This window comes from Halobacteriovorax sp. RT-2-6, assembly GCF_047085025.1.
Classification (GTDB): domain Bacteria; phylum Bdellovibrionota; class Bacteriovoracia; order Bacteriovoracales; family Bacteriovoracaceae; genus Halobacteriovorax_A.
On sequence record NZ_JBKIYH010000001.1, the window covers coordinates 576,716 to 634,386 of the forward strand.

Annotated in this window: 40 protein-coding genes (2 of these 40 running past the window's edge); 18 read left to right on the top strand and 22 right to left on the bottom strand. The window is 37.1% G+C overall.

Annotated elements, in window-relative coordinates; translation table 11 throughout:
- Window positions 1-288, bottom strand: the 5' portion of a protein-coding gene (locus tag ACMAYS_RS02655; RefSeq protein ID WP_392991696.1) for an ABC transporter ATP-binding protein. 1,389 nt of this gene lie to the left of the window's left edge; 288 of the gene's 1,677 nt are visible here — the first part of the coding sequence; the start codon lies at window positions 286-288; its stop codon lies off the left edge, out of view.
- A 48-nt stretch (window positions 289-336) separates the two neighbouring features.
- Between ACMAYS_RS02655 and ACMAYS_RS02660 the strand changes: the two genes are divergently transcribed.
- A complete protein-coding gene (locus tag ACMAYS_RS02660; RefSeq protein ID WP_103217436.1) occupies window positions 337-765 on the top strand; it encodes a hypothetical protein in 429 nt (142 codons plus the stop codon).
- Window positions 766-770: 5 nt separating this feature from the next.
- On the opposite strand, the gene ACMAYS_RS02665 is transcribed toward ACMAYS_RS02660, so the two are convergent.
- From ACMAYS_RS02665 to ACMAYS_RS02690, 6 genes are read right to left on the bottom strand one after another with little or no spacing between them, the layout of a single operon-like run.
- Window positions 771-1,925 (bottom strand): hypothetical protein, encoded by a 1,155-nt coding sequence (locus tag ACMAYS_RS02665; RefSeq protein ID WP_412462686.1) that lies wholly within the window; start codon window positions 1,923-1,925, stop codon window positions 771-773.
- 42 nt (window positions 1,926-1,967) lie between these two features.
- On the bottom strand, window positions 1,968-2,750 hold the full coding sequence (locus ACMAYS_RS02670) for an enoyl-ACP reductase (protein WP_103217438.1): 783 nt from the start codon (window positions 2,748-2,750) through the stop codon (window positions 1,968-1,970).
- Window positions 2,751-2,759: 9 nt separating this feature from the next.
- Window positions 2,760-3,170 carry a 3-hydroxyacyl-ACP dehydratase FabZ gene (gene fabZ / locus ACMAYS_RS02675; protein ID WP_412462687.1) on the bottom strand — a complete coding sequence of 137 codons (411 nt, stop codon included), beginning with the start codon at window positions 3,168-3,170 and terminating at the stop codon, window positions 2,760-2,762.
- Window positions 3,170-3,910, bottom strand: coding sequence for a 3-oxoacyl-ACP reductase FabG (gene fabG / locus ACMAYS_RS02680; protein ID WP_392991691.1), 741 nt, complete (start codon window positions 3,908-3,910; stop codon window positions 3,170-3,172). Before fabG ends, fabZ begins: the two co-directional genes overlap by 1 nt.
- Before the next feature lie 12 nt (window positions 3,911-3,922).
- Complete coding sequence (locus ACMAYS_RS02685) at window positions 3,923-5,359, bottom strand: phytoene desaturase family protein (RefSeq protein ID WP_412462688.1); 1,437 nt, start codon at window positions 5,357-5,359, stop codon at window positions 3,923-3,925.
- Window positions 5,360-5,379: 20 nt separating this feature from the next.
- Window positions 5,380-6,528: a hypothetical protein gene (locus ACMAYS_RS02690; protein ID WP_412462689.1), complete on the bottom strand. Its 1,149-nt coding sequence runs from the start codon at window positions 6,526-6,528 to the stop codon at window positions 5,380-5,382.
- A 131-nt stretch (window positions 6,529-6,659) separates the two neighbouring features.
- On the opposite strand from ACMAYS_RS02690, the gene ACMAYS_RS02695 reads away from it, so the two are divergent.
- Complete coding sequence (locus ACMAYS_RS02695) at window positions 6,660-8,579, top strand: ABC-F family ATP-binding cassette domain-containing protein (RefSeq protein ID WP_392991687.1); 1,920 nt, start codon at window positions 6,660-6,662, stop codon at window positions 8,577-8,579.
- Window positions 8,580-8,764: 185 nt separating this feature from the next.
- On the top strand, window positions 8,765-15,583 hold the full coding sequence (locus tag ACMAYS_RS02700; protein WP_412462690.1) for a tandem-95 repeat protein: 6,819 nt from the start codon (window positions 8,765-8,767) through the stop codon (window positions 15,581-15,583).
- Here ACMAYS_RS02700 and ACMAYS_RS02705 read toward each other — a convergent pair.
- Window positions 15,580-17,130 carry an NAD(P)/FAD-dependent oxidoreductase gene (locus ACMAYS_RS02705; protein ID WP_392991682.1) on the bottom strand — a complete coding sequence of 517 codons (1,551 nt, stop codon included), beginning with the start codon at window positions 17,128-17,130 and terminating at the stop codon, window positions 15,580-15,582. The genes ACMAYS_RS02700 and ACMAYS_RS02705 overlap by 4 nt on opposite strands.
- A 90-nt stretch (window positions 17,131-17,220) precedes the next feature.
- Between ACMAYS_RS02705 and ACMAYS_RS02710 the strand changes: the two genes are divergently transcribed.
- Complete coding sequence (locus tag ACMAYS_RS02710; RefSeq protein ID WP_103217446.1) at window positions 17,221-18,462, top strand: CinA family nicotinamide mononucleotide deamidase-related protein; 1,242 nt, start codon at window positions 17,221-17,223, stop codon at window positions 18,460-18,462.
- 16 nt (window positions 18,463-18,478) lie between these two features.
- Here ACMAYS_RS02710 and ACMAYS_RS02715 read toward each other — a convergent pair whose 3' ends face one another.
- The 4 genes from ACMAYS_RS02715 to ACMAYS_RS02730 form a co-directional block, all read right to left on the bottom strand.
- Window positions 18,479-19,093: a transposase gene (locus ACMAYS_RS02715; protein ID WP_412462691.1), complete on the bottom strand. Its 615-nt coding sequence runs from the start codon at window positions 19,091-19,093 to the stop codon at window positions 18,479-18,481.
- 340 nt (window positions 19,094-19,433) lie between these two features.
- Window positions 19,434-19,898, bottom strand: a complete 465-nt coding sequence (locus ACMAYS_RS02720; RefSeq protein WP_103217448.1) for a cyclic nucleotide-binding domain-containing protein — start codon at window positions 19,896-19,898, stop codon at window positions 19,434-19,436.
- 44 nt (window positions 19,899-19,942) lie between these two features.
- Entirely contained in the window at window positions 19,943-20,914 is a 972-nt protein-coding gene (locus ACMAYS_RS02725) for a hypothetical protein (protein ID WP_103217449.1), read from the bottom strand.
- Window positions 20,915-20,958: 44 nt separating this feature from the next.
- The gene (locus ACMAYS_RS02730) at window positions 20,959-26,235 is read right to left on the bottom strand and encodes a hypothetical protein (RefSeq protein ID WP_412462692.1); all 5,277 of its coding nucleotides are present in this window, start codon (window positions 26,233-26,235) and stop codon (window positions 20,959-20,961) included.
- A gap of 368 nt (window positions 26,236-26,603) precedes the next feature.
- Here ACMAYS_RS02730 and ACMAYS_RS02735 point away from each other — a divergent pair, with 368 nt between their 5' ends.
- Window positions 26,604-31,490 (top strand): hypothetical protein, encoded by a 4,887-nt coding sequence (locus tag ACMAYS_RS02735; protein ID WP_412462693.1) that lies wholly within the window; start codon window positions 26,604-26,606, stop codon window positions 31,488-31,490.
- Here ACMAYS_RS02735 and ACMAYS_RS02740 read toward each other — a convergent pair.
- The 3 genes from ACMAYS_RS02740 to ACMAYS_RS02750 are packed head-to-tail and all read right to left on the bottom strand — an operon-like array spanning window position 31,477 to window position 34,270.
- Window positions 31,477-32,493 carry a hypothetical protein gene (locus ACMAYS_RS02740; RefSeq protein WP_412462694.1) on the bottom strand — a complete coding sequence of 339 codons (1,017 nt, stop codon included), beginning with the start codon at window positions 32,491-32,493 and terminating at the stop codon, window positions 31,477-31,479. The two genes, ACMAYS_RS02735 and ACMAYS_RS02740, sit on opposite strands and share 14 nt — an antisense overlap.
- Window positions 32,490-33,575, bottom strand: a complete 1,086-nt coding sequence (locus ACMAYS_RS02745; protein WP_103217453.1) for a hypothetical protein — start codon at window positions 33,573-33,575, stop codon at window positions 32,490-32,492. The genes ACMAYS_RS02740 and ACMAYS_RS02745 overlap by 4 nt, the downstream gene beginning before the upstream one ends.
- Window positions 33,576-33,598: 23 nt before the next feature.
- Window positions 33,599-34,270: a hypothetical protein gene (locus tag ACMAYS_RS02750; protein ID WP_103217454.1), complete on the bottom strand. Its 672-nt coding sequence runs from the start codon at window positions 34,268-34,270 to the stop codon at window positions 33,599-33,601.
- A gap of 334 nt (window positions 34,271-34,604) precedes the next feature.
- On the opposite strand from ACMAYS_RS02750, the gene ACMAYS_RS02755 reads away from it, so the two are divergent.
- The gene (locus ACMAYS_RS02755; protein WP_392991674.1) at window positions 34,605-36,383 is read left to right on the top strand and encodes a S41 family peptidase; all 1,779 of its coding nucleotides are present in this window, start codon (window positions 34,605-34,607) and stop codon (window positions 36,381-36,383) included.
- A gap of 15 nt (window positions 36,384-36,398) precedes the next feature.
- Here the strand turns inward: ACMAYS_RS02755 and ACMAYS_RS02760 are convergent, their stop codons facing one another.
- Window positions 36,399-37,226: an SAM-dependent methyltransferase gene (locus tag ACMAYS_RS02760; RefSeq protein ID WP_103217456.1), complete on the bottom strand. Its 828-nt coding sequence runs from the start codon at window positions 37,224-37,226 to the stop codon at window positions 36,399-36,401.
- A gap of 157 nt (window positions 37,227-37,383) precedes the next feature.
- Window positions 37,384-39,492 (bottom strand): hypothetical protein, encoded by a 2,109-nt coding sequence (locus ACMAYS_RS02765; RefSeq protein WP_412462695.1) that lies wholly within the window; start codon window positions 39,490-39,492, stop codon window positions 37,384-37,386.
- Window positions 39,493-39,815: 323 nt separating this feature from the next.
- Here ACMAYS_RS02765 and ACMAYS_RS02770 point away from each other — a divergent pair, with 323 nt between their 5' ends.
- Window positions 39,816-40,559: a glutathione peroxidase gene (locus ACMAYS_RS02770; protein WP_103217458.1), complete on the top strand. Its 744-nt coding sequence runs from the start codon at window positions 39,816-39,818 to the stop codon at window positions 40,557-40,559.
- Window positions 40,560-40,595: 36 nt separating this feature from the next.
- Here ACMAYS_RS02770 and ACMAYS_RS02775 read toward each other — a convergent pair whose 3' ends face one another.
- Together ACMAYS_RS02775 and ACMAYS_RS02780 are read right to left on the bottom strand one after the other, a co-directional pair.
- Window positions 40,596-42,770 carry a glutamine synthetase III gene (locus ACMAYS_RS02775; protein WP_103217459.1) on the bottom strand — a complete coding sequence of 725 codons (2,175 nt, stop codon included), beginning with the start codon at window positions 42,768-42,770 and terminating at the stop codon, window positions 40,596-40,598.
- A 79-nt stretch (window positions 42,771-42,849) separates the two neighbouring features.
- Window positions 42,850-43,008, bottom strand: a complete 159-nt coding sequence (locus tag ACMAYS_RS02780) for a hypothetical protein (RefSeq protein WP_158246831.1) — start codon at window positions 43,006-43,008, stop codon at window positions 42,850-42,852.
- A gap of 51 nt (window positions 43,009-43,059) precedes the next feature.
- Between ACMAYS_RS02780 and ACMAYS_RS02785 the strand changes: the two genes are divergently transcribed.
- Window positions 43,060-43,632: a 4'-phosphopantetheinyl transferase family protein gene (locus ACMAYS_RS02785; protein ID WP_103217460.1), complete on the top strand. Its 573-nt coding sequence runs from the start codon at window positions 43,060-43,062 to the stop codon at window positions 43,630-43,632.
- Here the strand turns inward: ACMAYS_RS02785 and ACMAYS_RS02790 are convergent.
- Entirely contained in the window at window positions 43,629-45,371 is a 1,743-nt protein-coding gene (locus tag ACMAYS_RS02790; protein WP_412462696.1) for a M61 family metallopeptidase, read from the bottom strand. The two genes, ACMAYS_RS02785 and ACMAYS_RS02790, sit on opposite strands and share 4 nt — an antisense overlap.
- A gap of 117 nt (window positions 45,372-45,488) precedes the next feature.
- Between ACMAYS_RS02790 and ACMAYS_RS02795 the strand changes: the two genes are divergently transcribed.
- Both ACMAYS_RS02795 and ACMAYS_RS02800 read left to right on the top strand, forming a co-directional pair.
- Window positions 45,489-45,926 carry a HesB/IscA family protein gene (locus tag ACMAYS_RS02795; RefSeq protein WP_103217462.1) on the top strand — a complete coding sequence of 146 codons (438 nt, stop codon included), beginning with the start codon at window positions 45,489-45,491 and terminating at the stop codon, window positions 45,924-45,926.
- A gap of 3 nt (window positions 45,927-45,929) precedes the next feature.
- The gene (locus ACMAYS_RS02800) at window positions 45,930-46,730 is read left to right on the top strand and encodes a LysR family transcriptional regulator (protein ID WP_103217463.1); all 801 of its coding nucleotides are present in this window, start codon (window positions 45,930-45,932) and stop codon (window positions 46,728-46,730) included.
- A gap of 29 nt (window positions 46,731-46,759) precedes the next feature.
- On the opposite strand, the gene ACMAYS_RS02805 is transcribed toward ACMAYS_RS02800, so the two are convergent.
- Together ACMAYS_RS02805 and ACMAYS_RS02810 are read right to left on the bottom strand one after the other, a co-directional pair.
- On the bottom strand, window positions 46,760-47,257 hold the full coding sequence (locus tag ACMAYS_RS02805) for a hypothetical protein (RefSeq protein ID WP_103217464.1): 498 nt from the start codon (window positions 47,255-47,257) through the stop codon (window positions 46,760-46,762).
- 128 nt (window positions 47,258-47,385) lie between these two features.
- Window positions 47,386-49,113 carry a DUF6178 family protein gene (locus ACMAYS_RS02810; RefSeq protein ID WP_392991660.1) on the bottom strand — a complete coding sequence of 576 codons (1,728 nt, stop codon included), beginning with the start codon at window positions 49,111-49,113 and terminating at the stop codon, window positions 47,386-47,388.
- A gap of 228 nt (window positions 49,114-49,341) precedes the next feature.
- On the opposite strand from ACMAYS_RS02810, the gene ACMAYS_RS02815 reads away from it, so the two are divergent.
- The 8 genes in view from ACMAYS_RS02815 to ACMAYS_RS02850 are tightly spaced (at most 52 nt apart) and all read left to right on the top strand, a layout consistent with a single transcriptional unit that may run on beyond the window.
- Window positions 49,342-50,046: a Crp/Fnr family transcriptional regulator gene (locus ACMAYS_RS02815; protein WP_103217466.1), complete on the top strand. Its 705-nt coding sequence runs from the start codon at window positions 49,342-49,344 to the stop codon at window positions 50,044-50,046.
- Window positions 50,047-50,098: 52 nt separating this feature from the next.
- On the top strand, window positions 50,099-52,543 hold the full coding sequence (locus tag ACMAYS_RS02820) for a heavy metal translocating P-type ATPase (protein WP_412462697.1): 2,445 nt from the start codon (window positions 50,099-50,101) through the stop codon (window positions 52,541-52,543).
- The gene (gene ccoS, locus ACMAYS_RS02825) at window positions 52,543-52,719 is read left to right on the top strand and encodes a cbb3-type cytochrome oxidase assembly protein CcoS (protein WP_412462698.1); all 177 of its coding nucleotides are present in this window, start codon (window positions 52,543-52,545) and stop codon (window positions 52,717-52,719) included. The genes ACMAYS_RS02820 and ccoS overlap by 1 nt, the downstream gene beginning before the upstream one ends.
- An 8-nt stretch (window positions 52,720-52,727) precedes the next feature.
- On the top strand, window positions 52,728-54,881 hold the full coding sequence (ccoN, locus tag ACMAYS_RS02830; protein WP_103217575.1) for a cytochrome-c oxidase, cbb3-type subunit I: 2,154 nt from the start codon (window positions 52,728-52,730) through the stop codon (window positions 54,879-54,881).
- 2 nt (window positions 54,882-54,883) lie between these two features.
- The gene (locus ACMAYS_RS02835; RefSeq protein WP_021267131.1) at window positions 54,884-55,084 is read left to right on the top strand and encodes a cbb3-type cytochrome c oxidase subunit 3; all 201 of its coding nucleotides are present in this window, start codon (window positions 54,884-54,886) and stop codon (window positions 55,082-55,084) included.
- The gene (locus tag ACMAYS_RS02840; protein WP_158246832.1) at window positions 55,077-55,688 is read left to right on the top strand and encodes a cbb3-type cytochrome c oxidase N-terminal domain-containing protein; all 612 of its coding nucleotides are present in this window, start codon (window positions 55,077-55,079) and stop codon (window positions 55,686-55,688) included. The genes ACMAYS_RS02835 and ACMAYS_RS02840 overlap by 8 nt, the downstream gene beginning before the upstream one ends.
- Window positions 55,689-55,712: 24 nt before the next feature.
- Entirely contained in the window at window positions 55,713-57,116 is a 1,404-nt protein-coding gene (gene ccoG, locus ACMAYS_RS02845; protein WP_392991655.1) for a cytochrome c oxidase accessory protein CcoG, read from the top strand.
- Window positions 57,100-57,671, top strand: the 5' portion of a protein-coding gene (locus tag ACMAYS_RS02850) for a sulfite exporter TauE/SafE family protein (RefSeq protein WP_146037819.1). Its footprint extends 142 nt past the window's final position; the window shows 572 of its 714 coding nt (coding positions 1-572); the start codon lies at window positions 57,100-57,102; its stop codon lies beyond the right edge, outside the window. Before ccoG ends, ACMAYS_RS02850 begins: the two co-directional genes overlap by 17 nt.

Genomic DNA, 57,671 nt, shown 5'->3' on the forward strand with positions numbered 1-57,671 from the left:
ACCACCTGCATGATGAGTCTGGCGACCTAAAAAAATACGCCAACCAACACGGCCAAAGTAGAGCATAATTCGAGAAAATAGAACAACTGTAAAAATAAAAAAGAATTTATGCTTTAGATCGTCACCTGTAATGAAGTAATCAATTGTCCAAGAAGGCATGGTTTTATGGGTGAAGAAATCCACCACATCCCCCATGGCACGTGAGTAAAATACCTGACAAAAGTTACAGACTACTATCGAAATAATCCCTAGGAAGTAAACTGATTTTTTGCGGCGTAAATAATTCAACCAAATTTTATAATGCATAGTCATTGCAAAGTATTATATGATTTATACATGAGATTTCATATTCTTTTATTTTTAATATTTTCTGTCACAGCAAACACTTATGCCGAACTCGCAGAATTCGACTCTGGCCCAGGTAACGCTAAAATATTTAGAATTGATGCTCTTGAAAATTACGTTAAAAAGATTAGAGAAGAAATCACTCGCATTGAAAGTGGCATGGATGACAAAATGGGCAAGGAGCTAAAGTCTCTTAAGGCCCAGATCGAAGAACTCAAAAATAAAGAAACTAATTTGGATGGGCTTAAAGTTATTGAAGAGCGTCTAAATAAACTTGAATTAAAACATGCTGACGATGTAAAGAAGATGCAGGCAGACTTTAGAAATCTGCAGCAGAATATTGATCAGTCACTCTTAGATCTATCAAACAAAATTCTTCAACGTATTCAGGTTTTTGAAAAGTACCTTCAAAAGCCTTAGAAAAGCTAGTGAGAACAATGTCGGTATTCATTCTCTGTTATCTTCAACTTCTTAGCAATTGTAGGTTGAGTTAAATAAATTGAGGTTAATCTTCTTTCGTTAGAGATATAGGAAGATCCTTTTCTTAATTCTTTATCTAAACATAATTCACTTCTTAAACTATCAACGTCAATACCACTATGGGCCACCACTTCTGCACTAAACCAATCTGCGAATACTTCATCAAGTTGATCGCGCTGTTTTCCAGGTAGAGGGTAAAGAGATCGATTGCATGTAGGGTTTGCCAAGAGATTGTCTCCAACTTCTTTTGTTAGAACCTTATTTTGAACTAAGAAATTTAATTGAGAATCATCTCTAAAGAGCGCTCCTGCACTCGTTGAATTTCTTAAGCATTTCTGAATCGAATCAAAAGGATTTTTACTCTTATAAAAACCAGAGAAACGACAGCTATCAAAAGAATGAGCAATCTCGTGTGCCATTAAACTCACTAAGCTTGCACGATACTTGGGAAAAGCAAAATTTAAGCCTTCAAGGCCGATATTAATTTCATTACTCTTTGGATCATACGCAAATCCCCACTCTAAGAAATCGCGAGGAGCTTGGGCAACTTTAGTGCCAAGGACTTTTTTGGGAATGAAAATATTAATCTTTTCCACTTTCTCTTTTATTTCTTTGAATGCCTTAGTATCACCCAATTGAATTTTCAAAACAGAAAGTGCACTCTTTTTAGCTCTTCTAAAACTATCTTCTAAAAGGAGAATTTTCTTCTTTGTATAAAGCTGTGAAAAGACATCAGTTAACTCTTTATCCAAAAGATCTTGAATGGCCTTTGGCCTTTCATTAAATGTTCCAGAAGATAGAACAATATTTTCGATATAATAAAGACGCCACTGTTTCGCGACATTTACAGGATCGTTAATATCGAGTTTTCGACGTTTGATCCAACTTGTAACAACAGGACTCTTCTTAGCAATTAAACTACCAAGGGCCTCATCTGCAACTGCTGCTATTGGCCTTGAATTAGCAAGATCAACTTTAAGTTTTGCGATTTCATTATAAATAGATTCATCTTTTTCAAAGCTAACCTTCTTACAATATGATTTGAAGGTTGGGTTAGCATATAAACTTACAGCAATAAAAAAGGGGAATAAAAACTTCATTCCCCTATTATAACTTAAAAAAATTAAATCGATTGTATGGACTTATTTACCGGAAACCACTGATTGATCAAAGTGATTAGAGCGCATTCCACAGTCGACTAAAATCCCTGCAGCATTAATTCCACTTGATACATTAGATAGTAAGAAAACAACTGTATTTGCTACTTCTTGAGTCTTAAGTGCTTCCTTTCTCATCGTTAGCTTTTCAGCAAAGATATAATTATCGATATAGCCTGGAATTCCTGCGGAAGCAGAAGTCTTTAATGGACCTGAACAAACGCTATTAAATCGTACACGCGAAAACTCACTAAAGCTCTTAGCTAAATATGAACAAGTTGTTTCAAGCATTGACTTGATTGGTCCCATGTATCCATATGAAGTCGCTTTTGTGTCAGAAATCGAGATTGTTACCACCGATGCATCTTGCTCAAAAAGAGCAGATAGTTCATTTGCTAGTTGCACTAGTGAAAAAGAAGAAATCTGTGTTGCCTGTGCAAAGTCTTCCCATGAAGTTTCATGAAATGGCCTTGGCTCAGTAAGATTTGCAAAAGCAATTGAGTGAAGCATTCCATCTAGTTTTACTTCATCATTTTTTAAGTTAATTGCTAATTCTTTGATTTGAGCTTTATCAGTCACATCAACAATATAGCTTTTTGAATCAGGAAAAAGCTTTGTAAGCTTTGCTTGATGCTCTTCACTTTGAACAGTGAATACGCAACTTCCTCCATTATCAATTATTGTCTTAGCACTGAAATAAGCAACACTTTTCTTATTTGCAACACCAGTTATTAGAAATAATTTATTTTCAAAATTTAAAAAACTCACTTTATACCTTTATACTTTTGCACATGTAAATTCGATTGAAAGAACGGCCTTACCAGCAACCTTAGCCTTTCCCTTGAAATAGAAAGCGTTAGAGATTTGTTCAATAAGCTCAACTTCCATCACTAGCTCATCACCAGGACGAACCATATTTTTGAATTTTGCATTTGAAACTTTAGCAACAACACCTAGCCCACCATCAGCACCAGCGGCCATTAAACATGCACCTGATTGAAAAATTGCCTCTTGTAAAAGGACACCTGGCATAATTGGATTCCCAGGGAAGTGACCTTTAAAAAAGTCCTCTTCACCAGTTACCTGATAACTTGTTACGATCTTATTGCCTTCTTTTTCGATAATCTTATCAACAAAAAGAAAAGGTTCTCTTTGAGGGATTAAGTCCTTAACATTTAAATCACTCATTAAAGTCCACCCGTTACTTCTAGAGAAGCGCCAGTGATATAGGCAGCTTCACGTGAAGCTAAAAATTGAACTGCATGTGCGACTTCAGAGACTTTTCCAAATCTCTTTAAAGGCACTTGTTTCTTATACTCTTTAACTTGTTCAGCAGGAAGGTCAGCAATAAGCTCAGTTTCGATAAAACCAGGACATACGTTATTAATTGTAATCCCCTTCTTACCAACCTCTTTTGAGATTGATTTACTCATTGCAATTTGCCCCGCTTTCGATGCAGCGTAATTGGCCTGTCCAGGAAGACCAAGACTACCACCAACAGAGCTCATATTAATGATTCGCCCGTATCTCTTAGATAAGAAATGGTTAACTGCTCTCTTTGTCATTAAGAAAGTTCCAGTTAAGTTTATATCAAGTACTCTTGCCCAATCTTCATCAGGCATAATTGGAGAAAGATTATCTTTCCTAATACCAGAGTTATTAACAAGAATATGGATTTGCTCGAATTGCTCGTTCATGCGGTTCCAGAAAGCTTCAACATCTGTAGCATTAGATACATCAAACGCTTCAAGAAAAAGGTTTTCTCCTAACTCTCCAAGCTCTGCTTTGAAGTTATTTGCAGCATCATGATTTCCAGCATAAGTAGCAACAACACGTGCCCCACTTTTTAAGAAAGCTTCAGTGATCCCACGGCCAATTCCGCGTGTTCCACCAGTAACAATTGCAACCTGATCTTTAAAATCAAACATATAATTCCCTTTTTATTCTTTTGAACTATCTAAATAAGTATTTAAGTCATGTCCTACGATAACACCGTAGTTCGCGGCCCCAAGCCAACCAGACATGATAATTCCAACTGAACCTGCATGAAATAGGCCCTTTATTTCATTTGGAAGTTCTTTAGAAACAGCAAGTCCTTCAAACTTTGTTCCAAACGAAGACCCAAAGTGATGATGTGTATACTTCTCTACAGTACGCGGAGAAGAAACATTCACATGCTCTATCTTATCTTTAAAACCTGGGACTAATTTGTCCATTGTATTAATAGCATTTTGAGCAAGATATTCTTTGCGTTCTTTATATTCATCATCTGTTAAATGCATCCAATCTTCATATCGAGCATTGATACTTGATACAACCGCATACTTCTGCTTCATATGTTTTCTCATATCTGGATAATAGATAGAGAAGGTCTGAGAGTAAGCTTTAGGAGACAACAGAAGATCAGTGTCAAATTTGTCAGAGCTTGAATAGAAAATCAGCTCACCAATATTTGGGATCGACTCTCCTTCTTTTAGTCCCATAAAGACCTGGCAAGAAGATGAGTTAACTCTTACGGCCTTCGCGTCCTTTGCAAACTTTTCTGAGTATTTAGCATTTGGAGTCATCTTGAAGATCGTATTATAAAGGGCCGAGTTAGATAGAACGGATCTTGAAAGAACGCTCTCCTCACCGATACGAACACCTTTTGCAATATTGTCTTCGACTAGGATTTCGTCAACCTTTGCATGAAGTTTAATATCCACTCCATTGGCAAGAAGTTCATCTTTCATCATACCGATAAGCTTATCTGTACCACCTCTAAAGATATAAGCACCTTTATTCATGAAATTTGAAAATACAATCCCGAATGTAATGGCCTCATCTTCAAGAGTCGAACCATTCGCGTATGCAATGGGCTCAAGCAGGAAGCGAACAACATCATTTCTTCCCGGAAAGTATTTTTCAAATAACTGGCCGTTTGTCATGGCCTCATCATCATAGAAATTCATTGCACGAAGCTCATCAAAGAATCCTACAACGTACTCACGATCAAGATTGAATTTCTCAACCATGATGTTGATATAGTCTTCTTTCGTGAAATCTGTATCAATTTCAAATTGTGGATTGATAAAACGAATTTTATCAACACGCTCAATACAATCGGCGATATCTTTTGACCAATAACGACGACAAGTCTTAATCATCCCAACAGGAAATCCGTGAAGAGAAATATCAAAAATATGCCTTTCACCTTCATTCGTTGGTCGTCTAAACCAAGTAGCAAAACCACCTAGTTTGTTATGGGCCTCAAGAAGAAGAACTTTTCTTCCATCCTTGGCCAGTTTATTAGCTGCCGTCATCCCCGCAAGCCCTGAGCCCACGATGATGACGTCATAAAATTTTGTAATCGGATCTTTCTTTTTCAGTAATGCCATTTTAACTTTCTTTTAATAAATTATTTTTTTAGTACCATTGTTGATAATTTTTTTGTTTTTGGATTTATTACATAAACAATAAATGCGATAGTTCCATTATCATTGATACGTGGAGCATGAACAAATGGAGATGTTGTTGCATCAACAACTTCGTAATCAACACCATTGATAGAAAGAGCATCTCCTTCTCCGATAAGCTTAGACCACTGTCCATTTACATATTTAAAGATTGCAGCAACACCTGCTTTATCATATCCACGAATAACGATGTCACCATTAGAGTTCATTGCTGGTGCAAATCCGTCAAATTTAGAAATCATCTCACCTAGAGATAGAATTGGCTTAATGATTCCATTAGTAGAAGCAAATAGCTTTACACCTTCATTTGTTTGCGCCCATACAGCAATGTCACCTTTTTTATTAACTGTGTATTGGTTTTGAATCGCTTTAATTTTTGATGAAGGTTGTCCATCTCTATCTTGCATAACAATTTGACGACTACCTTTTTTGATATTGTATAAGTAAAGGCGATCTGGTTGAGACTCAGCAGTAGACTTCCCCATTCTAACTTTTGTTAAAACATAATTGCCAGCTGTCACAGGAGAGAAGATATAACCCATATCATTTGTAAAACTTGTAAACACATCTTTTTGCTCATCTAAAGTTTTAATCACAACTTTTGCTTTACTTGTCCCAAAAGAATGACGGTAGATAAGTGTGTCTTCACTATTCATTGCGACACCAGAGACACCAGTAAACATTCCTTCAAAGTTTTCGTGCTCAAGTCTTTTACCTGTTTCAAGGTTAATCGTATAAATTCCTGTGTGCTCATAACCATTATTAGGTGCAAACACGACATGATCTTGACCAGAAGCTGCATCATTGAAAAGATAAAATTCGCTAATGGCCTCATCACCATTTCCTGCAAATAATTTTACATTGTCACTATTGTCACCACATAGAATTCCATATTTTGAAATTCCATTATCCGCACCACTTAGAGAGAAACAAACCTTGCCTGAATTCTCTAGTCTTAGTGAAGTACTAATCCAAAATGTTTGATCAGGTAGGTTAAGATTTAACTCACCACTACTTGCTAGTAATTGATAATTCGCTTGTGCACTGAACATTCCAAATGCGGCCAATGCTATTTTAAATAAATTCTTCATAATATTTACCCCGAGATATGTGAAAGTGTGTGTTATTAAAGGCATTATCATACCTAAGAGGCCACATTTCGGCTAGAAAATGGGCGAGAATTTTTTGGGCCAAATGACTAAAAATAGGTTAGATTTGACACATGTCGATCCTTTGTAACTTAAAAAACATCAATCTAGCCTTTGGGCAGAAAGTCATTTTCAATAACGCACAATTCTATATTGAGCATGGTGATAAAATAGGTCTTATTGGCCTAAACGGAATGGGAAAATCTTCGTTGCTAAAGATTATCAATGAAGAGCTTGCACCGGATTCGTGCACTCCACCGTTCACATTTGAAAAAGCAACACAGGCACAAGGGCCGACCTTAGAATTTAATGTTTTCAAAGTCGATCAAAACTTCACAATTCCAAGTGATGATATCACCATTGCTGATTATTTTTATTTTCAATATCGTGATCTAAAAAAACTAAATGATGACTTAGTCTCTCTCGACTTAGCTACTGAAGAAGGACTAGCGAAGCAAAACAAAATAATGGAAGAGCTTGAGCATAGGAACTACTGGGAGCTTAAGAATAATTTTGAAAGTTATATCAAGGCCTTTGGCCTAACAGATCTGCATGCTAAAGTGAAAGGTCTCTCAGGTGGAGAGCAAAAAAAGATTCAGCTTAGTCTAGGCCTAACAGCAAAAGAGAACCTCATTCTTTGGGATGAGCCTACAAACCACTTAGATTTTGAAACAATCGAACAATTTGAAGATGAAATCATGAAGTCAAATAAGACTCACGTTATCATCTCCCACGATAGGTACTTACTTTCAAAAGTTACAACAAAAATTTTCCATATTCACGCTGGAATTGTTTCTCCATTTAAGGGAACATATGCTCAATATCTCGAGTTCACAGCGGCCCAGGAAGAATTGAGAGTCAACTCTTTAACAAAGTTAAAAAATTCTCTTAGGCGTGAGACTGCGTGGATGCGCCAAGGAATCAAGGCCCGTGGTACTCGTTCAAAAAAGCGTGTCGAAAATTTTAACGACCTATCAAAAGCAGTACAAAAATTAAAAGATCAGGCACGTAGTCAACTTGATCTTGCAATGAATGATAGTAATCGAAAAACGAAACAACTCGTCCAATTCAAAGATGTCTCTTTTGGTTTTGAAAATCATGAACCACTCTTTAAAGACGTAAACCTATCTATTTTTAAAGGTGATAAAGTTGGTGTCCTTGGAGAAAATGGAGTTGGGAAATCGACTCTCATGAAGCTTGTTGCTGATCGCTTAACAAATACTTCAGGTACAATCAAAAGAGCTGATGATTTGAAAGTTTGTCTTTTTTCACAAAAAAGAGATGAATTTGATTTAACGAAATCACCATTTGATCTACTTGGTGAAGGTGAAGACTTTATTCATTTCAAAAGTGGCCGCTCAATCCACGTCGCAAGTTATTTTCAAAACTTCCTTTTTGATCGTGGAGAGCTGTATCGCCCACTTTCAAGCTTTTCAGGTGGTGAGCTGAATCGTCTTCAACTCGCGCTAAATCTAAAAAATGAAGCCGATATTTGGATTTTTGATGAGCCAACAAATGATTTAGATATTGAATCAATTGAAATTCTCGAGCAAAAACTTTCTGAATTTCAAGGTACTGTAATTATCATATCTCACGATAGATCTTTCTTAGAAAATATCACTAATCGAGTGTGGTTAATTGAAAATCAATCAGTGACTAAATTTTCAAGCGGATTTACATTTGTTCGTCCTTATCTTGAGGCACGAGAAATTGAGAGAAACCTTGAAAAACAACAACAAGAAGAAACAAGGCCTAAGGCCAACCAGGTAATTGAAACACAAGTTATCAGTGAAATAAAACCAAATGTTGATACTGATAAAATTGAAAGCGAAATTATGGATATTGAGGAGCAAATTGCTAAAATTGATGAGCTTCTTTCTCGTTTTGATTACTCTAATATGGATGATGAGAAGAACCAACTAATTGCAGGCCTTAACCAAAAAAAGAGTGTTCTCAATGAAAAAATTGAAGAGCTATTTGAGCTATTGTCTTAGATATTAATCCACTGCCTTACAAGCTTGGCTATTTTCTATAGGAAGTGGCCAAAAGAGCTACCTAACCTACTGAATTCTTTATGATTTAATTGATCTGCTATGATCAAAAAGTACTAAAAAAGTATGTAAATTAACCGATAAGAACTTGGCTAATAAAGCGGAACGTAAACAGGATAGGAACAAGTTTGAGACTAAAGGCAATTTCGGCCATCGTCATATTAACGTTGGTCTTAATATTAACAAATAAGAATTCCAAAGACGAAGGTCTTATTAGCTCAAACAACCCGACATCAACAAATAAAATCGTAAATGATCAAGAAAAGAATTCAAAACGCACATTAGCATCCACTAGCTCAAAAGTTTCAAATACAGGGCAAATTAAGAATATTGAATCAGCTAAGGTAAAATTACCAAACACACCTGAATATGTAAGTGAAGAAGCAGAAATCGCTTACATCAACAATCGCCCTCAGGACCAAACAAATACTTCTGTTGGTTATACATCACTTAATTCGGCGCCAGCTCCTGTTAGCTCATCAAATAATAATGCTGCCTCTTACTCAAATACTTCACAATCAAGTGCATCAGATAACAACACGTTTAAAAAAGAAGAAGATAAGTCAAATTCAAGCTCAACAAGCTTTTATTACCAAACATCAACAGCGCCCCAAAGCGAAGAAACAAATACAAGGTCAAGCTCTAGTACGACAAACTCCGGAAAATCAAACCCGTACATACCGCCAACTCCAAGACTACAGGGACTAGTTCCACCACTTAATGGAGTCATTACTCATACGACTTTCTTTACACGACAATTTAGTGCGTATGCAGCAACAACATGTACGGATCCAAAGGTTGCAATATTTGATACGGTAACGATGTCAATTCTTGAAGATAATCCAATTGATCTAGAGACAATATCAACTTCGACTCAATTTGAATTTAATATAAGTGAACTAGAGTTAGACCTGACTGCTCCTGCTCGTTATAAGATCAAACTACTAGGGTGTGATATTGAGCTAGAAAAGATTGTAACAAGTTTCTATAAGAATCAAAATATTACTGCTGCTACAACAATTTTGGCACAACTACCTGCAACGAGTATCAACTATTCAACTGATGCAAGCTTTACTAAGAAACTAGAAGCAGCGGAAGAGGCCCTAGCAAATACGCTTGCTGATAATCTTACTAATTTGGAAGATGCCTACACACAGATTGAAAGTGATACTGAAATACAGTCGACTTTTAACGAGTTAACAGAGGGTGAAAACTTAGATATTTTAAAAAGCTCTAAGCCTAAAATAAAGAGTATTTTATATGCAACATTAATGGATGAAGGCCTTTCCTCTGAATTCTCGGCCCTTGCTGAACACTGGGATTCGACTTATCAAATTGCTTACGAATGGTTTGTTGACGGCGTTTCAAGTGGAACAGGAAACGTATGGAATTACACTCCTCCATCAAATACACTTCCTAAAGCAATTATTACGTTAAAAGTTGGAAAGAAACAAAGTGGTAACGATCGCGTTGATACAACTCTACCATTCCATGAGAAAAGTTACGAGATCGACATAAATCAAGTTAATGATGCGCCAACTTTAGCAACGCCTCAAACAATTAATACGACAGAAGATTCAGGCCTCGATTTTAGTCTAACTGAAGCTGTTGATCCTGATTCGTTCTCGCTAACTTATACAATTGTGTCACAGCCAACAAACGGAACTCTTACTTGTGATCCAGGGACAACAAGTTGTACCTATACGCCTAACTTAAACTTCACTGGAACAGATAGCTTTACTTATAAGGCCAATGATTCCGAACTTGACTCAAATATTGCGACAGTTAATCTGAATGTTGCCAATGTTAATGATAGGCCATCAATTGCTGCAAATGAAATTTTTACTGCAATAGAAGACACTGCTTTAAATTTCACATTAAGTGATTCAACTGATATCGACAACACAAGTGCACAACTAAGTTATAAATTAATCACACCACCAAGTAATGGTACCCTTTCAAACTGCTTCACGACGGGCAGCTATACTGCAGACTTAACTTGTACATATACACCAAATGCAGATTTCAATGGTAGCGATACATTTACTTATATTGTCAATGACGGTCAATACGACTCAGTTGGACAAGCAACCGTTACAATTAATACAACTCCTGTAAATGACGCTCCTACTCTGAGTTCAACACAGTCCCTAGCAACAGCTGAAGACACACTAGTGGCCTTCACATTAAATACAGGTAGTGATATTGATGCCGATGCACTCACTTATAGTATCGTCTCAACAACATCAAACGGTGTTTTGACTTGTACTGGTGGTACTTCAAGAGATTGCCAGTATATGCCCGCATCTAATTTCAATGGTGTTGATTCTTTCACATATAAAGTAAATGACGGAAATCTTGATTCAAATATAGCAACCGCAACAATCACAATATCATCGGAAAACGATGCTCCACTTATAGGTAATGATCAAACGATTTCAACTAATGAAGACACACTTGTAAGCTTCACACTAAACAATGCTACTGACATTGATATGCCTACACAGACTCTCCAGTACAAACTTATTACAGGACCAACAAATGGTACTCTTTCAAATTGCTTAACGACTGGAAGCTATACAACAGATATAACTTGCGATTATACACCAAACTTAAACTTTAATGGTACTGACACATTTACATATCGAGCAAACGATACATTAGTTGACTCACCTACAGAGGCAACAATTACAATTAATATAACTGCTGTTAATGATGCTCCGGTGTTATTGGCAACTCAAAGCGTTTTAACAAATGAAGACACACCAATTAGCTTTGATCTAAATGCAGCTACAGATATTGAAAATGATGCTCTTACCTATACAATCGTATCAACGACTGCTAGCGGAAGTCTTGTCTGCGACCAAGGTAACTCAAGAGCATGTACTTATACACCAAGTACAAACTTCAATGGCCAAACGACATTCACTTATAAAGCAAGTGATGCGAGTTTAGATTCGAATACTACAACAGTAACAATTGATGTGAATTCAATCAATGATGCACCAGTGATGGCGGCCAACCAGAGCTATTCAACAGATGACAACACTCCACTTAGTATTACTTTATCGAATGCGACAGATGTGGATGGTGATAGCTTAACTTATAAGATTGTCTCTCTCCCTACAAATGGAGTACTTTCGGATTGTATTACGACAGGAAGTTATGGAACTGATCTGACTTGTACATATACATCTAATGTGAATTTCAATGGTACAGATTCATTCACATTCATTGCAAATGACTCAACTACGGATGCTCTAAGTACTGCAACGGTATCAATTACAGTTTCAGATAAAACACCTTCAGCGCCACCTTCAATAGCACTAAGCTCGGCCCTTTATACTTCTTCTACAAGTAATAATCTAACAGTAAGCTCATGTAGTGATATTAACTTTGTCCTAATAAATGAAGGAACTCAGCCTACTGAAGCAGATAGTGCTTGGCAGTCTTGTACGACGACGGCCTCAGCAATTACATACACACTGGCCAATACGAACCAAGGTCTACACACACTTAAGGCATGGTCAAAAGATGTGAATGGTAATGTATCAACGACATCAACTGATATCTCTGTTTTTTATGATACACAGGCCCCAACGATCTCAATTGCGACAATAGCGAATCAAGCTGGATCAAATAGCGTAACACTTTCTTGGGATGTAACTGAGGATAATATCTCTGCGGCCCAAACTCATACAATCGACTATTGGAATGGAAGTAATTGGGTGAATATCACTTCATCACTAAATGCAAGTGTAGGCCCACTTACAAATACAACATTCACTCAAGCATGGAGTGTTCCAAACCTAAATATTGAAGATGCTAAAGTAAGAGTTTCTCTAAGTGACCTAGCGGGTAATACGAATACAGTCGAATCTAATATCTTTTGGATTGACTCAATGGCTCCACAGATTGCGCATGACTCATTTACATCGTATGGACAAAATTCAACAAAAACATTCACATGGACACTTACTGAAAAGCATATTGATTCTGTTGCAAATAATTTTTCACTAAGATTTTACGACGGTGGTGCTTGGCAAAATCTGACAGCGGTAGCAGCTGTTACAAGTGAGAATATTTCAAAGAGCTACTCTGCTGATATTAACTTAGGTCCAGAGGTCAATAATGCAATCTTTGAAGTTAGTTTTACAGATGCTGCCGGACATAGCACAACGGTTCAGAAGAATTTTGTTATTGATGGGAGCGCTCCTACTATCTCTTCAATCTCTTTAAATGGTGGTGCCACAACAACAGGAAATAATAATATACAAGTCGATCTCGTTGCTGCTGATACTGCATCAGATATTACATATATTTGCCTTAAATATGATGATACAACTGCACCATCAAGTATCAATGATGAATGTTTCACAACACTTCCAGAGGCCAAAAGAGCACAAAATATAACGATTACGAGTGCAGATAATTTATATGTGAGAATCGGTTTTGTTACAAATAGTTATAGTGTCTACGCTTGGGCCGCTGATGCAGCAGGAAATATCTCAACAAATACACAAGTGACAAGTGTTGATACTGATTCAATTAATTATCTGCCTGGTACACCTCCAGAGATTTTCAATATCATTGCAACAAATACAAATACGCCGAGTTCACCAGCGACTCTGTCACAACTTCAGGCCCCTAAAGATAGCGATATATATGTAAAATGGAAGGCCATCGATAATGAAGGACTAGCAACTAACCCTATCAGTATCTACTACTCATATCTTGATGGAACAGAAGAAAAGTACCAGCTTCTTATGGACAATATTGCAAATATTCAAGGAAGTGGTTGTACAATTACGGCCCAAGAAACAGGTTGTATCAGACTTACAGGACTTTCTCCTACGGACTCTGTTTATAAGATCAGAGTTGTTGCCCTTGATAGCGATGGTAGTGAAACCTTTATGACATCTGCACCTCTAAATGAATCTAATTTTAGAATCATTGCGGGAAGTACAGAAAAAGGTATTGGCGGAAGTGGGCGTTCTGTTATTTTTAAAGATGGAAATTCAACATATGAGATTGATCTATTCTCAACGGTAGTCACTGATCGTGGAGATATTTTCTATCGTGACCTTGATGCAGGACTCTTATGGGTTGATCCTGCCACAGGAATTATTAAAGAATTATTACCAACAACAGGTACACCAAGTGGAGATGGCGGATCAATTGAGAATGCCACAATTGGCTTTGCAAGTGCCATTACTCTTGACTACAACAATGGGCTTCTCATTGTCGATAAGGGCAGTATTAGACGAATTGATATGAATACGACTCCTTGGCAAATATCGACTCTAGTAGGTGGAGGATCGAACTCTAATCCAGGAACAAGTTTTGCACCAAGTGCTATCGACATTGCAAGCTTTCATCGCTTTCTAGGTACTCTAGTTCCTCTACCAAATGGCGACCTCTACTTTAGAAGTACTTCAAGTAATACTGATCGCAATTGGTTTCACTTTGATGCAAGCGAAAATATAGTCAATCGTATCCAAATCGATGGTGTCGGTATCTACAATGAGGACACTTATAGTTGGTCAGGAAAAAGTGTGACGAATATGGCCATCGCCTATAATGCGGTAAACTCGGCTCTTGAGCATATGCATGTAAGTGTTCATAAGCCTGTCACAGGAAATACGCATTACCGTGTCGCTAGACTAGACTACGCATCGGGTACACCAACAACGACATATAATGCCACAGCACCTTATGATATCTATACAGGTTATCGCTCAATTTACAAAACAGGCCTTGATGGAAAAATCTATTTTGATTACAACCATGGCCGCAACCTAATGCTCTATGATCATGTAACAAATACGTATACGAGAGTTCTTGGTACTGATTCAACATCGAGCACACCATGTGCAGATGGAACGGCAGCGACTTCATGTCCAATAGACCTTCAAGGTTACTTTGTTAACCAACAAGGTAAAATCTATTTCAATGATCATGGACTAATTAGAACTTTAGATGACAGTGGTAATATCGTTACCCTAGCAGGTCAATTCTCTTCTTCAGGTGATGGAGAAAGTGCTCTATCAGCTCGTATTTCGGCTTCTTGGCAAATCGATTGGGGTAAAGATAATGGCCTAGATAATACAATAGTTGTCGGTGATTACGTTTCAGGAACATACAGAGAATTTACAATTGGTGGAACCATCGAAACTATTGTTGGTGGCTACTCAGCGAGATCTTATAGCTTCTCAGTTGATCGAACAACAGGAGATATTTTTGATGATGTTGGTTCAGGTGTAAATCGCTACAGCAGAACAACATTAACCAATACTCGAGTTATTGGAAGTGGTGCCACTTGGTACTTTGATGCTGCATCCGATGGACTAGTCGGAACAGATATTAAATTTGACTGGTATAATGAGCAAATTCTTGGGGTGGCAAATGGCGAGCTTATGCTTCACAAGTCACGTTATAACGGATCAACGACTTCTGATGCATTTATAAAGCTATACGATATGAATGATAGCTACCGTCAATCTCATTTTGCAGGTATGCCTGATACAGAGCGTGGAAATTTCTATAGTGCAGCTACTCCTCTAGCAAGCTCACGTGTACCAACATATGGTGGTATGGTAAACTCACATTATGACTCAACTCTTGGTTGGATGTTTAAGCAAACAAGTTCTGCTCGAGTTATGATAAAAGGTGGTGACGGAAATATCGTTGACTACACGATGTTACCAAGAACAACTAATGGTTTCACACACGTTCGCTATAATTCAAAAGAATACTACTATTACTGTGCAAGTAATAAAATGTGGCAATATAATTTTACGGATGATATCGAAACTGAATTAAGTTGGGATGCGCAAGTTGATTGCTATACATCACAGAGAAAAATTCTCTACAACCCAACTAATCATTCTGTACACTTCTTAGTCGTACAAAATGGATTATTTGCAGTTGCAGAGTATTTTCTTTAGATATTTTTTTCTTTACGAATCATTGCCATTGCAACTTTAACACCATCAACGGCAGCAGATGTAATACCACCTGCATAACCAGCACCTTCGCCACAAGGGTATAAACCTTTATGAGAATCTGATTCAAAAGTCGCGCGACTTCTTTTTATAGTTACAGGTGCCGAAGTACGAGTCTCCGGTGCCAATAAAAGGGCATCATTATTTACAAACCCCTTCATTTTCTTATCAAAAGACTCTAGTCCTTCACGAAGACCTTGAGCAATAAACTCTGGAAGAATAGTTGTTAAGTTATGTGAAAAGATTCCTGACGGACAAGATGTCTTTGGAAGATCTTTAGAAACACGGCCATCAAGAAAGTCTTGTACTCTTTGTGATGGAATCTCTTTTCCAGATGCATTAGCAAGCGAAGCTTCATAGGCTTTCTTTTCAATTTCACGTTGAAAATAATGACCATTTAATACATCATCAAGACCAAAATCTTTTCCTGCATTTACAGAAACAACAAGTGCAGAGTTTGACCAAGGCGAGTTTCTTGCAAAGTTACTCATTCCGTTTACAACAATCCCATCAGCATCAGTTCCAGAAGATAAAACGTAGCCACCTGGACACATACAAAAAGAGTATGTTCCTTTATCAACGTTCTTGTTGTGGTATGTAAGTTTATAGCGAGCGGCACCAAGATCTTCTTGAACAAAGCGTCCATATTGAAGAAAATCAACTTGCGAGCGGCGATGCTCAATACGCACACCAACAGCAAAGTCCTTGGCCTCCATCGCAACTTCTTTTTCTTTTAAATGATAATAAATTTCTTTAGCAGAGTGACCTGTAGCTAGAACAACGTTATTACTCTCAAGTGTTCTTCCATCACTCAGCTTAACACCGGCAACTTTCTTATCGTCCTCAAAAAGTATTTCATCCACCTTCACATTATAGTGAATCTCACATCCTTTTTCTTTAAGATGATCAGTGATTTGTTTGATTAGCCCACGAATCTTATTAGATCCTAAGTGCGGGTTAGATACATAGGCCGTCTCAGGAGGCGCACCAAAATCAACAAAACGATTCATGACATATTGTACGTAAGGTGACTTAATACGCGTGATTAATTTCCCATCAGAGAAAAGTCCCGCTCCACCTTCACCAAAACAAACATTATTATCATCGTCAAATTCATTGTATCGCCAAAAACGAGCAATATGCTTCATACGATTATGAGCACGATCTCCTCTTTCAATAATGATCGATTTAATTCCATATTCCGCTAAGCGTAGTGCACAAAATAGGCCAGCAGGTCCTGCACCAATAATAATTGGTGTCTTAGAAAAGTTATCAAGAAAGTTAAACTGCTCTCGATACGCAGCAAACTCTTCACCAGGATAAATAATTTCAACTTTAAAATTATAGATTGGTTTTTTACCGCGATTAGCTCCACGAGCATCAAGGGCCTTGTTATGGATTCGATAATCAGCGAAACCAGGAAAGTTTTTGTTTAGATAAAACTCTAGGTCTTGATCGTAGTCTAATTTAAAATTCGTAATTTTACTCATTCGTACTCTTTCTTTCTCTATATGATAAAGTTATGTGTTAAAATAATCAGCGTATATTATAACCTATCTTGCCCAAATTAAAGGATTAACATGGCCAAAATTTCCCAAATAATCATTGGTGACGAGCTGCTAAATGCAAAAATTAATGATCTTAACCTGCAAATACTTGCAAAAGAGATCGCTCCTCTAGGCTTTGACTTCAATAAGTGCACAATCCTAGGTGACAAATTTGATCAAGTAACTCAAGAAATTAAGAAACAGGCCGCTGAGAATGACTTTCTTATCATCACAGGTGGGCTTGGGCCAACAAAAGATGACTTAACAAAATCCATTGTGGCAAATGTACTAGGTGTTGAACTCGTTGAAAACCTCGAAGCAGAAAAGATAGCAATTAGGCAATACGAAACATTTGGCAGAACGTTTTCACGTGAAGTGAGCAACTATCATATGCTGCCAAAAGATACCTCTCCTATTTATAATCCATCTGGCCTTGCTCCAGGAATTCATGCAAAGTTAGGAAAATGTGAGATTTTTTGTACACCGGGTGTTCCTCGCGAATGCCAAACGATGGTTAGAGATAGTATTGTGCCACTTCTAAAAAACCGAGCTGAAAGTGGTCACGAACTTTTTGTGTGCCGTACTCACAGCATTCCAGAAGAGACAATCTTCTTTAAGCTTTGCCCTACACTTTGGGAAGACTTGGAAGAATTTGGAAAAGTTAGCTCACTTCCAATCGTCTCAGGAGTTGATATTACCATTAATCTTAGGCCACAATTTCAAAATGAAGAATCACGTCAAAGAATTAGAGATATCATTGAAGCAACAGAGTTAAAAAATAATATTTGGACTTATGGCCTTCGTACAATCGAAGAAGTTATTGTTGAAGAAGCAAAAGCGAAAGGACTCACAATTGGCTTTGCCGAAAGCTGCACAGGTGGACTGGCCAGTTCAACAATCACAAATGTATCAGGGTCATCGTCTGTCTTTTTAGGTGGAGTCGTAAGTTACGCTAATTCAGTAAAAGAAAATATTATTCACGTTAAAAATGAAACACTAAAAAATCATGGTGCCGTTAGTAACGAAACAGCAACGGAGATGGCCGCTGGTTCTCGCAAGGCCCTAGGTGTTGACATTGCAATTTCGTATACTGGAATTGCCGGCCCTGGTGGTGCGACTCCTGGCAAACCTGTTGGAACAGTATGTATCGGCGTTGCCACAAAAGATGGTGTATCAGCGCAAAGATATGAGTTTCGCGGAGATCGAACTCGTTTGAAAAATAAATTCTGTCAGCAAGGTTTGATCCTACTACTTGCAAAGGTACGCGACCTATAAGGTACGCGCCACCTTTTCAGGATTTCAACATCTTGCGATCATGAGTACTTACACTAAGTGGGATTTCAAAAACACTCCTTTTTAAAGAAGTGCTAATAATATTAGTTAAATTACTTGAAAACCTTTGTTCATAAAAAGACACCTCATCTGCATACATAAAGTGTGGCCTATAGTTTAACAAGCGAGCTTCAAAACTTGTAAAGTGTAGAGAACTATATGGATAATCAATACATCTTTCTACAATATTTACTCGAAGAGGATTTTGATAAATATAACGATATACATTTTGTAAATAGTCCTGATTGGAGACGATAGTCCACTTATAGCGATTACTGAATTTATGATTTATTACCTTAGCATTTCGACTAATTAGCTTTGAGAGTTTGAGATTAAAATACATCATAAACCTATCAAGATTCTCATTAGGAGTTGTAACGAGTAAGTGATAATGATTATTCATTAAAACGAAACAATTTATTTCAACATTAACATTTTTCCGAGCATAAATTAATGCCTGCTTAGCTAAATCCCAAACATGATACATTGGTAGAGGAAAAGGAACCTTATTATTAGTTCGAGATGTTACGTGATAAGGAAACTCATTTTGTCTTATTAATTTAGGTCTAGGCATTCAAACGTTCTGACGTAACAGACATGACAAATAAATAAAAACGACAACATTTTATTTTTTAATTCAATTACGAAACTTGGTACGCGCCACCTTTTCGAGATTCTAGAAAGTTATCTATTAAAAAGGAGAAATCTTCGACAAAAATCTCACAAGAATAAGAATTACTAATATAAAAAGATTCATTCAATAATGAATACTAATTAAAAGCAACGAAATATAAAGTTTAGGGTTAAGTATAGAAGAAATTAGAAACTAAGTGATTAAAATCTCGAAAAGGTGGCGCGTACCAAAAAGGGGGGCAGCTCAGTGAACTGCCCCTCCCCCCATCTCAGCGCTAGCTTTAGGCAGCTTTCTTAATTTCTTCCATTTCCATGATTAGGGTTGAAATTCGTTTACCTGCGCCCTGTAAACGTCCGGCCAGTAACCTTGATAGATTGAGTATCAAGAGTGAAAAGATTCGAGGATTGGTTTTGTACAGGCCGAATATGTCCGAGTAGTTCATGACGAGAACATCTGTATAATTATCTGATTGAACAGTTCCATAACGTTTATTTTCTTTAAGAAGTACCATCTCACCGAAGAGGTCTCCCTTTTTACAACGAGCAATTTCTTTATCGTCAGCATTAAAAACTTTTGCTGAACCATTTAAGATAAGGAACAACTCCTCACCACTATCGCCATGTTTAAAAACATAGTCGCCAGGTTTTAGCGTAAGCACCTTACAGTGCTCACATATTGTCATAATTTCGTTGTCATATAGGTCAAAGAATAGCGGGCAACCTTTAACGATTGATAAAACACTCATTTCTCTTCTCCAAATTTAAAGTCAGCTTAAAATTCTTAGCTTTATTAAGCTACATTCTTCTTATCAGAATCAACTTTCTTAATAGGAGCATCTTCACGCATGTATCTCTCGATACTTTGAAGAACTTTTAGTACACCTTGCATTGTACTCTGCTCCTTAGCATTACCACGTTGAAGGTGATACCAAAGGTTCTGCATTGAAGTTTCAACTTTCTTAAAAATCTTGTAACGCTTTTCCGGTAGTGGAAAAAGAGTGTTTAGGAAAGTTAAAATTAGAGAAAAGAAAATCCCCGCAATCGATGTCTTCATCGAGAAGGCAACGTTGATAACGAAACGAGTAAGGTTATCTGAAGATTTTTCAATATTATTAAAGTCAATGGCCGCAATCTCAGGAAGGGCCATGGCAATACCAATGAACGTCCCGAAAACCCCAAATACAATAAAAAGGTTTGGAAGAATATCGATCATACGTGAAGCACCATCAATAGGGATCTGTCCGTAAAGCTTAGTCCAATTTCTATCATCACTCATGATACGGTCAGTAAGCTCAGTATAATTAGGAGGAACTGTTGATTTAAAAACCGAACTCTCCCCATGAATTGAAGCAATTAGACCGTGCTTAGAACCAATATACTGGTTAAGCGAAATACTTGAACCTTCAGAGCTATCGATCTCTTTATCGATTTCTCTTTGCTGTTGTTGCATGGCCTCTTTTCCATCATAGTGACGATTTTGAATATTGGCATTATTACTGAAACGAAGAGCGTTATCAGGAAGGGCCGCATTTACTCGCCCTAGAAGATTCGACATATAAGAGTCGATATCATCAATTGGTATATTTTTTTGCTTATCATCATCAATGGCCGCATCAAGCTCGCGAGTAAAACGAGAGTAATAAGCATCATCGTCCTTACTGTGGCGATAAGCTAAGTAGCGGAATACTAGGGCACAAACTAAAAGCCCCATCATAAATTCGATAAGATATGTACCGAAAAACCCTAAAACTATCTCAATCATACGTACCTCTTTGTTAGGTCTACCAATCCTCGACTATTGGTATTCTATTTTAGTTCTGGAGACAATTGTAATAACCTCTCCATCGCTTTTGGATCATCTTTTAGTGTAAAGCTCAGCTCAACACGTTGTGACTGTTTACAACTATAGTCACCACACTTCATGTCTTCGTTTGCAAGTGGAACTGCGTAGCTTGCAGGTTTTCTCTCTTCAACGATGAAACCTTTTGGCTCAATAAGTTCAGCTGCAATCGACTCACGTTGTCTCTCAATAACCGTATCTAATAGAACTGGTCTTGAGAAACCATAACCAATCGACTTCGTCACATTTCTCATATAGAACTTATATGGATAGCTCATTCCATCACTATAGATATAGTTAGAAATTGCTAGTGCACGTCGTGACGACAGGTTTAAGTTATAGTTATACGAATAAGCTTCTGCCATCATAGGATCTAGTGCCTTACCAGCAAATAGTGGTGAAGCGTGACCTTCTACGTTGAAACTATCAAGCTGCTCTCTAACTGTATCATCAGCAAATAAAACTTCTGAGTACAGTGGGATTAGATCTTTTAGCTTCTTCTTCGCATGAACACTCAGTCTTGAAGAACCAGTTTCAAATAGTAGGTTCTTATCCATTAGAAGTGTTACGTTACCAGTTTTAGGATCAACCGCTGCATCAATATTATTATTTCTAAATTTATCAGCTAGGTTTCTCGCAATATTTGCACGTAGATTCTTCTTCTGATCTTCAACTTTCTTCGCAATTTTCTTAACTTGCTTCATGAAGTCTTTCTTATCGTTAACTTCAGCAAGACATGAGTTAAGTTTCTTATTAGCACCATCAAGCCCGTTACCAAGTTCAGTAACCTTCTTATTAAGCGCACTTGAGCCAGTCTCACAAGCATTTAGGTCTTCACCAAGAGATGCGATTTTACGGCCAAGATTTCCATTTTCATCATTCTTATTAGCAAGGGCATTTTGTAGATCACTAACTTCTTTTCCAAGTCCTGCAACCTTCCCTTTTAAGTCTTTATTTTCGTTATTAAGTCCAGCAAGCTCACCTTTTGCTTTACCAAGGGCCTCTTTAAGTCCACCGTTCTCTTTTCCAAGACCTGCAAGTTTACCTTGGGCCTTACCAAGAGCTTCTTTTAGGCCACCGTTCTCTTTTCCAAGACCAGCAAGCTCTCCCTTAGCTTTTCCAAGAGCGTCTTTTAGACCACCGATCTCTTTACCCATACCAGCAAGTTTTCCTTGTGCCTGACCAAGAGCTTCTTTTAGACCACCGTTCTCTTTTCCAAGACCAGCAAGTTCACCCTTGGCTTTTCCAAGAGCGTCTTTAAGTCCACCGTTCTCTTTACCAAGACCAGCAAGTTCACCCTTAGCTTTTCCAAGAGCGTCTTTAAGTCCACCGATCTCTTTACCCATACCGGCAAGTTTACCCTGGGCCTGTCCAAGAGCTTCTTTAAGGCCACCGTTCTCTTTTCCAAGACCAGCAAGCTCACCCTTAGCTTTTCCAAGAGCGTCTTTAAGTCCACCGATCTCTTTACCCATACCAGCAAGTTTTCCTTGTGCCTGGCCAAGAGCTTCTTTTAGGCCACCGTTCTCTTTTCCAAGACCAGCAAGCTCACCCTTAGCTTTTCCAAGAGCTTCTTTAAGTCCACCGATCTCTTTACCCATACCGGCCATCTTACCTTTAGCTTGACCTAGGGCCTCTTTTAAACCACCGTTCTCTTTACCAAGACCAGCAAGCTCACCCTTAGCCTTTCCAAGAGCGTCTTTAAGTCCACCGATCTCTTTACCCATACCGGCCATCTTACCTTTGGCCTGTCCAAGTGCTTCTTTAAGACCACCGATTTCCTTACCCATACCAGCAAGCTTACCTTGAGCTTGTCCAAGGGCCTTCTTAAGTCCACCGATTTCTTCACCCATGCCTTTCATCTTACCTTTTGCCTGACCTAGAGCTTTCTTAAGCCCTCCATTTTCCTCAGACATACCAGCAAGCTTACCTTCAGCTTGGCCAAGTGCTTTCTTAAGGCCACCAATTTGTTCGCCCATTCCTTTCATCTTACCTTTGGCCTCACCAAGAGCTTTCTTAAGCCCTCCGTTTTCTTCTGCCATACCAGCAAGTTTACCTTGAGCTTGTCCTAGTGCTTTCTTAAGTCCACCATTCTCTTCAGACATTCCCTTAAGTTGACCCTCGGCCTGCCCTAGAGCATCTTTAAGTCCACCATTTTGTGCCATAAGAGATTTATTATCACCTTCAAGTTTACCAACCATCGCCTTAAGACGATCAACTTCACCAGCAAGACCCTTATTCTTAGCGTCCCCTTGTGCAAGTTTTGATTGAAGGTTTTTGATATCACCTTTTAAACCTTGATTGTTCTGCTGAGAACGAGCAAGGTTTGATTTAAGTCCATTAACATCATCGTTAAGACCTGCGATTTTTCCATCACGAGCGGCAACATCAGCATTAAGTTTTTTGATTTGAGAATCTTTTTGTGCTGTAAGTGAATCCATCGCTTGCGCATGCTTACCTTTTAGATCTTTAATTTGATTGTCATATGCAAGCTTCTGATCTGACTTACTTTTTTCAAATTGTTTTGTAAGATCAGTAAGTTCACGTTTGTGATCAGCGTTAAGCTTTGCAATCTGTGACTGCGCATCTTTTTTAACACCTGCTAATTGCTTTTCTTTTGACTCCAGCTCCGATTGGAACTTCTTGTTTAAATCAGCAATTTTAGACTCATATCCAGCTTTTTGTTTGGCCTCAGATTTCTTATGCATTTTCTCTAGATCAGTAATTTTCTTAGCATGATCTGAGTTAAGCTTTGCAATTGTCTCTTGTGACTTCTTGATTGTTCCAGCAAGTTGAGCTTCTTTAGTATCAAGTTCTGACTGATGCTTTTTATTAAGATTTGCAATCTGAGACTCATAACCCATTTTTGTGTCTTGTTGTTGCTTCTGGTGAGACTTTGTTAAGTCATCAACCTTCTTAGCATGATCCGAGTTAAGCTTCGCAATTGTCTCTTGTGATTTCTTGATTGTACCAGCAAGTTGAGCTTCTTTAGTATCAAGTTCAGACTGATGCTTCTTATTAAGATTTGCGATTTGAGATTCATACCCCATCTTCGTATCTTGTTCTTTCTTCTCATAAGCTTTCGTTATATCTGTAACTTTCTTTGCGTGATCTGCATTAAGCTTTGCAATTGTCTCTTGCGACTGTTTCTTTTGTCCTGCTAATTGTTGATCTTTAGAAGTAAGCTCTGATTGGTATTTCTTATTTAGGTTAGCGATCTGGGTTTCGTAACCCATTTTTGTATCTTGTTGCTTCTTTTCATACGACTTAGTAATCGTATCTACTTTTTTAGCGTGATCAGAATTAAGCTTAGCAATCGTATCTTTTGATTGTTTAATCTGACCATCTAACTGTTGTTGTTTAGATGTAAGCTCTGATTGATGTTTCTTATTAAGATTTGCAATTTGAGTTTCATAACCCATTTGCGTATCTTGTTGCTTCTTTTCATAAGATTTAGTTAAGTCATTAACAGTCTTTGCATGATCAGAATTTAGCTTTGCAATCGTCTCTTGCGACTCTTTCTTTTGACCTGCTAATTGTTTTTCCTTAACATCAAGTTCACCTTGATATTTCTTATTAAGATTAGCAATCTGAGTTTCATAACCCATTTTAGTGTTTTGCTGCTGCTTTTCATAAGTCTTTGTAAGGTCAGCAACTTTTTTCTGGTGATCCGAGTTTAGACGAGCAATCGTCTCTTGAGAGTCTTTTTTCTGACCCGCAAGTTGCTTATCCTTTGTATCAAGTTCTGATTGAAACTTTCTATTCATATCAGCAACTTGTTTCTCATAACCTGCTTTTTGTTGCTGTTTTTGTTGCTCATAAGACTTTGTTAAGTCCGCAACCTTATTCTGGTGATCAGCATTAAGAGTTTTAATTTCATGCTCTTTTGTTGAAATGATATTTGCATACTTCTTATTTAGGTTATCAACCTTAAGCGTGTGATCTTGATTAAGCTTTTGAACTTCTTGTTGCTGTTGCTTTTTCTGTTCAACAATTTCTTTCTCTAGCTTTTCTTGGGCAATAATACGCCCTTCAATCTCACGATTGGCCTTAGCAATTGCTTCTTCATTTTTGCGCTTAACTTGTTGAAGCTCTTGAATTTTCTTTGTATCTTCTGTTACTTTTTGAAGAGTATTTGCTAGTTTTGATCTTACTTTTACAATCTCATTATTAACAAGTTTGTTTTCAGCTTGTTGCTCCTGAACTTTCTTTTGTTCAACTTCTAGCTTTGTTTCAAGCTTTGACTTAACTTGAGTAATCTTCTTAATATCTTCAGTTTGCTTAGTAATCTCTTGTTCAAGCTCTTTAAGTTTCTTTTCTTGTTGAGTTTTAACTTGCTCTACACTTGAAAGAGTTTCTTCGATTTTCTTTTTCTGCTCTTCAACTTGTTTCTTTTTCTTATCTAACTCACCAACTTTTGAGTAAAGAATATTATTCTTATCTTTTGCTTTTGCAAGCATCGAATCGCGTTCTTTAATTTGTTCTTCAAGATCAACTAATGATTTTTCTTTGAACTCTAAAACAGTTTTAATTCTCTTTTGCTCTTCTTCTTGCTCTTTAATCTTCTCTTTTGTTTGCTCAAGATTCTTAGAAAGCTTTTCATTCTCTTGAGACTTCTGCTTCATCTCTTTAACGATTTGCTGAATTTTCTTCTCAAGCTCTTTTTCTTCCTTCTTTTGACGCTCCATCATTTTTGATAGCTTATCAAGTTGGGCCTCTTTAGAACGTAGATCATCTTGATTCTTACGAATTTCCTCAAGACGCTTCTTCATTTCTTTTGCTTTTTCGTTGATTTCTTTCTTTAATTCAGTATTTTCACGAGAGATCTTTTTTGACTTATACTTTTCTTTATCAAGTTGTTGTCCAACTTTTTCAACAATTGACTCTTTCTTTGTTTGGTTCTCAACCATTTCTTCCATGATCTTTTTATTCTTTTCAAGTTTCTCAACAAACTTAGAAAGCTCGACCATTTTTTGATTGATCACGTTCTTATAATCAGTAACCTCAGTGATTGATTGCTCAATCTCATTCTTGGCCTTCATTTCTTTGATTTTTTGCTCTTTGGAAACCATTCCTTCAAGTTGTTCTTCGTGTTTCTTCTTCTCTTGCGCTTGCTGCAAAGATTTAACACCAACTTTAATCATGGCGAAAACGAACATAACTAGGAATACAACCGCAACGGTTGTAAACATATCTGAGTATGAACTCCAGATTGACCCGTCGTCTTTTCTTTCTTCTCTTTTCATAATCCTACCCTCGAACAGCTATTAGAATAGCGATTTCTAAAGTTTATTAAAGAGAATGGCCTCTAAGCCGTTTAAATTTCTGTCTATCTTAAATATTTACACGAACTTAGCTTAGTCTATGAGCATTTTTGGGGCCAAAAACCAACTTGCAAGATGAACACCAAAAGTGACAAGTATTGTGGCCAACATAAATAATTTTGGCCATTGCCAAGTATCTGAGTCAAATGCTCAGATGGATTTTAGAGATTTTCAGCTCTAACCTCCTAATAACTCATTTTATTATGATTTTACTGCGGCATATTTTAACCTTACTTTATATTAATCTTAAGTAGTTACGTGATTGAGACGATAACTATTTGGGATAGTAAATGAAGAAATACACGGAACAGTTTAAATTCATTCTGATGTTTACGCTAATGCTTATGATGGCAAGTTCATGCGTACCTCAGGCAGCTAATAATCGCTCTACATCTAGCAGTGAAAACGATGGTGTGGAAACAGAGATCAACGATCCAACGTTCGCTGATTCAAGGGCCTATATTCAATATGCAGGTAATGTCTATGATGGCGTATTTGAATTGGATAATTACTTTGATGATAAGCTGACATTAAGGGGCCGTGGAATTCATAATTATGTGAAAGTAAATCTTAATAAGACTTACTGTGCTGTCGTTAACTTCCCAGGTATTGAGAGTGGTACACCACTAGTGGCAGTTGGTTTTCCACAATACACAATTAACGTTTCAGAGAATTCAAAAGAATACTTCTTAAGATTTACTTATCGCTCAATTGATAAGTCTATTACTCAGAGCTATTGTGACAATATTGATGTTCAGTCATTTATTGTAGGTAAGGCCCTAAATTCAACGAAAGTAAAATACGATATTGATGAAATTTGTCCAACTTGTTCAAATATAACAACAACGTCAAGTTCACTTCTATTAACAACAAGTTCAGGAGATGACCTTACAACGGCCCTTGGGAATAATATTTCTTTCAAACTATTCTTCACTTATATAGGAACACCTGACACAGGAAATTTGTGTTCACAAGATTCACAATGTAGTGGAAATGGTAGTGACTACTGTTGTCTTAATGGACAATGTGTTCAGGATTTATCGGAAAAAACACAGAATATTCCAAGTACTGTTTTAAATGAGATTGATCTTAACCCATCTGCTATCTATAACTATCCAAATTACTATAATATCTGTACGACAGGTTCTGTACCTGGAACTGACCCAGATGAGGATTATACGCCAGATGAAGAAGCGGCCATTCGCTTTAATCGCCTAAAGCAACTATTTCAATGTACCACTCCATTTGATGGTGAGCGAGGTATCTGTACAACAATTTATGAAGGTGCTCGTACTGATCTAGAAGAAAACTACGAGACAAATATTGATGATACAAATTTTGCTTCTACCTATAAAGGAACAAAGCCTTTTGCAAACTCTGTTCATGAAGTACGTTATCAAAATGGAATCATCTATAAAGAAGGTGCCGCTATTGTTCCAGGAACAGTGACAATATCAGGAGAGAATGACAACTTAACAGATACAACAAAACTTAAAATTACAACTCCATATAGTGAGACAAATAAGTACAAGAACTTAGAGATTGATGCCTATACTGATGTTTCATGTAAACGAATCAATAACTTCCAAGCACAATGTTATAAAGTATATAAGCAGGGACAAAATGAAGGGATGGCAACAGACCACTACCCTGGTACACAACGATTTCAAATTCCTTATTATGCAAATTTAGGAAATAAGCTAGTTGTTCAAGTTGATGAAGTCACAAGAACACAGAATTCTTCATGGACACTTTCAATTGGATCAATCAATGAAGTTGTCTTTGGAGACAATTATATTGTTCAGGACTCACAGACTGTTAAGATTACATTTTATGTAGACCTTAGCACTTATCCTACCATTCTAACTTCAAAAGAAGCTGCTCAACAAGAGATTGCGACATACTGTAAATGTTCACTTTCTCAATGTGCACTAGAAGAAGTAAGAGATACAAATGACGTGGTTGTAAACTACCAATGTTACCTAGTTTCAAATCAACCACAAGCTCCTTTACAACAATCATTCTATCTCTCTGCAAAGACGGCCCCGCAAAGGTATTTTGACAGCAATGGTGTTTCTAAAAAAGACCTAACGCTTACTGATGTTATTCTTGAACCAAACCTCGCTCAAGAAGGAACAGCATTTGCCTATGCTAACGGTGATAAGTCAAAGCCAAACAATCTAACGGATTACGTTGGTTTTAGTGAGATTTATGGAAGCTTTGATCTGACAAGTACAGCTGCCAAAGCAGCAAAAGAAATCCAAGTAAATGAAGGTATAACTTATGATATCTTCGTTTCAGGTGGAAACTACTCTAGTTGTTCATCATGTGGAAATGATTACTACGCTTCAAGTTTAAAGTATCTTTCAAATGAATTTATAAATGGCCCAGCTGGATATCAACCGGACCTAACAACATCATCGCGTACAAAAACAACAAAATATCGCTCTGATGACTTTTTATTTGGACGTGCCTGTTTTGTACCAGCAACAATGCTTGCTTGGACTCATCAGCCATATGAAGATCAGCAAGATCAAAGATTAAATCGCATGAAGGCACAGCACTTTATGGTTGCTAATGGCTATGATCGCGACTGGTATGGATTCAACTACGGATCTGTTATTGGATCATTTGATGGAGTCAAGTGGTTCGCAGTTGGTTCAAAAAGAAGAATTAAGGCCACAAGTAATAAGCTATTCTTAGCAATTAATGCTAAGTTTGCAGACCAAACTGTTGAAAACAGCTACTCTGTAACAGTACAGGATTCAGTTATTAATGGTAGTTCAAATATTCCAACTACTGACTATGCAACAGATGGTGCAACTTGCCAGCAGGTTCATGCCTGTAACACAGATAATGAATGTGTCTCAGCTCTAGGTTGGGATTACGCTTGTGAAAATATATCAACTCTATCGTCACCTTTTCCAAATTTTGACGTTAACGGAAATGAAATCCCACAAGAAAGTGATATTGATCGTCTACTATCTTTAAGTGGAACTTTTTCTGGTGGAGTTAAAAGATGTGTATACAGAGGACGTGGAGCAGCTTGTCTACCAGAATATAATAATGTGAACAACTCGTCTCAATCTTACACGACAGTCGGTTCGAAGAGACTTCACGGTTGTTCATTCAACAATCATTGTCAGCCACTAGAAGGTGCCAATAATGAAAAGTTCAACAATCGTCTTTCTCGTAAGGCAACTTCCCTAGTATTTCAAAATGGTCAAGTTGATTCAGATGAAGATCTTGTTTCAACAGTAGGTCTTGAAGCACCAGCACTTGGCCGTCCATTTAACTATATTGGTAATGAAGCACCTAATTCTAATGCAAAGAAGAATCTACTTCTTAATAATGTTCAGGGACTATGCCTTCCTGGACGTGATGCAAACCTAGAAGATGTTGTCGTTTCAATGGATCGCGAATCAGTTCTAGTACCAGACTTTATTGGGAATATGGGGAACACTGTTACAGATCTACAAAATAATGTGAATCTTAATACTTACCTAAGCTGTCCAACTTTCGATACGACAGGAGACTATGTTGCCTTTGACCGCATTAATAATGTGAGTACAAGAACATCTGACTTACAACTTCTTTCTCGTTCTCAAAACCTAAGTACTTACTTCTTAGAGATTTTTAATGGACTGACAAATAATAATTTACTGAAAGATCTTGAAGATGAAGATGCACCATATGTTGACTCACAGGCACTACCTGTTAATGCATGTCTAAGAGCACCAGGTTCAACTTGTTTTACAGATTTAGATTGTTCAGCTTCTAAATTTGTAACAGATAATACAAAAGGTGTATCAATCGATGATCTAATCACGGCCACAAGTCAGTATGAACTTTCTTTCTGGCAAACAGAACAAGTATGTTCACAACCAGCACGTGTTGGTGATGATGACTATGACATAAGAAATAATCGTTGCTGTACACAAATGGGAAATACATTTAAAGTCCCTACTCTTGATATCTTTGGAAGACCAATTTCAAATGATTCAACAATCACAAATAGTGATGGTGTTGATCTTACAAGAGTACCTGGAGCAGAAATTGGAGCAAAAACTTCAACACGCTTCTCAGGAAATGTTCTAACAGAATATGAGAGAGAGACAGACGGGCTAAACACAATGACGATGGCCACAAAGGATGCAGGAATTCCAGAAGCTAGTGCCTACTCACAATTTAAAGCACTTTCAACATATGGAAAGAAAATGTGCTGTAGCGAAAACTGGGTTCGTAGTTTCAATAAAGAAGTTAATGGTGGTGGCCATGAGTGGGGACCAAATAAAATGCAAGCACACGGCCAGGACTCACTTGAAGATTTCAAATGTTACAACTACGCTGATCAGTCAAAGCAAAACTGTAGTGCAACTCAAGCGCAAAATACATCAAGTTGTTCTTTAGTAGATATTCCAGACGCAATCGGTGAAGATATCACAAAGTGGCTTGGATATTTTGAACTAACAGGTATTCCAAATATTGTTATTAAAGATCATATCTCAGGTGTAGTTGATATGAGTGATAACAAATGTAGTAAACCTATTTACCGCGATGATACAGCGGCTCCTGAATATGGTGTTGACGGTTATATGATTGCAGATACTCTTGACTACGAGCCACTATCAAAAGCGAACGAATTTAAGCCAGTATTTGAAAGTGATGAGTTTGCTTGTTGTATGCCAGCGGGAACACAGATGCAGGCCGGTGATGATGCTAATCTATGTTGTACAGGTTATATCAATCCGCAAAACAACAAGTGTCAGCTTAAGAATTATTCGAACGTATCAGCATATACAAATCGTTTTGTATCAAGTGAGCTTCAAAATCTACCAGACTCAGATTTTGAACCACTAACAGGACATATGAAAGATCGTGAAAAGTTAGCAATCGTTGCATGTCAGCAGAGCATGTGTGCTGATGGATATGTTGGTTTTGGTCTTGCTCATGGGCAGTATGGACTTCCAGAAGAGACACTGGCAGATGCAGATGCCGCTGGTGTTGGTAACGTTAAGCGATTCATGCAAAACACAGACAATGATAATGAATTAGGTCGAGTGGATTATTTCCTAGAAGGTCTAAAGTGGAATGCACACGTGTATTGTCTTCCGGCCAACGTGGCTGCTGAGCTACAAGGCTCAACACCAGCTGTTCAAGTTCTTAACTGTAATTAAATTTAATATCAGCAATAATCTTAGCGAGGAGTGCCTTGGCCGCTCCTCTATTATCTTTTGCTATATAAGGATGAATTTTTAAGCTGAGACTTAATTGGCCATTAAACTCCATTGCAACAATTCCTACTGGAAAATTTTTAGATCCAGGAGTCGTTGCAAACCACACTTCATCTTGACCAAGAGATTTATAACTTTCATCACTAACATCCCAGGCGCCAATATTAGAGAATGTTCCAAGCCAGAAATTTTTAGTCGCTGAGTTTCGTGAAAGTTTTGCCATGTAATTACGGCCAAATAAAACACCAATATGATGAACCCACCATAGGCCAATGTGATTTAGAGTTTTTACTTTTTGCGAAAAGCCATTTCTAATTTCGTTATAATCAGAGTTCGCATTTAAGCGTAGTTGAACAAAAGAAGTATGATTCTCGTAAGGACTCTTCTTATTTACAATCCCTCTAATATTAATTGGCAGAAGCCATGAGTATCTTAACTCTTGTGCATCATCTTTTATGAGAGAAAAAACGTGGTGATTAATTAATTCTAGAAGAACAACATTTTGCGAAAGTTTCTTCTCCTTTAAGAAATCATTAAAGGCCTTAGTTTCCTCATGGTTAAGAACGCCTACCTCAAATTCATAATTATCCTTAGGCCTATTATCATTTTTCTCCTTCCACTCAGGAGCACATGCAGGTGAAATATCCTTTGCTTTTAAAGCAAGCATCAGATGTTTCCAAAAAGATATTTTCTTATGATAATTAGAATAGACTGGAGTTCTCTTTGCTCCAAGCTGAGTTAAATAATAAGGAATTGAGGCACTTCCATCCATCAGAGAATGAGAGTATTCAAAGAACTCAGGTGAAAGAAGGTTACCGTCATGCCACTTAGCACGGCCAATCACACATTGATCGTTCTCTCCCCTTTCTTTTAATAATTCATACCAAACACCTACCCAGTCACGGCCAAAGTAACGTTTAGAAATAATATTAAAAGGCCATATCACAGAAGACTTCCTTCAAAACGAAAAGATCTCTTAGGCCATAGGCCCTGATTCTCATCACTGTGAATTTCAAACATATGTCCTGTGCTTTCCACAACAACGCCGTCAATTAGTGGCGAGAAGTGAATCTCATCCTGTCCCGTATATAAGTTACAGATATGATAATGACTCAACAGATGTGAATCTTTTAAATATTTAATCATAGCTGATATGATATCTTTTTTTGTATCGTTACTCATAGCAGACTTAAAACAGAGGTATTGAACCTCTAAGGTTTTTAAAATACCATTATCAACTTTGGGCCTTCCCATCATTTCAACAATATTAGTTAAAAACTTCTTTGCAAACTTTAAGTTATATAACTTGTAAGATCGTCCAAGATCGCGATTGGCAATCATAAAGATTGAGACTAAATCACTGCCATCAAATACACCGTAATAGGCATTACCTTCTTGATCATCGAGCTCCTCCATAAGGTCTAACTCATGGGCCTCTTGTGTATAGAAAGTTGAAAAATCAGAAAAAGGGATTTCTCTTACATCAAAAAACGTTGGATTAAAGACTGCAGGAATCACAACAGAATAGACGTGATAATTATTGATATAGCGGTAGTTATAACCTCGCCCTCCCTTTGTTAAGGAAGCTATGGCCTTTTCATTATCCGATAAGATCGCGGTGTAGGCCATTTCACATCGAAGATCTTCGGCCAGTTTAGGAAGAGCAGCAATGACATCAGCAAAACATTTACGCCACTGTACCTTTGCTCTTCTTCCTCCTTGAGGAGAAACTCGTAAATCACAAAAATATGCAACAGGTCGATAGTCACCATCGATAAATCGTAAGTGTCTTACAATTGTACCAACACCACAAATACTTAAGTCTTCATTTAGAAATAAGAAGGTCCAGAAATGGTTTCCTTTTCTTTCGTAAAACTTGAAGAAGTCACTGCCACGATCAAATGACAATGCTTCATCACCAGTTTCCATATGAATATCTTTATAAAAGTTTAAGATCCCTTCGTTATCTTCTTTAGTCGCCAGCCTAATATGTGAGTAAGGGGCAACGACCTCTTCCAAGGTCAACATACAAACGCTCCTTGCTAGCCAGACTAGCTATAAGATTTAACTTTTTTAATTGAGCGAGCTTTTAGTAGTCTCTTTAAAAGGAACATTACGATGCGACCAAATGATAAGTGGACATTCATCATTGTTCCATACTCAATAACTTCATCATCAGGCTCACTCATACCAGGTAGCATTTTAGTATAGCCTTTATAAAGTCTAAACGGGCGTATTGTATTATAGATCTCACCAAGTTTTGGCTTGGCACTTGAGTATGCATAAATATAAAAGTTACGTCCCATGCGTGATGCTTCAATATACATCATAAGCCAGAAGTAAACTCCTAGCAGTCGACAACGTTGATAGCGTGACATCCAAAGTGCTGTGGCTTCGAATAAATCATTTTCAAAATCTGGAACATCTTTTTTTAATTTTGCTAGGGCATCATCAGGTAAACTTTTTACGACACGAGAATCACTACCTAGTGCGAAAGTAAAACCACCACACATTAGCCCGTGTTTATTAAACAGAGCAAATGTCTTATTTCTAGCAAGAAAATCTAAAGGAAATTTAACACCAATTCTTTGGTAAGCGAGTTGTTGAAACTCTTGTAATTCATCAAGTTCGTTAATGCATCTTAGTTCCGAGCGATAAATACGCTTAACTCGGCGCCCCGTTCCAACAATAACACCTGGCAAAACAGCTAATTGTCTAATCATTACTCTCTCCTGTTAGAGTTGATGGGGACATCTTAGGAATAAGCTTAAGCATCAGTAAAATCTCAAAAGATTATTAAAATTTCCCCAATTTCATCCTGCGCACTAATAATACCTATAAAATTGCGCGCTTAGAAAGGGCCAAGAGAAATCTTATTCAATTTCTAACAACATTTTTGGCCATTTCCGTCAAAAAAATATTATTTGCAATAATTATTAGTGTCATAGTGCTACCTTTCGAATTTGTACAAGTGTGAATAATTTCAATAATTAATGCCAAGTACCATGACTTGCGCAGGCCTCATTGCTATTTTTCTCCATTCACAAAAGGAGCCCAATGAAGACAATAATGTCCCTACTACTATTAAGTTTCATGGCCGTTTCAAGCTATGGAATGCAAATTAATAAATCTGCTTTTTCTGGCAAGAATTTCTGGTACATCGATCAAATCGATCGAGTTGAGATTATTACAGATCTATACAAGCAAACAAAAGCTGAATACGCCCTGTGGGAAGTGAAGAAGAAGCGCATCGGTGTTGACGGAGATAAGATATTTAAAGAAGCAATTGAAGCTGAACAAACAATTGCTGACGTTGATGATGCTGTTTCACAAGCAAGAAGTAATATGGAGTTCTACGATCGTGCAAGAAAGTTAATTGCTAACTTTCAAGATACACACTTTGGACTAAGTACTCATATTGCAGCTCCATGGATTGTATCAGGTTTTAATACAAAGTTAGTTGAAGCTAGCGGAAAAGTAATCATTGCCTCAAAATACGGTAAGGTTATTGAAAAATCAGTTATTGAAACACAAAACTACTACATTAATAAGATCGAATTAGGTGATGAGCTAATCAGTGTTGACGGTGTAAAAGTAAGTGATGCAATTGATGCACTTATGCCTTACATTGACGCATCAAGTCCTGCCTTTGCAAGATCAAGAGCTGCTGCAATGTTAATTGAGCGCTACTTTCTATTTCCAACAAGGCCATATTTTGACATTGAATTTAGAAGTGCAAAAACACAGGAAACTCACAAGGTTCGCCTACCTCTATACTACTCTGGTGATACTAGTATCGTAAGAAAGAAAGATATTTCATTCTACCTTGATCAAAAAGGTTTCTTAAAGTTAAAAGAGCTTCGTTTTAAATGGGATAATCAACAGAGAACTTTTGTAAAAGACACAAGTCTAAAAGTAGATACTTTACCAGAAGGCCTTCCAAAAGGTGCTATTGAATTAGAAAACTGGACATCAGCAAATGGTGGTGGAAGCCCTATCGTTCACTCTGCTCTAATTCTTAAAGATGCAAAAGCATATGCTTATATGCAGGTAAACTCTTTTTCAGTATCAACAGTATACTTTAAAGGTGAGCAGCTTTCTTTTATCGAAGCACTTAGAAAAAATATTAAATTCTTTAAAGCACAAAACTTAGACCTTATTTTAGATATTAGAAATAATGGTGGTGGTAATGGTGGCTACCCTGCTCAACTTCTTTCTATGCTAACAGAAGCAGATAAAACATACCCAAATGCTACTTGGGCCTCAGCAGTTACTCGTTATATGAGACAACTAATTGAGTACTACGGTGTTGAAGAAATCTTTAAAGACATTGATGGAAGTGATTGGACAATGCAATCTGATGCTTTCTTTGAAGCTGCAAGTGAAGGAAGAATGCTTTCTCGTGCAACTCAGAATATTGATATTACAGCTGACCCACAAGTAGGTGGATATGATGGAAAGATCGTTGCTCTAGTTTCACCAAATTGTATTTCAGCGTGTGATATTACAAGTATTCTACTGCAAGGCTCAAAAAGAGCGAAATTAATAGGTACTCATGCAAACGGTACTGGTGCAGGATACCGCTCAAATGACGTGTATAACACGCAATTTAAGGACCGCTATAACGTGTTTTCAACACAGATCCCAAATATGCTATTTGGATACGGTGTTGAAGGTCACCAATTTGGTAATCTCTTAGGAATTGACTCTGCTTATGAGTTAAATTCTGAAAACGTTCCAGTTCAGGCCGATATTAATTATGTTGAGACAAAGAAAGACTTAACTAATTACATGTCAGGTTGGATTGAAAAAGCAATTGAAGTTTTAAACCAATAAAAAACATAGGCCACGCTATTTGCGTGGCCTTATAAACATTCCGATTTCTCTTCGATGCGAAGGAAGATGACAGACAGAGACTTCATACTTCTTATCAGCAGTAAATACCTTTATCCAATCATCAACCTTTTTAAGATCATTAATTACAGGTGTCTTAATAGTTAAGAAAGCACCTTTAATATTCTTATAAAAGTCCATTATACGACGCGACTGATTCGTATTTAAATCTCCATTCAAGTTTAAATCTGAAATGAGCCAGTCACAGTGCTTTGGTAGCTGTGCCCTAGTCACATCAAAGACACTCTTTTTAATATGTGAGAATTGATCTCCAAATTTTTCTGAAATAATTGGATCCATAAGCGCCGGATCAACTGAGACAAGCTTGGCCCCTTTTTCGAGGACATAGTATGAGATTCCACCTGGAGCACTTCCTATTTCCACAATCTGATCTTGCGCACTAATCTCTTCTTTATAAAGCCTAAATGCTTGGCACGCCTTATGATAGGCCCTAGCAGGAACCTCATCAGAAATTTCACTCTCCGTTAAAGAGAAGGTATCGACAGGAGTGATAATAGTATCAAAGTGCCAAAATTGATTTTCCCCCACTCGGATATACTCACCATCAAGAGGGATCTCATTATATTTATCGATAAAAGTCGCCTGTCTACGTGCAAAGGCAACAGGCTTTTTAATAAGCTGTGTTTCGTAATTATCTGGCCCCTTCATGCTAACAAACTCTTTGTTAGAAAAGCTTAGGTGAAGCTTGGGGTGCTTTAGCTTAATTTCTTCTAAAAGAAGATCTTTAAGTTTTGGATGATAGAAGAATAAGTAAAATGTGTTCATAAAAGCTATAGTAGCATGAATAGATAGCTTGGGATAGAACAACTGGCTTCTTAATAGAATTCTAATAAATAGGCATCTTCTCGATTTTTAAAAATGTGGCATAAAATGCCAAGAAATTGGGACGCCCAAAACAAGGGCGTCCACAACGTTATACATCTTATAAAGATGCTGGTGATCTTAGATTTTCTTTAATTTGAAACTGCGTAAAAATATTCTCTTTATTAACACCTTCAGAGTAGAAGTTTTGATAAGGAATATTCCCATTTAAATTTGCACTTACACTACCTTTATTAGGATGTGATCCAAATAGACGTGTCAAAAGATGATCATTTTTAATCTGATTATTTACATTATATGCAATATCTTTAAAACGCCACAGCGGTAGTTCATGCTTATATTTTGCAAATAACTGTTTAGAACCAATTTCCATACATGCTGCAATCATTGACCTTCTCTTAGATGGCCTAAAAATATATTTCCAACGATACTTCTTCTCACACTTCTTTTTAATCTCAGAAGTGTAATTGCCAGTCGACCACTCCTTTAAAAAGTCTGCATACGAGTCATATAATTTATGACGACAGCTACTAAATAGTGAGCGAAGCTTCACGAAAATATTTTTCGATTTTCCTCCACACGCTTCTTTGAAGACATTGTAGATTTCATCTGAATTACGATTTAAAAAATTAGCTATATTTGAATTATCCATCGTAATAGTTGATGTAAATTCCGCCGGAGCTCGGACTTGATAATTATCAAACATCGAGACAAAGTTTCCATAGCTATTTGTACGGGCCCTAACAAGATCCTTCATTTTATCTTCTGTCTTTGACACTGCCCAACTATAGTCCTTATTAACCTTACTTTGCTGATCAAAAGTCATCGTAAATACGTTATTGCTGAAGATATCAAAGTCTCGTCTAGCATGAATCAGTTCTTCTTCTGACTGATAATTTATATTCACTTTCTTCGATTCAACACGGTCATTAGAAACTAATTGATCGTAACCAATAAGCTTACCTAAGACGGCCCCAAGTAATTTAGAGAAAATATTTTGAGTATAAGATAGTCTTTCATAACGATGAGAGAAGAATTTATAAACTCTCCCATCCTTAACAACCTCAGTTGACTCAGTTTGAGAGTTCTTTACTCCACCAATGATGAAAGCAAGATACTTCGATTCTTTTAATTCCTTCTTACGGTTTTCATAAGAAGTAATATTACTCGCAAGTGTTGAGTAATTAAATTTACCAAAACGCACAACGCCTTTAAGCTCATTTAATTTCTCACTATTGTTTAAATCATCAACATATAAAGACATATATGCTTTATATGACTTCTCAAAGCTATAATTAAAGTCATAACGAAATAAAGTAAGTCTAATTAGATTTAAGAAATCGGCCATTAAAGTAATATTGGCACCTGCAGAGATTAACTTTGAATCCTCAGCGCTTAATCGAATCATCTCATTGGCCTTAGCATTATCAGCTGGCCCTAGACGTTGAATCTCAACAGTTGATTTTCTTTCGTACTTTGCAAGAGCACCAGCAGCGACACCAATTCCTTGATAAGAAGCAGTGGCGGCTGCACCAGCAGCAAATGTAAGCGCATCTTCCTTTTTGATAAAATCATAATCACCAAGTTTAGAAAAATTCTCCGGCCTTAAATACTTATACATAAAGAAAAGTCGATCAAATTTTGTTTGGAGTGCATCTTCAACATTGTCAGCAAAGTGATTAAATCTCATTGTTCTCTTTAGGGAAAGATTACTATAAGACTTTAAGACAGATGGAGATATATTAATGATCCCCTTTTGTTGTAGTGCACTTAAGAAGTTTCTAGCTGAAATTTCAATAACCATCTCATCATTAACGAGGTAGCGTTCTTCATCAAATAAGGAAGGTGCCGCACTTCGGTTAAAGAGAACTTTAAAACCATGAAAATCTCCAGCATGTCGCCAACCGACAAGATTAACTCCACCAAAGAAGCCATTGGCATCATGACTTAGACGATCACCTATTGCCTGATAATTGGCCTGGTAATTATCATAGATTTGTCGGTAAATTGGCGAGATATCGGCCAAGTCCGTACTTGAAAATTCTGTTTCTAATTTATGATTATCAACCGAAAAATTAGAAAAAGTAACAGGTTCAACGACATCATCTTGCGCAAGAGCAATCGACGTCTTTGTATTAAATAAAAATGTGAAAATTAAGAGAATAAGTGTTTTCTTCACTCTGTCCTCTGTATTACTTTTTAAGTTCACCACGTCCCCCTTTAGTGATTACCCAATACCCAAGGCTCACTAGCGGAAAAGAAACGGGAACGAACGTGCAATACAGATTCTTTTAGCCTAAAAGGGATTCTACGTTCATTATTCGACACGATGCAAGAAATTCTTATTATTTATTGTCATTCATCAAGTTTTGAATAGTTACCCAGAATTTTTAATAGATTTTACTTATCTTAAATTAATTTTAATTTAATGGAATTATTAGGAGATAGTGCCGATAATAAAGACAAGACAAAAGTGATGACCTATTGTTATGGTCAACTTAAGTAAACTAAACAAAAACAAGGAGAATTATAATGGCATTTGAAAGTATTGATGGAAAGCAGGTTCCAAAGACTTCTTTTAAAATTTTTAAAGATGGTGGCCTAGTTGACCTAACATATGATGAAGTATTTAAAGGTAAGCGAGTTGTGGTTTTTTCACTACCTGGTGCATATACACCAACGTGTTCATCAACTCACCTTCCTCGTTACAATGAGCTTGCTGGTGCAATAAAAAAAGAAGGTGTTGATGCTATCTACGTCCTATCTGTAAATGATGCATTTGTTATGGATGCTTGGATACAAGATCAACATGCAGATGAAATTGGTGTCTTACCAGATGGCAATGGTGAGTTCTCTAAAGGAATCGGACTATTAGTAGATAAGTCTGATATTGGATTTGGGGCAAGAACGTGGCGCTACTCGATGGTGGTAAATGATGGTGTTGTTGAAAAATCATTTATTGAACCTGATAAACCAGGTGACCCATTTGAAGTGTCAGATGCTGATACAATGCTTAAGTACTTAAACCCAGAGGCGAAAGCACCAGAGGCAATTGCTATTATCACACGTCCAGGTTGCCCACACTGCCACCGCGCTAAAGAGCTTCTAACAGAAAAAGGGCATAAGTATAACGAGATCATACTTGGGCAACATACTTCTAACCAGTCACTATTTGCTATCACTGGGCAAACGAAGGTTCCACAAATCTTTATCAATGGAGAAAGAATTGGTGGACGAGATAAATTAGAAGAATTAAATGAGCAAGGAAAGCTTTAAATAAAAAAGGCCGCCTATTGGCGGCCTTCTACATTATTAAATCAAAAATAACATTTCAAAATAAGTTGGCACTGGCCATAAATCATCCGGAATAATACTTTCAAGACGTCCACAGTGATCAGCAATCATCTCACTAATAGGCATTAACTCATAAGCTAATGAATGGGCCACTTTTTCTTCATCATGTACATCACTTAAACCTGCCAAGGCATTCTTAAGATTTCTATTTTGCTCAAAAACAGCTTCTAAAGAGAATTGTAGATCTTTTAGAATTTCTGTTTCTACTGACGCTTCGACTTTAATGGCCTTTGAAGCAGCAATTGATGCGGTTAACTTGGCCTTGTAATTAAGTGCCGCAGGGATAACTAATTGGTTAACCATATTTGAAAGAGTACCAAATTCGATATTACGTTTCGTGATATATGTTTCCAGAAGTACATTGTAGCGAGTATCGAGTTCTGATTCACGATAAATACCATGCTTCGTTAGAAATGCTGTCTCTTGTCTATCGACAAGAACATTTAAGCTATCAGCTGTTGTTTTTAAATTAGGAAGTCCTCTTTTTTGGGCTTCTTCAAGCCACGCTTGAGAGTAGCCATCACCGTTAAAAATAACATCCCAAGACTCATTGATAAATGTGTGACAAATATCAAGGAGTGCTTGATCGATAGAAACACCATCACGAATCTTTGCTTCTAGAAGATTATTTGCTTCTTCTAAAACTGCAGTTACGGCACCGTTTAGAATTGTCAGAGGAAAACCAATTGATTGGTCTGAACCACAGGCACGGAATTCAAATTTATTTCCAGTAAATGCAAATGGTGAAGTACGGTTTCTATCAGTGTTATCCTTTGGAAGCTTAGCAAGTGCACCTGCACCTAGATCAAGAATCGTTTGTGACTCAGGAGAGAATTCCTCACCTTCTTTAATTGCTTTAAAGATTCTTTCAATTGTTGAGCCAGTAAAGACAGAAATAATTGAAGGAGGGGCCTCATTAGCACCTAGGCGGTGATCATTACTGTGAGAAGCAATTGCGGCCCTTAAAAGTTTAGCATGGCGATGTACTGCTGCAATAACAACAGAAGTAAAAGCCAAGAAACGATAGTTTTGATGTGGTTCACTTCCTGGGTCAAGAAGATTAATTCCCGTATCACTTGCTAGTGACCAGTTAAGGTGCTTTCCTGAACCATTGATACCGGCAAACGGCTTTTCATGTAAAAGCGCAACAAAGCCATGACGAATGGCCACATTTTCAATCATGGCCATTACCATGTGATTATTATCAGCTGAAACGTTAGCATCTCTAAAGATTTGAGCAAGCTCAAATTGTCCTGGTGCAACTTCATTATGACGAGTTTTTGCAGGAATTCCTAGTTTATGAAGTTCATAGTCTAGCTCTTCCATAAAAGCGAGCACACGCTCATTGATGGCACCAAAATAGTGATCATCTAATTGTTGATTCTTTGTTGAAGGAGCTCCAAAAAGAGTACGTCCTGTCATCACAAGATCTTCTCTTAAATTATAGTAATTCTTATCAATTAAAAAATATTCTTGTTCTGCACCACAAGTTGCAATGACTCGTTTAACATTCGTTTCACCTGATAGGTGAAAGAATCTCTTTGCAGTTTCACCCAGGGCCGAAACTGAACGAAGAAGTGGTGTCTTCATATCAAGGGCCTCGCCGTGATAAGAAACAAAGGCAGTTGGGATACAAAGAGTTTTTGATTCACCTGTACCAATTAAAAACATTGGAGATGTTAAGTCCCAAGCAGTATAGCCACGAGCTTCGAAAGTAGAGCGAGATCCACCATTTGGAAAAGAAGATGCATCTGGCTCACCTTGAGTTAGCTGAGACGCTGATAACTTTTCAATAGGTCTTCCAGTTGAGTAGTCAAAATCTAAGAAAGCGTCGTGCTTTTCAGCAGTTGATCCAGTTAAAGGTTGAAACCAGTGACAAAAGTGAGTTGCACCTTTATCAAGGGCCCACTTTGTAACGGCCTTTGCAACGATCTCGGCCTGGGCCTTAGAGATATGAGAGTTTGAATGTATCGCCTCGTTAATTTCTTCTTTAATTGAATCAGGAATTTCCTCTGCCGTTTGAATATCAAACGTATTTTCACCATAGTAGTCTGTTACTTTTTGGTGCTTACCTGATTTGTCTCTGGGACGTAGAAAATTTAAACCTTGAATTAGATTACTTGGGACACTCATTTACTTCCTCTCCGTGGCAGTATAGATGGATAACTCCCTATATTATAAGGACTAAAGAGGATTTGTGTCCAATGAAAATTTATTTCTTGATTGTGATTGCTTGAGAGTAAACTTGCGTTTTAAAAACCTGATTATGATCAATTTCGGCCGCCTTGATTTTAGACATACAAAGTACACATCCTGCCATTAAAACAAAGATCATTTTTACGATTGCTTCATATGCATCCGGTGGTAACATTGCTAACTCCAAAAGTTTAGGCTAATTTAATTGACTTAATATTAGAGCATAATGGCAAAAGAAATGCTGATGAGCAACAAAAAATTCATGCGAAGTACATTTTTATACCTTGGCCAAGAGGAGCTACCAGAAGGCTTCATGGCCGACAAGCGCAATGACTTTAGACTGAGTCGTTATTGTTTATCTTCATTAACTGGCCTTAAAGATATATCTATTATCAATCACTTACATTTAGATAATCATGACAATATGCTAGTCTCAATTAGTCATACGAAAGAGCTTGCGGCTTGTGCGCTATGCACAAATAAAGATGTTAAGTCAGTCGGTATTGATATTGAGTGGTCTGATCGAAAAATGCGTGAAGGAACTTTTAAGTATTTTGTCTCACATGAAAGAGAACTAAATATACACTCTCCTCTTGAGATCTGGTGTATTAAGGAAGCGGCCTTCAAGGCCTACTCACCTTTTCATGATGATGAAAATGAGAAGATATTGGTCTTAACTGACTTTGAGATTTTAGAAAAGGGAGTTCTTAAAGGGCCCAAGGACAATAAGCTTGTCTATGAAATCATCGAAGAGAAATATCAGGGCAGGCCCTTTAAGCTTGCCCTGAGTGAATATTAAAATAAAAAGCTTTCTAATTTCTTTTCATCTTCGATATTAATTTCTTTAATCTCTCTAAGACCGTTTCCAAGAGCAACTCTTAAAGTCATCAACTTCCCTGTGCGAGCAATTAAGAAATCAACTTGATCATTTTCTTTATACATCTCGGCCATTGTATCGTAGGCCTTCTTATCAAGTCTTAATGAGTTAAGAGCAATAAGTTCATCACCTGCATTTAGTCCTGCTTTATACCCACAACTTTCTTGGCGAATTGACTTGATGATAAGCTTTCCACCTTCTTCGGCCACTGTTGCACCAATATCTAGCTTAGGAGTTGTCCACTCAACACTAGCACCCATGCGCTTTAAGTAATCTTCAAAATCAATTTCTTCAACACCTTCAACAAGAAGTCTAAATTCATCGCTAATATTTTTAGAAACAAGTCCTTCTAGGATTTCGAAGAAGCCTTCTTTTGTAATTCCCACAGCAGGTCTTTCTTTATAATCCGCCCATAGAGCACGAACTAGATCGTTGATTCCCTTTCCTTCATTCTTCATCAGTGTATTAAGAATAAAGAAAACGAGCCCACCTTTTAGGTAATAGCTAACAGATGAGTTTTTAAAGTTTTCACCAGCACGGTAAAGTTTAATCCAGGCATTGAATGATGAATCTTCAAGAGAGTGATAACCACGCCCAGGAGTGCCAAGGTAATTGTTAATATTCTTCTTCATACACTCTAAGTATTCTTTTAGAGAATAGAAGCCACTGCGATAAGTGATAAGCTGATCAACAAAGCTAGTCATCCCTTCCGTTAACCAGTGCATACGAGTGTAGTTTTCATTTTTATAATCAAATGGCCCAAGCTCAACAGGACGAATTCTTTTTACGTTCCAAAGGTGAAAGTATTCGTGAGCAACAAGTTCCATATACTCTTTATAGCCTTTCTCTTTTGCTAAATGGAATGGACAAAATTGTAGTACCGTCGAGTCTAAGTGCTCAAGTCCACCAAAGCCACTTGGACTTAAGTGAGTGATAAAATAATAGTGATCGTAAGGAAGCTCGTCCCCTACTATCTTTGCAGTCTCTTCAACAATCGTCTTAATATCATCATTAAGCTTATCCATCACTTCTTGTGAAGATTGAGCATGAGCAAAATCTCCATAGAAAGCAATATGGTGTTCTTTATTTTGGTGCATGAAACCATAAGTCTCATGGCATCCAATTTCAATTGGGGTATCAAGAAGCTCATCAAAGTCTTGCGCTTCATAGATAAAATGATCTCTTTTTTCAGAAATATCTTTTAAGGCCGTTGTTACTTTTGACCAAAGTGGATTAATTTTAATTTCTACATGTGACTTACCACTTTGCCCCTCAATGCCAAGAAAAACACTTGGCCCATGTAAGAAGGCATGTGTGTTATCAACATGAGAAGTACGCACAGTTAATTCATGACAATAGATACTATAGGCAATTCTTATTTTTCCATCTTCACCAAATGAAGTCGATTTAAAACTTGGGTGAGTAAGATCAACTCTCCACTCATTCTTTGAAACTTGTTCATGGAAAAGACGTTGTCCTTTCGAATCTTCAACCTTGATTTCTTTAATATGACGAGAGTACTCTCTCATTAAATAAGAGCCTGGCGACCAAGAAGGCATAAAGAAGCGAACTTCATTTGAATTTGTATCCAGCACTGCATCTAAAGAAATATTAACTAAGTGAGTGTGGGGATTTGGAATATCGATTATATATTTAAGCATTTATCGCTCCTTTCATAAGCTTTCGTATTCTACCAATTTATTTCAAGAAAAACCTCTTGAAAAGGATTCGTTTAATTGCTAAAAGCCCTCTAACAACACAATTTAATGGAAAATCTAATGGAAAATCAATCTGACAACGCACAGCAGTCTGAGCATTATAATATTGACCGCTCACAAGTTGTACTACCACAACTTACTTTTACTCAAGTAGCACAAGATCAACTCAATCTTATGCTTGAAAATGATTTCACACTACAAGGAAAGTACTTAAGAATCCTTATTAGTGGTAAAGGTTGTGAGGGATTTAAGTATTCAATTGGGTTCCATAACTTAAATGACGATGATTTTCTAATTCCTGTCCCTTGTATGGATATCGAAGTTATTATTGATCCATTTACGGCATTTTATCTTGGTGAAACTTTAATTGATTACCAATTTAATTATATTAATGACGAAGAAGGTTTTGTTGTAACTAATAAGCAACAAGAAGAATTCCAAGGCAAGTTCTGGCGTAAAGATAAGACAAAGATTCCTCCTAAGGCAGAGGCCCTGTAAGCAATGGACTATCGTTACCTAAAGGCGTTTACTCTTACGGCAAAATACTTAAGCTTTTCAAAAGCTGCCGCAGAGTTGAAGATTGCTCAATCAGCAGTTTCAAGACAAGTAAAACTCCTTGAAGAATCGATGAATGAAGAGCTTATTATTCGCTCAAGCAAGAAGGTTATTCTAACAAAGAAGGCCAAGCAGCTTCTAAAATCAATTGATCAATTTGAAGACAGCTTAGGGAACATCTTTGAAACCACTCAAGAGCGTCCAGTACATATCGGGATTCTTGATGGACTACTAGTTAACTGGTTTAACCCTATCCTTGCAAAGTATGCAAAGAATTATAAAAGAGATATTTTCATTCACGTTGCCGATAGCCCAGCACTTAGACGTGGGATTGAGGATGGTATATACGATATTATCTTCTCAACAGATAATTTCCAATCAGACCTAACGTCATCTTTAAAATTATTTGAAGAAAAATTTGTGATCATCTCAAATGAAGTAATCAATAAGAGGAAGCTTCACGAGTATACGTGGATTGTTTTTAGTGAGCTTGACCACCTTCATAAATTATCAACAAAGGCACCACCAAAGAAGATCGTTGTGGACTCTCTAGAGAGTATCAAGGCACTTGTAAAGCATGGTGTGGGGATTGCTGTTGTACCAGATCATACATTATCGAAGCACGATAATTTTACGACAGAGCAAGTAAGTGGACTAAAGAATATGAATATCTATATGACTACTTTAAGCTACAAGAATCAACCGGCATTTCTAAAAGAATTTATTAAGATTTTAAATACGAAATAAAAAAGGCGAACATTTAGTTCGCCTTTTTTTTATTTTCTTTTGATGTCTTTGATTCCAACAACACCAATTAGGAATACTTTGTTTGAGATGAAATGAAGAGTTTTAGTTCTTCTATTTTCAAAATTAAAGAGCCAATCTTCACCAACTCTTTCTACAGATGCAGAATACTTTTTACGACTATCATTTACTCCACTATATAGAGTATCGATTTCGATATCACCACCATCAGAAGGGTTTAAGTTACTAACAGTGATCTTAACAACATCGCGATCGCTTCTTCTTACAAGAACAACACCTTTCATCACTTGTTCGAGAGAATATGTTTCATTTCCAATGATTTTTCCCTTATCAGAGAATTCTTTTTTATAGACTGATGTCACCTCTCCCATTTCTTCATCAACGTTAACACCTAGATGATAGAAGCTCTGATCCTCGTCATTTGTGATATGAACAAGCTTAACCTGAGCGGCCATTAGTGATGTTGTTGTGACAACTGTTAAAAGAAGTAATTTCATCAATGATTTCATATTCATCTCCCTCTCAAATTGATACGGCATATTGCCATTAATCACTTGTTAATGGGAGAGAAAATTTTACAACTATGTAAGAAAGACAATTCTTCAAACATTAGCCATAACTAATAACACGTATTAGACTAACTTAAGGTGTTAAAAATAATAGGCCCACCAACGTGCTTAAACTCATCATCACGAAGATTTTCAAATTCGTAACCCGTTAAATGGTCGTGTAATATTTTCAGGATATACTCATTAATATTCTCAATTTGATCAAGTCCAAAGGTTTGAGCAAAGCCTGCAACCTTTTGGGTAATGTAATCATTTTGAAAAATACCTGAGCTAAGGTTAGATTTCTTAGAAAATTCTCTAAACTCTTCAATTGAAACACCCATTTTGCGAGAGTCATCTTTGTCAAACTTATCAAGACTGTAGTTAATAAGAGTTGAGAGGATGATGGCCTCAAAATCAATTGAGTTAATATCGTAGTTTAAATAGAAGTTATCAGAAAGCATGCCATCGTCTTTAAGAGATAAATAAGTTTCTTTAAGTGTTTTAATAAAAGGCATCAACTCAATTAGAAGCTTACACTTGCTTTGTAACTTTCTCCAGACTTCAACATTGTTAACAACAACAATCTTATTGTCATTGTCACGATACTTCACAAGATCACTAAAGAAATCATCTAGAAATAAATCAAAAGAAGCACCTAAAAAATTCTCTTCAGTATCTTCAAAGAGATGATTTCTTAGCGCCTTTTTCACATCCTTTTGCAGAATGCGAATGAGCGAATTTCCAATCTTATAAATATCAGTAAAATCAAAGTACTCAAAAATACTTTCATCAGCAAAGTTTCGGATATCTTTAATATAAGACATTCCAAGAAGGATTAATTCTCGGTTCTGATTTCCAATACGAGTCATAGCAACAGGGCCATCTTTTAAAACCCCATAGTACTCCATACTTGCATTAAGCATGCGAATAAAATTGAAATGTAGGTAGCTAAAGCGCTTCTCATCTTGAACCTTATTCAGCTCCTCGTGAATACTTGCAGCATTCTTTTCAAAGGCAATAATCGAATTTTGGTGAAGTGTTTGAAGTTTACCTTTTGTCGAAATATTACCAGTTAGAGGCTGTTTTTTGTTAATGAATAAATCAATATGGCCAACAGAAGGAAATGGGTTAACCACTTGTAGGGCCTCGAAATAATCAACAAAGCCAAAGTCTCTTAGCCTTTCTTTCTTATCTTGATACTGATTCTCATTGTAGATCATATAGTCTTCAGAAATCATTTTAAAAAGATGTTGGTAAGCAGCTTCAACTCCAACTTCAGTATAAAGGTCTTTGATAAGTTGGCGTACTTCATCGACAACTTCATTATCTTCATCAAATTCGAATAAAAGAAGGTTATCTTCAGTTAGAAAGTAGTTGTCGTGATCATCTGGATAGAGAGGATCTTCAACATCAAAAGTCCAAACATTGAAGCGTCCTTTAAGAAATAAAATGAACTGATCTGATTTTACAAATTCATAACGAATTTCTTCATCAGGACACTTAGCAACTGTACTTACCCATGATGTGAATTCATTGATATCAAGTTCATCTTTTGTCCAAAGGTCGATATCATAGAAAGTTTCTCTTTGCTCTTTAGACAGAAGCTTAAGAGCGTGAGATTTAACTTCAACAGGCAGGGCCTTAATTGAGACATAAAGTGGCTGAACAGGTAGCTTTTCAAGGCTTTCTCCCTTAGAGATGTAGCTATTAACTAACTCCATCGAAGTATAGGCCTTAGACTCTTTAAGAATTAAAGAAATAACGTCAGTAGTCGCTAAATTATTATTCTTATTGTCTTTCTTATTGTCGCTCATTTTGTCCACCAATATTGTCAAATAAGCCTTTAATTTAAGCTATTTAACTTAAGTTGTTAACCTAAATCTAAAGTTTGTACTGCGATACAGTAAATTACTAAAAATATTAAGAAGAAAAACACCTTCTAACACGAAAACATGATATTCGTCATATTATTTCCCCTATAACTTATTTAATTTAGATATATGAAGTGATAAGATTGGTTTAACCAAGAAAAGGTATAAATTATGGAAAAGAGACAGTGTGTAGATTGCCCATCAAGAGAGTTAGGGATTTTCTGTGGGTTATCAAATGAAGAAGCCGCTAAAGTATCACTTACTGCATCTTCATTAAGGTTTAAACGTGGTGAAAAGCTGTTTTCGCAAGGAAACCGCCCAGCAGGTATCTACTGTGTACAATCAGGAAATATCAAGCTGACAAAAACAGGCTCCGATGGAAAAGAGACAATTGTGAGAATTGCTCAACATGGAGATGTTATTGGCCACAGATCACTATTTACTGCTCAAGACTTCAATGGAACAGCAACGGCCATTGATAATGTTTCCGTATGTTTTATTGATAAACCAAGTTTATTAAAACTAATCAATGATAAACCAGCAATTGCGCTAGAACTAATTAATAAGTTAAGCCGCGACATGGGAATTGCAGAAGAGCGCTCAAGTGCTTTCCATCAAAAAAATGTTCGCGAGAGAATAGCTCAACTTCTACTCGATCTTGCTAAGACTCATGGTAACGTGCTTATCAATGGTGAAATTCAAATCGAACTAAAGCTTACAAGAGAAGAGATGGCCACAATGATTGGAACGGCCAATGAAACTCTAATTCGTATTATTTCTGAATACAGAAAAGACGGTCTTATTGATCAAAATGGTAAGTTAATCATTATCAAGGATGCCGCTGAATTAGAGAAGAGAGCTGAAGGCGTTTATTAAAGTTTTACTATTTTAAGTTTATAAAAAAAAGATAACTAACAAGAATGTAGAGATGGATATCCAAAGTATCACAAGCAAGAGACAGGCTTGCGAGGCACAAGTGTGCCTTCACTGCTCTGAAGAAATTGCCCCTGGTGAGCTCATCACTAATGAAAGAGATGGCAAATTAGAAAAGTTTTGTTGCTATGGGTGCATGAGTGTCCACTCTCTTCTTCTTAGTAATAACCTTGAAGATTTCTATCGCTATCAAAATGAGCAAGGCTCTCAGGCCAATAGCTTAAAAGAGCGCCCTACGACATCTGCCAATAAATTTGAATACATGGATAGCGAAGCTTTTATTCGCGAATACATTACAATTGAAGGAGATAAGCTTAAAGTTCACTTTCTACTTGAAGGTGTCCACTGCTTTGCTTGTATCTGGTTAATTGAAAGAATCTCAAAACTTGAAAACTCAGTTATTGAGGCCCAGGTTAATATTGGAAATAATTTAGGTAGTTTCACAATTGATACAAAAAGACCGTATTCAATTGCAAAGCTTGCTGCAACTCTTGCGCAACTTGGCTACACTCCTCACCCGTTTAATATTGAAAAAGATCAAGAAAAGAAATTAAGTGATCGTCGCGATATTCTTCAAATTGGAGTTGCAGCTTCGGCCATGAGTAATATCATGATCTACGCTGTTTCAAATTATGCCGGGGCAACTGGAGATTACGTAAAATTATTCGATGGAATAAGCTTTGCATTTTGTCTTCCAGTGATTCTTTATAGTGCTAGGCCAATCTTAGTTAATAGTGTCAGTGCTATTAGACTTAGAAGTACTAATGTCGATATTCCACTAGCAATGGCAATTGTCTTTGGCTTCATACTGTCGGCAATTAATTTCTTTAGAGAATCTGGACCTGTATACTTTGATTCAATCACAACACTTATATTTCTGATTTTACTGTCACGCTACTTTGTAAAGATGTTGACTCAAAAATCAATGTCGACAAAAGGCATCTCCTCTCTATTTCTAAACACTGGAGTTAAGAAGATTGTTGGCGATACAATTAAACATGTCTTCTCTAATGAAGTTGAGGTTGGTGATCAAATTCTTTTTGAAGAAGACGAAAGAATTATCTACGACGGAAAGCTTGCAAGTGAAAAAGCACTAATTCTAAACTCAATTAATACAGGAGAGAGCCGCCCACTTGTTGTTAATAAGGGAGACTTCATAGCAGCAGGTGCTGTAAGTTTGAGCAATGACCTCAAACTTGAAATTAGTGCAATTGGAACGCAAACAAAACTAGGTAAGAACCTATCAGCAATTGAGAATAATACAATCGTAAAAAACCCTGCCAATGTATGGGCACAAAAAATTTCACGCTACTTCACAATTGGAATTATCGTTCTAAGTATCGTGGCACTTATTCAAGGTCTTTATACTGGAGACGTTTCAAAATCATTTGAAGTCATCCTAGCAATTTTAATAGTTGGATGTCCCTGTGCCTTTGCTATGGCCACACCAATTGTTGTTGCGACTAGAATTAATAAGCTTAAGTCGTATGGTATCTATGTTAAAAACGAGCTAAGCCTAGAAGAGTTAAATAATGCAAAGAATATTATCTTTGATAAGACTGGTACTCTTACAAAAGGAAAGTTTGCAGTAAGTAGTTTTACAAATCAATCTGATCTAAGTGATGAAGAAATCCTTGCTTTAACATTTACTCTTGAAAGAGCGGCCCAACACCCTATTGCTTTTGCACTGAAGAAATATTCAAAACAAAAACTATCGAATACTGATCTATCTAAGTACGAAGATATAGTTGCTGAGGTGATTACAGGAAAAGGTGTTAAGGCACAAATCGAAGACACAACTTACTTTATTGGCAAGGGCATACTTGATGCAGAGATTGCCCTTTTTGCTGATGAAGTGATTATTGCCACTTTTAAAATTGAAGACAGCATCAGACCTGAATCAAAAGAGCTTGTGAACTTCTTGCAACAAAGAAATATTGATATTCACCTATCAACTGGTGATGCTTCAGAGATGGCAAAAAAGATAGCGAGAGAAGCTGGCATCAATGAGGCAAGTCTTTATATTGAACAAAGCCCGGAACAGAAGCTAGAGCTTGCTAACAGACTCGAAAATGTTGTCTTTGTGGGTGATGGTGACAACGATGCTCTTGCCATGATTAAGTCTAATGTATCAATTGCAATTGGTGCACAAGCAGACATTGCCCTTAGAAGCTGTGACATTTATATGCCACAAGAAGACTTAAACCTCATAAAGGTCTTATTTAAAGTTGCACGTAATGTGAAAGGTACTTTACGCCGTAATATTATGTTTGCAGTTACTTATAATATCGCAGGAATAACATTGGCGCTAATGCATATCATTACTCCACTGCATGCGGCGATTTTAATGCCAATCAGTTCATTAACAGTTCTTCTTTCAAGTACACTTCCGTTAATTGGATTTGATAAGAGAATGTTAAAAAATAAAGGAAAAAGCTGATGGAAGTCATTATCGTTCTACTACCGATTGCAATATTCTTAGCAGTAGGATTTCTGTTGTTTTTTATTTGGGCGACTAAAACGGGTCAATATGATGACTTAGATACGCCTTCTATTAGAGTTTTATTTGAAGAAGAGAAAAATATTATTGTTCACAACCAAAAAAAGGAAGAATGATTATGAGCATGAGTACAAATGCCAATCTAGAAGAGTTCTCGTATAACGATAAGATATCGAAAGCTTTTCTTATGGCGACAGTTTTCTGGGGGGCGATTGCACTATTTATGGGTGTCTTTATTGCTTTCCAATTGGCCTATTGGAAACTTAACCTAGGTATAGAATGGACAACTTTTGGCCGTCTAAGACCACTTCACACAAATGCTGCGATTTTTGCATTTGTTGGAAACGGGATGTTTCTGGGAGTTTACTATTCAACTCAAAGATTATGTAAGGCAAGAATCTTTTCAGATTTCTTATCTTGGGTACACTTTTGGGGATGGCAGCTGATTATTGTTTCAGCAGCTTTAACTCTACCTCTAGGGATTACAACAGGGAAAGAGTATGCCGAGCTAGAATGGCCAATTGATATTGCCATTGCAGTTATTTGGGTAGTCTTTGCTGTTAACTTCATTGGTACGCTAGTTAAAAGACGTGAACGTCATATGTATGTGGCCCTTTGGTTCTACATAGCAACAATTGTAACAATTGCTGTTCTTCACATCTTCAACTCTCTTTCTGTTCCAGTAAGTTTTTTAAAGTCTTATCCAATTTATGCTGGTGTACAAGATGCGATTGTTCAATGGTGGTATGGGCACAACGCTGTTGCCTTCTTCCTAACAACTCCGTTCTTAGGGATCATTTACTACTTCTTACCAAAAACTGCTAATCGTCCAATCTATTCATATAGACTTTCGATTATTCACTACTGGTCTCTAGTATTTATTTATATTTGGGCAGGTCCTCACCACCTTCTTTACTCATCTGTTCCAGATTGGGTTCAAACACTTGGTATGACTTTCTCAATTATCCTATGGATGCCTTCATGGGGTGGGATGATCAACTTCCTTCTAACACTAAGAGGTGTTTGGGATAGAGTTAGAACTGAGCCAATCTTAAAGTATTTTGCTACGGCCGTTACTTTCTACGGTATGGCAACTTTTGAAGGTCCACTACTTTCAATTAAATCGGTTAACTACATCGGTCACTTCACTGACTGGGTTGTTGGTCACGTGCACGCTGGTACAATTGGTTGGAACTACATGCTAATTGTTGGTGTTCTATACTACTGTGTTGAAAAACTATGGAAGACAGAATTATATTCTAAGAAAATTGCTAACGCTCAATTTTGGTTAGCAACAATTGGTCTTCTACTTTATATGATGTCAATGTGGGTAGCTGGTATTACTCAAGGATTAATGTGGCGTGCAGTTGATGCTACAGGGAAACTTGTTTACCCTAACTTCATTGAAACTGTAATCAAAGTTATTCCAATGTACTGGGTACGTGCATTTGGTGGTGTATTCGTTCTACTAGGTTTCTTCTTAATGATCTTCAACCTATGGATGACTTATAAGAAATCAAAGTATGTAAACAAAGACAAAGAAGAATCAGAAGAAGTATTTAAAGCGGCACCTATTTCAGCTCACCCTGAAGATGCAAATGCTGAAACTCACAGAAAGCTTGAAGGGCTTCCTGTTACTTTTACTGTTCTAACTTTAGTTGCAATCCTTGTTGGTGGAGCAATTGAAATTATTCCTTCAATGCTTTCAAACAAATTTGTCGAAGTAGACCCTAGAGTAAAACCATACACTCCACTAGAACTTCTTGGTCGAGATATCTTTGTTAAAGAAGGATGTTACGTTTGTCACTCTCAACAAATTCGTCCAACTGTTTCTGAAAAGCTACGTTATGGAAATCCTTCAACTGCAGCAGAATCTGTATACGATAGACCATTCCAATGGGGATCACGTCGTATCGGTCCAGATCTTGCACGTGTAGGTGGAAAATATAATGATATGTGGCACTACCGTCACATGATTAATCCACGTGAAGTGACAGCAGGCTCAATCATGCCTAACTACGACTGGCTAACTAAGAAGAAAGTTAACTTCAAAATGCTTCCAAAGAAAATGGATGTTATGGTTGCACTAGGAACTCCATATAGTGAAGACGAAGTTTCGAATGCTATTGATCTTGCAATGGAGCAAGCAACTCAAATCACTAAGGGATTAAATGAGTTTGGTGTACCAATGAAGATGCAAGATAAAGAAATCATCGCACTTATTGCGTATCTACAAAGACTTGGAATTGACACAAAAGAAACTAAGTCAGAGGAATAGAGATGAAATCTGAAGTAATGCAAAATATGCCGTGGGAATGGATGCCAGCAGTGTCGCTATTCATTTTTGCGGCCATCTTCTTAGGGGCCTTCTTCTGGTCAATGAGACCGGGCTCAAAAGAGCTTTATGAAGAAGTTGCCAACAATGCACTTTCTGACGGCGAAGCAGTCGTTAATGAAAACAAAGGAAGCAACAATGACTAACGAAAATAATAAATCGAAACAGGAAAATATCGTACTTGAGGATGAGAAAGATCTTGTTATGGATCATGAGTACGATGGTATTCAAGAGCTCAACCACCCGCTTCCAAGTTGGTGGACTGGTGTTTGGGCCCTATCATTCATTTTCTCGATACCTTACTTTATGTACTACGTACTAATGGATGGACCAACACTGTTGGATACATACAAGGTAGAGATGGCTGAAATGCAAAAGATCATCGATGCAGAAGCAGCAAACACTGCCAACTTCGATATTCAAGCATACGACAGCTACGTGGCCACACCTGCTGCAAAAGAGCTTGGTAACACTGTTTTTATTGAAAACTGTGCTGCCTGCCACTTAGATGATGGTGGTGGGGACATCGGTCCAAACTTAACAGATAAACATTGGATTAATATTACTAAACTTGATCCAGAACAAATCTATAAGTTTGTTGTTCATGGTAATGAAGATAAAGGGATGCCTGCTTGGGGAGATATCTTAAGCAAGGAAGACATCATGGCCGTTACTGACCACGTATTAGCACTGCAAGGAACTACTCCTGCAAAAGCGAAAGAGCCACAAGGTGAGCTACTTAGCGAATAAAATTAGAATTTGAAAGAGAAAGAAATGGCAAAGAAATCACAATTTGAATTACACGAATCAAGACTTGGTACAACTGACGACAGTGGACACAGAGTCTTCCTGTTCCCTGAAGAAGTTAAAGGGATCTGGAAAACCAGGCGTGAGATATTCTATTGGTTTCTTATTTTTGTCTATCTAGTCTTGCCGTGGATATATATTCAAGGAGAACAAATGATTCTCCTTAATATCCCGGCCAGAGAATTTTCATTCTTTACATACAAATTTTATGCCCACAATGCGCCTATTTTAATATTTGTGATACTCGGTTTTCTTTTCTTTATCGGGTTTATCACAAGTATTTTTGGGCGCGTTTGGTGTGGTTGGGCATGTCCACAAACAGTCTTCATTTCATCAATTTTCCTCAAGCTCGAGGCCCTAATTGAAGGAAAGCCAAGAGCGAGAAAGAAACTTGCAGAAGGCCCTTGGACAAAAGAGAAACTTATTAAAAAATCTCTTAAGTGGATTGCTTTTCTTGCAGTCTCACTACATATCTCACATACATTTTTGGGATATTTCGTAGGTACTCATCACCTACTATCAATAAGTTTTCAAAACCCAGCTGAGAACTTCACACTATTTACGATCATGCTTCTCATCACAACAATTGTCCTTCTAGACTTTGGTTGGTTTAGAGAGCAGTTTTGTATTATCGCTTGTCCATATGGAAGAATGCAGTCTGTAATTATGGATGAGAACTCACTAGCAATTCTTTACGATGAAAGACGTGGAGAACCAAGACGTCAGCCAGGAATGAAACCTGAAGAACATGGTGATTGTATCAACTGCTATGCTTGTGTAAAGGCCTGTCCAACAGGAATTGATATCAGACGAGGTGTTCAACTAGAATGTATCGCTTGTACAAACTGTATTGATGCATGTGACGACATCATGTTAAAAACGAATCGCCCGACAGGACTCATTCGTTACGACACTCAAAGTAATATTGAAGGAAAAGGGCGCCATATTTTCTCAATTCGAAATATTAGCTACCTAGTTGTTCTAATTGGTCTACTAATTGGATTTGTTTATAGTGTTTCAATGTCACAAGGAATCACAACAACAGTCCTTAGAGGTCCAGGAACACCATTTACAGTAAGTTCACCAACGACAACAAGAAACCACTTTCATATTGTAATTGAACAAAGTGGTGAGATTGTTGAAAGAAATATTGAAATTGCAGTTGAAGGGATTAAAGAAGGCTCTTACGAAATGAAGATGCCCAGAAATCCATTCATCTTCAAATCAAACCACGAAAGAAAAATTGTCTTCATTGTTTTTAATAATGATGTACTAACTAACGGAAGCTTAAAGTTTAATTTCATTATAAAAGATCTCGACACAAATGAAGAGATCAAAAAAGAGGCGGTTTTAGTTGGACCAACTAAGTAGTCTGCAGGGAATTTCACCTTATGTAATCATAAGCGCAGGTCTGACAATGGGACTTGTTGCAAATTTCCACTGTGTGGGAATGTGTGGTGGAATTACCATGGCCGTCTCTAAGTCCTTTAGTCAAAATATGTCCTACCAAGTAGGCAGACTATTGGGCTACATGGCCACAGCACTGGTTATTCCGGTGCTTGGCTTTACAATCCTTGATATAAAATCAAATCCATACCTCATGCTCTTTTCAGGGCTAAGTATTGGATTGATCTTAATCTGGATGGGACTTAAAAGACTTTTTAAATTTTCAAATTTCAAATTAGCTCAAATAGTCTCTCAAAAATTACACAATCTAAATGCAAGGCTTTGGCCAAAGATATCAAAGAAAGTAGGAAATAAACCTCACCTCTTTAATTTTTCAATTGGAGGTATTAGTGTTCTACTTCCATGTGGGCTATTATGGGCGATGTTAGCACTTGCAATAAGTGCGGCCTCTCCAACACTTGCGGCACTCTTTGTGTTCTTCTTTTGGCTAGGAACACTACCAGGACTTCTCCTTGGGCC

Excerpts from the sequence above, each read along its gene's own strand:
- ACMAYS_RS02660 (WP_103217436.1), top strand. The coding sequence starts at position 337 with ATGAGATTTCATATTCTTTTATTTTTAATATTTTCTGTCACAGCAAAC.
- ACMAYS_RS02665 (WP_412462686.1), bottom strand. The coding sequence starts at position 1,925 with ATGAAGTTTTTATTCCCCTTTTTTATTGCTGTAAGTTTATATGCTAAC.
- fabZ (WP_412462687.1), bottom strand. The coding sequence starts at position 3,170 with ATGAGTGATTTAAATGTTAAGGACTTAATCCCTCAAAGAGAACCTTTT.
- fabG (WP_392991691.1), bottom strand. The coding sequence starts at position 3,910 with ATGTTTGATTTTAAAGATCAGGTTGCAATTGTTACTGGTGGAACACGC.
- ACMAYS_RS02685 (WP_412462688.1), bottom strand. The coding sequence starts at position 5,359 with ATGGCATTACTGAAAAAGAAAGATCCGATTACAAAATTTTATGACGTC.
- ACMAYS_RS02690 (WP_412462689.1), bottom strand. The coding sequence starts at position 6,528 with ATGAAGAATTTATTTAAAATAGCATTGGCCGCATTTGGAATGTTCAGT.
- ACMAYS_RS02695 (WP_392991687.1), top strand. The coding sequence starts at position 6,660 with ATGTCGATCCTTTGTAACTTAAAAAACATCAATCTAGCCTTTGGGCAG.
- ACMAYS_RS02705 (WP_392991682.1), bottom strand. The coding sequence starts at position 17,130 with ATGAGTAAAATTACGAATTTTAAATTAGACTACGATCAAGACCTAGAG.
- ACMAYS_RS02710 (WP_103217446.1), top strand. The coding sequence starts at position 17,221 with ATGGCCAAAATTTCCCAAATAATCATTGGTGACGAGCTGCTAAATGCA.
- ACMAYS_RS02715 (WP_412462691.1), bottom strand. The coding sequence starts at position 19,093 with ATGCCTAGACCTAAATTAATAAGACAAAATGAGTTTCCTTATCACGTA.
- ACMAYS_RS02720 (WP_103217448.1), bottom strand. The coding sequence starts at position 19,898 with ATGAGTGTTTTATCAATCGTTAAAGGTTGCCCGCTATTCTTTGACCTA.
- ACMAYS_RS02725 (WP_103217449.1), bottom strand. The coding sequence starts at position 20,914 with ATGATTGAGATAGTTTTAGGGTTTTTCGGTACATATCTTATCGAATTT.
- ACMAYS_RS02730 (WP_412462692.1), bottom strand. The coding sequence starts at position 26,235 with ATGAAAAGAGAAGAAAGAAAAGACGACGGGTCAATCTGGAGTTCATAC.
- ACMAYS_RS02735 (WP_412462693.1), top strand. The coding sequence starts at position 26,604 with ATGAAGAAATACACGGAACAGTTTAAATTCATTCTGATGTTTACGCTA.
- ACMAYS_RS02745 (WP_103217453.1), bottom strand. The coding sequence starts at position 33,575 with ATGTTGACCTTGGAAGAGGTCGTTGCCCCTTACTCACATATTAGGCTG.
- ACMAYS_RS02750 (WP_103217454.1), bottom strand. The coding sequence starts at position 34,270 with ATGATTAGACAATTAGCTGTTTTGCCAGGTGTTATTGTTGGAACGGGG.
- ACMAYS_RS02755 (WP_392991674.1), top strand. The coding sequence starts at position 34,605 with ATGAAGACAATAATGTCCCTACTACTATTAAGTTTCATGGCCGTTTCA.
- ACMAYS_RS02760 (WP_103217456.1), bottom strand. The coding sequence starts at position 37,226 with ATGAACACATTTTACTTATTCTTCTATCATCCAAAACTTAAAGATCTT.
- ACMAYS_RS02770 (WP_103217458.1), top strand. The coding sequence starts at position 39,816 with ATGGCATTTGAAAGTATTGATGGAAAGCAGGTTCCAAAGACTTCTTTT.
- ACMAYS_RS02775 (WP_103217459.1), bottom strand. The coding sequence starts at position 42,770 with ATGAGTGTCCCAAGTAATCTAATTCAAGGTTTAAATTTTCTACGTCCC.
- ACMAYS_RS02780 (WP_158246831.1), bottom strand. The coding sequence starts at position 43,008 with ATGTTACCACCGGATGCATATGAAGCAATCGTAAAAATGATCTTTGTT.
- ACMAYS_RS02785 (WP_103217460.1), top strand. The coding sequence starts at position 43,060 with ATGGCAAAAGAAATGCTGATGAGCAACAAAAAATTCATGCGAAGTACA.
- ACMAYS_RS02790 (WP_412462696.1), bottom strand. The coding sequence starts at position 45,371 with ATGCTTAAATATATAATCGATATTCCAAATCCCCACACTCACTTAGTT.
- ACMAYS_RS02795 (WP_103217462.1), top strand. The coding sequence starts at position 45,489 with ATGGAAAATCAATCTGACAACGCACAGCAGTCTGAGCATTATAATATT.
- ACMAYS_RS02800 (WP_103217463.1), top strand. The coding sequence starts at position 45,930 with ATGGACTATCGTTACCTAAAGGCGTTTACTCTTACGGCAAAATACTTA.
- ACMAYS_RS02805 (WP_103217464.1), bottom strand. The coding sequence starts at position 47,257 with ATGAAATCATTGATGAAATTACTTCTTTTAACAGTTGTCACAACAACA.
- ACMAYS_RS02810 (WP_392991660.1), bottom strand. The coding sequence starts at position 49,113 with ATGAGCGACAATAAGAAAGACAATAAGAATAATAATTTAGCGACTACT.
- ACMAYS_RS02815 (WP_103217466.1), top strand. The coding sequence starts at position 49,342 with ATGGAAAAGAGACAGTGTGTAGATTGCCCATCAAGAGAGTTAGGGATT.
- ACMAYS_RS02820 (WP_412462697.1), top strand. The coding sequence starts at position 50,099 with ATGGATATCCAAAGTATCACAAGCAAGAGACAGGCTTGCGAGGCACAA.
- ccoS (WP_412462698.1), top strand. The coding sequence starts at position 52,543 with ATGGAAGTCATTATCGTTCTACTACCGATTGCAATATTCTTAGCAGTA.
- ccoN (WP_103217575.1), top strand. The coding sequence starts at position 52,728 with ATGAGTACAAATGCCAATCTAGAAGAGTTCTCGTATAACGATAAGATA.
- ACMAYS_RS02835 (WP_021267131.1), top strand. The coding sequence starts at position 54,884 with ATGAAATCTGAAGTAATGCAAAATATGCCGTGGGAATGGATGCCAGCA.
- ACMAYS_RS02840 (WP_158246832.1), top strand. The coding sequence starts at position 55,077 with ATGACTAACGAAAATAATAAATCGAAACAGGAAAATATCGTACTTGAG.
- ccoG (WP_392991655.1), top strand. The coding sequence starts at position 55,713 with ATGGCAAAGAAATCACAATTTGAATTACACGAATCAAGACTTGGTACA.